45 protein-coding genes (1 of these 45 running past the window's edge) are annotated in these 57671 nt (G+C 73.6%); 22 read left to right on the plus strand and 23 right to left on the minus strand.

Annotated features, from left to right (window positions below):
* The first annotated feature begins 215 nt into the window (after positions 1–215).
* Genes ACIQ5Y_RS21005 through ACIQ5Y_RS21015 form a run of 3 tightly spaced genes read left to right on the plus strand, consistent with a single transcriptional unit; the run spans position 216 to position 3603 of the window.
* A complete protein-coding gene (locus tag ACIQ5Y_RS21005) occupies positions 216–1457 on the plus strand; it encodes a cobalamin biosynthesis protein CobG (RefSeq protein WP_403882656.1) in 1242 nt (413 codons plus the stop codon).
* Positions 1454–2101: a precorrin-8X methylmutase gene (locus tag ACIQ5Y_RS21010; protein ID WP_384752824.1), complete on the plus strand. Its 648-nt coding sequence runs from the start codon at positions 1454–1456 to the stop codon at positions 2099–2101. Before ACIQ5Y_RS21005 ends, ACIQ5Y_RS21010 begins: the two co-directional genes overlap by 4 nt.
* Entirely contained in the window at positions 2098–3603 is a 1506-nt protein-coding gene (locus ACIQ5Y_RS21015; RefSeq protein WP_403882304.1) for a precorrin-2 C(20)-methyltransferase, read from the plus strand. Before ACIQ5Y_RS21010 ends, ACIQ5Y_RS21015 begins: the two co-directional genes overlap by 4 nt.
* Positions 3604–3663: 60 nt before the next feature.
* Here ACIQ5Y_RS21015 and ACIQ5Y_RS21020 read toward each other — a convergent pair whose 3' ends face one another.
* The 3 genes from ACIQ5Y_RS21020 to cbiE are packed head-to-tail and all read right to left on the minus strand — an operon-like array spanning position 3664 to position 6555.
* Positions 3664–4566 carry a cobalt-precorrin-6A reductase gene (locus ACIQ5Y_RS21020; protein ID WP_403882307.1) on the minus strand — a complete coding sequence of 301 codons (903 nt, stop codon included), beginning with the start codon at positions 4564–4566 and terminating at the stop codon, positions 3664–3666.
* Positions 4556–5305 (minus strand): precorrin-4 C(11)-methyltransferase, encoded by a 750-nt coding sequence (gene cobM, locus ACIQ5Y_RS21025; RefSeq protein WP_403882310.1) that lies wholly within the window; start codon positions 5303–5305, stop codon positions 4556–4558. Before cobM ends, ACIQ5Y_RS21020 begins: the two co-directional genes overlap by 11 nt.
* Positions 5302–6555, minus strand: coding sequence for a precorrin-6y C5,15-methyltransferase (decarboxylating) subunit CbiE (cbiE, locus tag ACIQ5Y_RS21030; RefSeq protein WP_403882313.1), 1254 nt, complete (start codon positions 6553–6555; stop codon positions 5302–5304). The genes cobM and cbiE overlap by 4 nt, the downstream gene beginning before the upstream one ends.
* Positions 6556–6750: 195 nt before the next feature.
* Between cbiE and ACIQ5Y_RS21035 the strand changes: the two genes are divergently transcribed.
* Together ACIQ5Y_RS21035 and ACIQ5Y_RS21040 are read left to right on the plus strand one after the other, a co-directional pair.
* Positions 6751–7707 (plus strand): oxidoreductase, encoded by a 957-nt coding sequence (locus ACIQ5Y_RS21035; RefSeq protein ID WP_403882659.1) that lies wholly within the window; start codon positions 6751–6753, stop codon positions 7705–7707.
* A gap of 120 nt (positions 7708–7827) precedes the next feature.
* Positions 7828–9243: an FAD-dependent oxidoreductase gene (locus tag ACIQ5Y_RS21040; RefSeq protein WP_403882316.1), complete on the plus strand. Its 1416-nt coding sequence runs from the start codon at positions 7828–7830 to the stop codon at positions 9241–9243.
* Here ACIQ5Y_RS21040 and ACIQ5Y_RS21045 read toward each other — a convergent pair.
* Positions 9240–10181 (minus strand): trypsin-like serine peptidase, encoded by a 942-nt coding sequence (locus tag ACIQ5Y_RS21045; protein ID WP_403882318.1) that lies wholly within the window; start codon positions 10179–10181, stop codon positions 9240–9242. The genes ACIQ5Y_RS21040 and ACIQ5Y_RS21045 overlap by 4 nt on opposite strands.
* Before the next feature lie 214 nt (positions 10182–10395).
* On the opposite strand from ACIQ5Y_RS21045, the gene ACIQ5Y_RS21050 reads away from it, so the two are divergent.
* From ACIQ5Y_RS21050 to ACIQ5Y_RS21065, 4 genes are all read left to right on the plus strand, one after another.
* On the plus strand, positions 10396–11778 hold the full coding sequence (locus tag ACIQ5Y_RS21050; RefSeq protein WP_403882321.1) for a hypothetical protein: 1383 nt from the start codon (positions 10396–10398) through the stop codon (positions 11776–11778).
* Positions 11775–13952 carry a hypothetical protein gene (locus ACIQ5Y_RS21055; RefSeq protein WP_403882323.1) on the plus strand — a complete coding sequence of 726 codons (2178 nt, stop codon included), beginning with the start codon at positions 11775–11777 and terminating at the stop codon, positions 13950–13952. The genes ACIQ5Y_RS21050 and ACIQ5Y_RS21055 overlap by 4 nt, the downstream gene beginning before the upstream one ends.
* 98 nt (positions 13953–14050) lie before the next feature.
* A complete protein-coding gene (locus ACIQ5Y_RS21060) occupies positions 14051–15163 on the plus strand; it encodes an AAA family ATPase (protein WP_403882326.1) in 1113 nt (370 codons plus the stop codon).
* Complete coding sequence (locus ACIQ5Y_RS21065; RefSeq protein ID WP_403882329.1) at positions 15160–18831, plus strand: SAV_2336 N-terminal domain-related protein; 3672 nt, start codon at positions 15160–15162, stop codon at positions 18829–18831. The genes ACIQ5Y_RS21060 and ACIQ5Y_RS21065 overlap by 4 nt, the downstream gene beginning before the upstream one ends.
* Here ACIQ5Y_RS21065 and ACIQ5Y_RS21070 read toward each other — a convergent pair.
* The 4 genes from ACIQ5Y_RS21070 to ACIQ5Y_RS21085 all read right to left on the minus strand — a co-directional run bounded on the left by ACIQ5Y_RS21070 (position 18814) and on the right by ACIQ5Y_RS21085 (position 22904).
* The gene (locus tag ACIQ5Y_RS21070) at positions 18814–19740 is read right to left on the minus strand and encodes an ion transporter (protein WP_403882332.1); all 927 of its coding nucleotides are present in this window, start codon (positions 19738–19740) and stop codon (positions 18814–18816) included. The genes ACIQ5Y_RS21065 and ACIQ5Y_RS21070 overlap by 18 nt on opposite strands.
* A gap of 128 nt (positions 19741–19868) precedes the next feature.
* Complete coding sequence (locus ACIQ5Y_RS21075; protein ID WP_403882335.1) at positions 19869–20723, minus strand: ABC transporter ATP-binding protein; 855 nt, start codon at positions 20721–20723, stop codon at positions 19869–19871.
* 1 nt (position 20724) lies between these two features.
* Positions 20725–21843 (minus strand): FecCD family ABC transporter permease, encoded by a 1119-nt coding sequence (locus ACIQ5Y_RS21080; protein WP_403882338.1) that lies wholly within the window; start codon positions 21841–21843, stop codon positions 20725–20727.
* Positions 21840–22904: a FecCD family ABC transporter permease gene (locus ACIQ5Y_RS21085; RefSeq protein ID WP_403882340.1), complete on the minus strand. Its 1065-nt coding sequence runs from the start codon at positions 22902–22904 to the stop codon at positions 21840–21842. Before ACIQ5Y_RS21085 ends, ACIQ5Y_RS21080 begins: the two co-directional genes overlap by 4 nt.
* Positions 22905–23049: 145 nt before the next feature.
* Here ACIQ5Y_RS21085 and ACIQ5Y_RS21090 point away from each other — a divergent pair, with 145 nt between their 5' ends.
* Positions 23050–24069, plus strand: a complete 1020-nt coding sequence (locus ACIQ5Y_RS21090) for an ABC transporter substrate-binding protein (protein WP_403882343.1) — start codon at positions 23050–23052, stop codon at positions 24067–24069.
* A gap of 85 nt (positions 24070–24154) precedes the next feature.
* On the opposite strand, the gene ACIQ5Y_RS21095 is transcribed toward ACIQ5Y_RS21090, so the two are convergent.
* Entirely contained in the window at positions 24155–25069 is a 915-nt protein-coding gene (locus ACIQ5Y_RS21095; protein WP_403882346.1) for a (2Fe-2S)-binding protein, read from the minus strand.
* Between the two features lie 245 nt (positions 25070–25314).
* On the opposite strand from ACIQ5Y_RS21095, the gene ACIQ5Y_RS21100 reads away from it, so the two are divergent.
* From ACIQ5Y_RS21100 to ACIQ5Y_RS21135, 8 genes are all read left to right on the plus strand, one after another.
* Positions 25315–26511 (plus strand): acetyl-CoA carboxylase biotin carboxylase subunit family protein, encoded by a 1197-nt coding sequence (locus ACIQ5Y_RS21100; protein ID WP_403882349.1) that lies wholly within the window; start codon positions 25315–25317, stop codon positions 26509–26511.
* 80 nt (positions 26512–26591) lie between these two features.
* The gene (locus ACIQ5Y_RS21105) at positions 26592–28379 is read left to right on the plus strand and encodes an IucA/IucC family protein (RefSeq protein WP_403882662.1); all 1788 of its coding nucleotides are present in this window, start codon (positions 26592–26594) and stop codon (positions 28377–28379) included.
* 107 nt (positions 28380–28486) lie between these two features.
* A complete protein-coding gene (locus ACIQ5Y_RS21110; protein WP_403882665.1) occupies positions 28487–29845 on the plus strand; it encodes an MFS transporter in 1359 nt (452 codons plus the stop codon).
* The gene (locus tag ACIQ5Y_RS21115) at positions 29845–31692 is read left to right on the plus strand and encodes an IucA/IucC family protein (protein ID WP_403882352.1); all 1848 of its coding nucleotides are present in this window, start codon (positions 29845–29847) and stop codon (positions 31690–31692) included. The genes ACIQ5Y_RS21110 and ACIQ5Y_RS21115 overlap by 1 nt, the downstream gene beginning before the upstream one ends.
* Positions 31689–32948: a type III PLP-dependent enzyme gene (locus ACIQ5Y_RS21120; RefSeq protein ID WP_403882355.1), complete on the plus strand. Its 1260-nt coding sequence runs from the start codon at positions 31689–31691 to the stop codon at positions 32946–32948. Before ACIQ5Y_RS21115 ends, ACIQ5Y_RS21120 begins: the two co-directional genes overlap by 4 nt.
* Before the next feature lie 106 nt (positions 32949–33054).
* Positions 33055–34671, plus strand: coding sequence for a methionine--tRNA ligase (gene metG / locus ACIQ5Y_RS21125; RefSeq protein ID WP_403882358.1), 1617 nt, complete (start codon positions 33055–33057; stop codon positions 34669–34671).
* Between the two features lie 173 nt (positions 34672–34844).
* Entirely contained in the window at positions 34845–39488 is a 4644-nt protein-coding gene (locus ACIQ5Y_RS21130; RefSeq protein ID WP_403882361.1) for a HEAT repeat domain-containing protein, read from the plus strand.
* Complete coding sequence (locus tag ACIQ5Y_RS21135) at positions 39485–40018, plus strand: hypothetical protein (protein WP_403882364.1); 534 nt, start codon at positions 39485–39487, stop codon at positions 40016–40018. The genes ACIQ5Y_RS21130 and ACIQ5Y_RS21135 overlap by 4 nt, the downstream gene beginning before the upstream one ends.
* 63 nt (positions 40019–40081) lie before the next feature.
* On the opposite strand, the gene ACIQ5Y_RS21140 is transcribed toward ACIQ5Y_RS21135, so the two are convergent.
* Together ACIQ5Y_RS21140 and ACIQ5Y_RS21145 are read right to left on the minus strand one after the other, a co-directional pair.
* Complete coding sequence (locus ACIQ5Y_RS21140; RefSeq protein ID WP_403882367.1) at positions 40082–41203, minus strand: hypothetical protein; 1122 nt, start codon at positions 41201–41203, stop codon at positions 40082–40084.
* Positions 41204–41478: 275 nt separating this feature from the next.
* Positions 41479–42912, minus strand: coding sequence for a PLP-dependent aminotransferase family protein (locus tag ACIQ5Y_RS21145; RefSeq protein WP_403882370.1), 1434 nt, complete (start codon positions 42910–42912; stop codon positions 41479–41481).
* Positions 42913–42985: 73 nt separating this feature from the next.
* Here ACIQ5Y_RS21145 and ACIQ5Y_RS21150 point away from each other — a divergent pair, with 73 nt between their 5' ends.
* On the plus strand, positions 42986–44341 hold the full coding sequence (locus ACIQ5Y_RS21150; protein WP_403882373.1) for an MFS transporter: 1356 nt from the start codon (positions 42986–42988) through the stop codon (positions 44339–44341).
* A gap of 139 nt (positions 44342–44480) precedes the next feature.
* Here ACIQ5Y_RS21150 and ACIQ5Y_RS21155 read toward each other — a convergent pair whose 3' ends face one another.
* Complete coding sequence (locus tag ACIQ5Y_RS21155) at positions 44481–44696, minus strand: DUF6243 family protein (protein WP_403882376.1); 216 nt, start codon at positions 44694–44696, stop codon at positions 44481–44483.
* Between the two features lie 184 nt (positions 44697–44880).
* On the minus strand, positions 44881–45408 hold the full coding sequence (locus ACIQ5Y_RS21160) for an SMI1/KNR4 family protein (RefSeq protein ID WP_403882379.1): 528 nt from the start codon (positions 45406–45408) through the stop codon (positions 44881–44883).
* Between the two features lie 327 nt (positions 45409–45735).
* On the opposite strand from ACIQ5Y_RS21160, the gene ACIQ5Y_RS21165 reads away from it, so the two are divergent.
* Positions 45736–46278: an FAD-dependent monooxygenase gene (locus ACIQ5Y_RS21165; protein WP_403882668.1), complete on the plus strand. Its 543-nt coding sequence runs from the start codon at positions 45736–45738 to the stop codon at positions 46276–46278.
* Positions 46279–46336: 58 nt separating this feature from the next.
* Here ACIQ5Y_RS21165 and ACIQ5Y_RS21170 read toward each other — a convergent pair whose 3' ends face one another.
* The 4 genes from ACIQ5Y_RS21170 to ACIQ5Y_RS21185 form a co-directional block, all read right to left on the minus strand.
* Positions 46337–46795, minus strand: coding sequence for a MaoC family dehydratase (locus ACIQ5Y_RS21170; protein ID WP_403882382.1), 459 nt, complete (start codon positions 46793–46795; stop codon positions 46337–46339).
* A gap of 85 nt (positions 46796–46880) precedes the next feature.
* Positions 46881–48428, minus strand: a complete 1548-nt coding sequence (locus tag ACIQ5Y_RS21175; protein WP_403882385.1) for a long-chain fatty acid--CoA ligase — start codon at positions 48426–48428, stop codon at positions 46881–46883.
* An 11-nt stretch (positions 48429–48439) separates the two neighbouring features.
* Positions 48440–49327 carry an amidohydrolase family protein gene (locus ACIQ5Y_RS21180; RefSeq protein ID WP_403882388.1) on the minus strand — a complete coding sequence of 296 codons (888 nt, stop codon included), beginning with the start codon at positions 49325–49327 and terminating at the stop codon, positions 48440–48442.
* A 1-nt stretch (position 49328) separates the two neighbouring features.
* Positions 49329–50240 carry an SDR family oxidoreductase gene (locus ACIQ5Y_RS21185; protein WP_403882391.1) on the minus strand — a complete coding sequence of 304 codons (912 nt, stop codon included), beginning with the start codon at positions 50238–50240 and terminating at the stop codon, positions 49329–49331.
* 167 nt (positions 50241–50407) lie between these two features.
* Here ACIQ5Y_RS21185 and ACIQ5Y_RS21190 point away from each other — a divergent pair, with 167 nt between their 5' ends.
* Entirely contained in the window at positions 50408–50821 is a 414-nt protein-coding gene (locus tag ACIQ5Y_RS21190; protein ID WP_403882393.1) for a MarR family winged helix-turn-helix transcriptional regulator, read from the plus strand.
* A gap of 97 nt (positions 50822–50918) precedes the next feature.
* On the opposite strand, the gene ACIQ5Y_RS21195 is transcribed toward ACIQ5Y_RS21190, so the two are convergent.
* Genes ACIQ5Y_RS21195 through ACIQ5Y_RS21215 form a run of 5 tightly spaced genes read right to left on the minus strand, consistent with a single transcriptional unit; the run spans position 50919 to position 56158 of the window.
* Positions 50919–51719 (minus strand): ABC transporter ATP-binding protein, encoded by an 801-nt coding sequence (locus ACIQ5Y_RS21195; protein ID WP_403882396.1) that lies wholly within the window; start codon positions 51717–51719, stop codon positions 50919–50921.
* Positions 51716–52699, minus strand: a complete 984-nt coding sequence (locus ACIQ5Y_RS21200; protein WP_403882399.1) for an ABC transporter ATP-binding protein — start codon at positions 52697–52699, stop codon at positions 51716–51718. The genes ACIQ5Y_RS21195 and ACIQ5Y_RS21200 overlap by 4 nt, the downstream gene beginning before the upstream one ends.
* A 5-nt stretch (positions 52700–52704) precedes the next feature.
* Positions 52705–53574 carry an ABC transporter permease gene (locus ACIQ5Y_RS21205; RefSeq protein ID WP_403882401.1) on the minus strand — a complete coding sequence of 290 codons (870 nt, stop codon included), beginning with the start codon at positions 53572–53574 and terminating at the stop codon, positions 52705–52707.
* Entirely contained in the window at positions 53571–54524 is a 954-nt protein-coding gene (locus ACIQ5Y_RS21210; protein ID WP_403882404.1) for an ABC transporter permease, read from the minus strand. The genes ACIQ5Y_RS21205 and ACIQ5Y_RS21210 overlap by 4 nt, the downstream gene beginning before the upstream one ends.
* Entirely contained in the window at positions 54521–56158 is a 1638-nt protein-coding gene (locus ACIQ5Y_RS21215) for an ABC transporter substrate-binding protein (RefSeq protein WP_403882407.1), read from the minus strand. The genes ACIQ5Y_RS21210 and ACIQ5Y_RS21215 overlap by 4 nt, the downstream gene beginning before the upstream one ends.
* A gap of 140 nt (positions 56159–56298) precedes the next feature.
* Between ACIQ5Y_RS21215 and ACIQ5Y_RS21220 the strand changes: the two genes are divergently transcribed.
* Complete coding sequence (locus ACIQ5Y_RS21220) at positions 56299–57408, plus strand: LacI family DNA-binding transcriptional regulator (RefSeq protein ID WP_403882410.1); 1110 nt, start codon at positions 56299–56301, stop codon at positions 57406–57408.
* Here the strand turns inward: ACIQ5Y_RS21220 and ACIQ5Y_RS21225 are convergent.
* Positions 57375–57671, minus strand: the end of a protein-coding gene (locus ACIQ5Y_RS21225) for an amidohydrolase (protein ID WP_403882413.1). 1338 nt of this gene lie beyond the right edge of the window; the window shows 297 of its 1635 coding nt (coding positions 1339–1635); its start codon lies off the right edge, out of view; it ends in the stop codon at positions 57375–57377. The genes ACIQ5Y_RS21220 and ACIQ5Y_RS21225 overlap by 34 nt on opposite strands.

A 57671-nucleotide genomic window follows, 5' to 3' on the forward strand; every position in this document is an offset into this window, starting at 1 on the left:
CCTCAAACGCCGGCGGGGCTGGATTGGCGGGGCGGGCTGGATTGGCGGGGCGGGGCTGGATTGGCGGGGTGGGCTGGATTGGCGGGGCGGGGCTGGATTGGCGGGGCGGGCTGGATTGGCGGGGTGAGGCTGGAATGGCCCGGCAGGGCGGGAACGTGACGGTGTGGGTGCTCAGGGTGGCGACGGACACAGGTCGGGGGAGCGGAAACGTGGGTATGCTCGCCGCCATGCCCCAGCCCCCTGTCGCCGCATCGCGGGACGAACCCGTCATACGGGACCGCGGTGACGCCTGCCCCGGCGCGCTGCGGCTGCACGCCGCGGACGACGGGTTCCTCGCGCGGGTGCGGATCCCCGGCGGGCTGCTGACCGCTCCGCAGGCCGCCGCTCTGGCGCTCGCCGCCGACCGGTTCGGGGACGGGCACCTGGAACTCACCTCGCGGGGGAACGTACAGCTGCGCGGCCTCGCCGACGGGTGCGGAGGCGGGCTCGCCGAGTTGCTCGACGCGGCCGGGCTGCTGCCGGCCCCGGCCCACGAGCGCGTGCGCAACATCGTCGCCACCCCGCTCGCCGACCCCGGTCCGGCACGGGCGCTCGACGCCCTGCTCTGCGCCGACGCCCGGGTCACCGCCCTGTCCGGGCGGTTCCTGTTCGCCGTCGACGACGGCCGCGGCGACGTCGCCGCGCTCGACCCCGACGTCACCCTGCTCGGCCCCGACGCGGACGGCCGTACGCTGCTGCGCCTCGGCGCGGCCCGGGACGCCGTCGAGGTCCGGGCGCAGGACGCGCCCCGGGCCGCGCTGCTGGCCGCCCACCACTTCCTCGACGCCGTCGCGGACGCCGGGACCCGAGCCTGGCGAGTGGCGGAGCTGCCCGATGAACACGCCCTGGATGCGGGCCGGTTCGGTCGACTGCTGGCCGGCCTCGGGATCCCCGCACGGTACGTGCCCGACGCGCCCAGGCCTTACGCGCCGCCGCCGGAGCCCGGGGCGCACGCGGACGCGCTCTGCGTACTGGTCCCGCTCGGCCGGCTCACCACCGCCCAATGGCGGACGCTGCCGGGAGAGTTGCGGGTGACGCCCTGGCGCAGCATCGTCGTCATCGCCGGCGCCCCGGCCGTCGACCCCGGGCTCGTCACCGACCCCGACAGCCCCTGGCGGTCCGTCACGGCCTGTACGGGCCGGCCCGGTTGCGCGAAGTCCCTCGCCGACGTGCGTGCAGACGCGCGCGCTCTCGTGGACGGCACGCGCGGCCCGCTGCCCGTGCACTGGTCCGGATGCGAGCGCAGGTGCGGGCATCCGCGCGGTACGCAGTGGGTGGACGCCCTCGCGACGGGGGACGGATACCGGTTGTCCGTGCACGGACGGGAAGTGTCCCGTGCGCCCGCAGACTTGGCGGCCGCCCTTTCGGCCGCGCGCAACGCGAACCCCTCAGAGTCCGAAGCCGCAGTGAAGAAATGAGCGAGTACACCGTGTTCGAGTACGAGAAGGACGGCGCCGCGATCTACCGCCAGTCCTTTGCCACGATCCGCGCCGAGGCGGACCTCTCCGGGCTGCCCGCCTCGGTCGCCCAGGTCGCGGTGCGCATGATTCACGCCTGCGGAATGACCGACCTGCCCCGCGACCTGGGGTACACCCCCGAGGTGGTGCTGCGGGCCCGCGCCGCCCTGGAGGCCGGCGCGCCGATCCTGTGCGACGTGCAGATGGTCGCCAGCGGGGTCACCCGCAAGCGGCTGCCCGCCGACAACGACGTGATCTGCACCCTCTCCGACCCGGCCGTGCCGGAGCTCGCCGCGAAGATGGGCACCACCCGCAGCGCCGCCGCCCTCGAAGTCTGGCGCGACCGGGGCCTGTTGGAGGGCTCCGTGATCGCCGTCGGCAACGCGCCCACCGCGCTGTTCCGGCTGCTGGAGATGATGGAGGAGGGCGCCCCGCGTCCGGCCGCCGTCATCGGTGTGCCCGTCGGCTTCATCGGCGCCGCCGAGTCCAAGGACGCCCTCGCCGCGCACCCCTCCGGGCTCGACCACCTGATCGTGCGTGGGCGGCGCGGCGGCAGCGCCATCGCCGCGGCAGCCCTCAACGCCATTGCGAGCGTGGCCGAATGAGCGAGCAGGACCGGGCCGGCACGGGTCGGCTGTACGGCGTCGGGCTCGGGCCCGGCGATCCGAACCTGATGACCCTGCGGGCGGTCGAGGTGATCGGCGAGGCGGACGTCGTCGCCTACCACAGCGCGCGCCACGGGCGGTCCATCGCCCGCTCGATCGCCGCGAAGCACCTGCGCGAGGACCACATCGAGGAGCCGCTGGTCTACCCGGTCACCACCGAGACCACCGACCACCCCGGCGGCTACCAGGGCGCGATGGAGGAGTTCTACGAGGCCGCCGCCGCCCGGCTGGCCGCGCACCTGGACGCCGGCCGGACCGTCGCCGTGCTCGCCGAGGGCGACCCGCTCTTCTACAGCTCGTACATGCACATGCACAAGCGGCTCGCGGACCGCTACGAGACCGAGGTGATCCCCGGCGTCACCTCGGTGAGCGCCGCCGCCGCCCGGCTCGGCACCCCGCTCGTGGAGGGCGAGGAGGTGCTGACGATCCTTCCCGGCACCCTGCCCGAGGAGGAGCTGACCGCCCGCCTCGCCGCCACCGACTCGGCCGTGGTGATGAAGCTCGGTCGGACCTTCCCCGCCGTGCGCGGCGCGATGGAGAACAGCGGCCGGCTCGCCGAGGCGCGCTACGTCGAACGCGCCACCATGGAGGGCGAGCGGACCGGGATGCTGGCCGAGACGGACGCGCAGAGCGTGCCGTACTTCGCCGTCGCCGTGGTGCCCAGCCGCATCGGCAACCCCGGCAGCGTGCCGTCCGGGCCCGGCGAGGTCGTGGTCGTCGGCACCGGCCCGGCCGGACCGCTGTGGCTGACCCCGCAGACCCGGCGGGCGCTCGCCGACGCCGAGGTGCTCGTCGGGTACACGACCTACCTGGACCGGGTGCCCGTCAAGCCGGGCCAGGTCAGGCACGGTTCGGACAACAAGGTGGAGTCGGAGCGCGCCGAGTTCGCGCTCGACCTCGCCCGGCGCGGCAAGCGGGTGGCCGTGGTGTCCGGCGGTGACCCGGGGGTCTTCGCCATGGCCACGGCGGTCCTGGAGGTCGCCGGGCAGGACGGCTACAAGGACGTGCCCGTGCGCGTCCTGCCGGGCGTGACGGCGGCCAACGCGGCGGCCGCCGCGGCCGGCGCCCCCCTCGGCCACGACTACGCGACCGTGTCGCTGTCGGACCGGCTCAAGCCGTGGGAGGTCATCGCGGAGAGGCTGCGCGCCGCGGCCGCCGCGGACCTGGTGCTCGCCCTGTACAACCCCGGTTCGCGCAGCCGGACCTGGCAGGTGGCGCAGGCCCGCGAACTGCTGCTGGAGCTGCGCGCGCCCGAGACCCCGGTGGTCGTCGCACGTGACGTGGGCGGGCCGGAGCAGTCGGTGCGGATCGTCACGCTCGCCGAACTGGAGCCGTCCGAGGTCGACATGAGGACGATCCTGCTGATCGGCTCTTCGCAGACGCGGATCACCGAGCGGGCCGACGGCTCGCGGATCACGTGGACCCCGCGCCGGTACCCGTGACCGGGGTAAAGTGACAGGCGTCGGTCCCGGGGTACTTATTCCACCCCGGGCCCGACGCGTTCACGCCCGCTGTCGCAGCCAGTTCAGGGCCTCGGCCACCGAACCCGTCTCCGCCACGCCCTGCGGGACCGCGGGCCGGCGTACGACGAGGACCGGGACGCCCGCCTCCCTGGCCGCGGTCAGTTTGGGGGCGGTGGCCGAGCCGCCGCTGTCCTTCGTCACCAGTACGTCGATCCGGTGGCGGGCCAGCAGCTCCCGCTCGTCGTCCAGGGTGAACGGGCCCCGGGCCAGTACGACTTCCAGCCTCGGCGGCACCGGTGCGTCCGGCGGGTCCACCGAACGCACCAGGAACCACGTGTCGGTGAGGTGCGCGAAGGTGTGCAGCCCCATCCGGCCGGTGGTGAGGAAGACGCGGCCGCCCAGGGAGGGCAGCAGTTCGGCCGCCTCGGCGAGCGAGTCCGCGAAGGTCCACGCGTCGCCGGGCTCCGGGGTCCAGCCGGGGCGGCGCAGCGCCAGCAGCGGGATGCCCGAAAGGGCCGCCGCCTGCGCCGCGTTGAAGCTCATCCGCTCCGCGAAGGGGTGGGTGGCGTCCACGAGGTGGGTGACCCGGTGGGCGGTGATCCATGCGGCCAGCCCGGCGGGGCCGCCGAAGCCGCCGATGCGCGTCTCGCCCGGCGGCAGCACGGGGTCGGCGACCCGGCCCGCGAGCGAGGTGGTCACCCGGAACCGGGCAGCCGCCTCCGGCGCGCCCGAGGGTTCGCGGGCAGGGCCGACGCCGAGCCGCGCGTCTGGTGCCGGGCCCCGCCCCGCACCGGCCTCCGGGACCGTGCCCCCTCCCGCGCCGGCCAGGGCGCCGGCCAGGCGGCGGGCTTCCGTCGTGCCGCCGAGGATCAGGACGTGGTGCGCGGGGTCGGCCCCGGGGAGCCCGGCGGGCCGAGCGGTCCCGGCGGATTCAGCAGACATGCCGGTCGCGCTCGGGGGAGTACAGGTGGCTGTCGCGGAACTGCTCCGCGCCCAGCGTGCGGCCCACCACGATGACGGCGGTGCGGACCAGCCCGTGCTCCTTCACCCGGCCGGCGATGTCGGCCAGGGTGCCGCGCAGGATCAGCTCGTCGGGGCGGCTGGCCATCGCCACCACCGCCACGGGGCATTCGGCCCCGTAGTGCGGCAGCAGTTCGTCGACGACCCGGTCCACGTAGCGGGTGGCGAGGTGCAGGACCAGCAGGGCGCCGCTGCGGCCCAGCGTCGCCAGGTCCTCGCCCGGCGGCATCGGGGTGGCCTGCTGCGCGATCCGGGTCAGGATCACGGTCTGGCCGACGGTGGGGACGGTCAGCTCCCGCTTCAGCGCCGCCGCGGCCGCCGCGAAGGCCGGCACGCCCGGGACGACCTCGTAGGGGATGCCAGCCGCGTCGAGCCGCCGCATCTGCTCCGCGACCGCGCTGAAGATGGACGGGTCGCCGGAGTGCAGCCGCGCTACGTCCTGGCCCGCCTCGTGGGCCCGTACGCACTCGGCGATGATCTCGTCCAGGTTCAGCCGCGAGGTGTCGACCAGCCGGGCGTCCGGCGGGCACTCGGCGAGCAGTTCGCGCGGGACGAGGCTGCCCGCGTACAGGCAGACGGGGGCGGCGGCCAGGGTCCGCGCGCCGCGCACCGTGATCAGGTCGGCGGCGCCGGGGCCGGCACCGATGAAGTACACGGTCATGTCTGGTCCTGGTCCTTTTCCTTGGTGACTGACCACTGGGTCACGGGCATTGCCTGCCGCCAGCCCGTGAAACCGCCCACCGGCACGGCGTGCGCGACGGCGAGCTTCACGAGTTCGCCGCCGTGACGGCGATAGCGCTCGGTGAGGACCGCCTCCGATTCCAGGGTGACGGTGTTGACGACGAGCCGGCCGCCGGGGGCGAGTGCCGCCCAGGCCGCGTCGAGGAGCCCCGGCGCGGTCAGCCCGCCGCCGATGAACACCGCGTCGGGGGCGGGGAGGCCGGAAAGCGCGTCCGGGGCCGCGCCGACGACCACGCGCAGCCCGGGTACGCCCATCGCCGCCGCGTTACGGGTGATCCGCGCGGCCCGCTCCGCCACCCGCTCCACCGCCACCGCCCGGCAGGACGGGTGCGTCCGCATCCACTCGATGCCGATGGAGCCGGAGCCGCCGCCGATGTCCCACAGCAGCTCGCCGGGGGCCGGGGCCAGCGCGCACAGGGTCGCCGCGCGGACGTGGCGCTTGGTCAGCTGGCCGTCGTGCTCGTAGGCGGCGTCCGGCAGGCCGGGGGTCGCTCCGAGGCGCGGGGCGGGGTGGGCGGGGTCGCGCCGGCAGTCGACGGCGACCACGTTGAGGGGGTCGCCGGGCGCGTGGTCCCAGCCGTCCGCACGGCCCTCGTACGAGTCCTCGCGCTCCGATCCGAGCTGCTCCAGCACCCGCATCCGGCTCGGGCCGAAGCCCCGCTCTCGAAGCAGAGCGGCGATCTCGTTCGGGGTCGCCGCTCCGGCGCTGAGCACCAGCACCCGGCGCCCCTCGTACAGGGCGGCCGCGAGGCGGGCCACCGGGCGGCCCACCACCGTGACGACCTCGGTGTCCTCCACCGGCCAGCCCAGGCGCGCGCAGGCGTAGGAGACGGAGGAGGGGTGCGGGTGGACGAGGAGGCCCCGCGGCCCGAGTTCCTCGGACAGCGCGCGGCCGATCCCGTAGAACATCGGGTCCCCGCTGGCCAGCACCGCGATCCGGCGGCCGGCGTGCTCGGCCATCAGCCTCGGCACGGCGGGCCGCAGCGGGCTCGGCCAGGCCACCCGCTGCCCGGCGCACTCGGCGGCCGGCAGCAGGTCGAGCTGGCGCGGCCCCCCGATCAGCACCTCGGCGTGGGAGAGCGCGGACCGCGCGGGGGCGGTGAGCCCGGCCCAGCCGTCGGCGCCGAGGCCGACGACCGTCACGGGTATGGGGGGCGGTGCGGAGCTCACTGCGCGGTACCTCGGGGACGGGGAGGGGACGGGCGGACGGGAGGACGGACGGGAGGACGGACCGGATGGCGAACGGGAGAACGGACAGCCGGTTCCGCATGACTGCGGAACCGCAGCCTACTGGCCTGCGGATTCCGGGGAGGAACCTGCCCTGGCTCCCGGACCGGGGTCCCTGCGGGCTACCCTCGGTAACCCATCTTTCCCGAGGGACGTGAGGGAGTCCCCGGCTGGAACGCCACGGACATCCCCGACCAGCGCGGCCGCACCGCCGTCGTCACGGGGGCCAACAGCGGGATCGGCTACGTCACCGCCCGCGAGCTCGCCCGGCGCGGCGCCACCGTGGTGCTGGCCTGCCGCAGCGCGGCGCGGGGTCGAGCCGCGGTGGTCAGGCTGCGCACGGAAGTCCCCGCGGCCGAGGTGGAGTTCGCCGAACTCGACCTTGCGGAGCTGGCGTCGGTCCGGGAGTTCGCCACGGCCTTCGGGAAACGCCACGGGGCGCTCGACCTGCTGGTCAACAACGCCGGAGTGATGGCCCTGCCGTTCGGGCGCACCACCGACGGCTTCGAGACGCAGTTCGGCGTCAACCACCTCGGCCACTTCGCCCTGACCGGACTGCTGCTGCCGAAGCTGCGGGCCGCGCCGCCCGGCGCCCGCATCGTCAACGTCTCCAGCGGCTTCCACGCGCTCTCCGACATCGACCTCGACGAGCTGAGCGACGAACACGGCTACCGCCGCTGGGCCGCCTACGGCCGCTCCAAGACCGCCAACCTGCTCTTCACCCACGAACTGGCCCGGCGCTTCACCGCCGCGGGTTCCACGATCACCGCCGCCGCCTCCCACCCCGGCTACGCCTCCAGCAACCTGCACTCCGGCGCCGCGAAGCTGGAGGGCCCCACCCTCCTCTCGCGGATGACGGCCGTCGGCAACGCGGTCCTCGCGCAGCCCACCGCCTCCGGGGCACTGCCCACCCTCTACGCGGCCACCGCGCCCGGGGTGCGCTCCGACGACTTCATCGGGCCGCGCTTCGGCTGGCGCGGGGCGCCCGTCCGGTCCTGGCGGGCGAAGTGGACCCTCGACGACAAGTCCGGCGAAGCGCTCTGGACCACCTCCGAGAAGCTCACGGGCGTCTCGTACGCGTCCCTGCCGCGCTGACCCTCCGGGTGGTCCGCGCACGCGGGCGCCCCGCCGTGAGCCCGTCCGCCCCCGGGGCGCTACCAGGCGCCCCGGACCGCCCCTGACCTGGCCGCCGCACTCCCCGGGAGACTCTGCGACATGAGCGACGACGACATGGACAACCACCCAGAAGCCCACGACCACGCGGTGGTCCTCGGGGCGGGCATCGCCGGGTTGCTGGCGGCGCGGGTCCTCGCGGACCGGTTCGCACGGGTGACCCTGGTCGAGAAGGACGAACTGGCCGAGGTCGCCCCGTCCTTCCGGCCGGGCATCCCGCAGTCCCGGCACGTGCACGTGCTGTGGTCGCGGGGCGTACGGCTGATCGAGGAACTGCTGCCCGGGATCACGGAGAAGCTGCGGGCCCACGGGGCCGCCCTGCTCAACAGCCCGAGGGACTTCCTCTGGCTGAGCCCCGCCGACTGGTTCCACGAGGTCGACGGCTCGGAAATCCTGCTGGCCAGCAGGGAGTTGCTCGACTGGAGCTTACGTCGCGAGGTGCTGCGGAACGAGCGGATCCGGCTGCGCGCGGGCAGCCAGGCCACCGGGCTCGTCGGCGCACCGGACGGACGCTCGGTGACCGGCGTGGAGTTCCGCGACGGCGACCCGCTGGCCGCGCGGTTCGTGGTCGACGCGACCGGGCGCACCTCCAGAGCCCCCGCCTGGCTGGCCGCGCTCGGCTTCCCGACACCGGAGACCACCCGCTACGACTCCCATCTCGGCTACTCCAGCCGGTACTTCGAGATCCCGCCCGACCCGGAACGGCGCTGGCAGGGCCTCTACGTCCAGGGCCGCCCCGACCTCCCGCGAGGGGCCGTCCTCATCCCGCAGGACGGCGAGGACCGGTGGCTGGCGACCCTCATCGGCAACGGCGAGCACGCCCCGCCCACCAAGGACGAGGAGTTCCTCGACTTCGCCCGCAGCCTGCGCAGCCCTGCGCTCCACGACGCCCTGCGCGAGGCGAAGCCGCTGTCCCCGGCGACCGCGTTCCGCTCCACCGCGAACGAATGGCGCCACTACGAGCGGCTGGACCGCTGGCCGGCCGGATTCGTCGTACTCGGCGACGCGGCCTGCCGGTTCAATCCGGTCTACGGGCACGGGATGACGGTCGCGGCGCTCGTGGCGGACGCCCTGCGCAGGGAGATCGCCCCCATGGCCCCCCAGGACATCCCGGCGGCCGCCCGCCGCATCCAGCGCAGCGCGGTGGCCGAGGCGGAAACGGCCTGGCAGATCGCCACCAGCGAGGACATGCGCTACCCGGGCACCGAGGGCCCGCCTCCGGACCGGGCCACGAAGGTCCTGCAGGGCTACATGTCGCGGGTGATGGTCGGCGCCAACTCCGACCAGGCCATCGCCGACCGCTTCTTCGGAGTGCTCTCCCTCTCGGCCCCGCCGACCACCCTGCTCAGCCCGGGCACGGTGGTCCGCGTCCTGTCCAAGTGGCGCCTGCCGACCTCCCCGACGGCCGCCGCCTACCCACCGCACCACGCCCCGCCGGGGTCCGGGTCCGGGGGTTAGGGCTTGGTGGCGCGCTCGTACAGGGACCGGACCCCGTCGCCGAAGTAGCTGCTGTACGAGGTCTCCGCGTCGCCGCCTCCGTCCCGCCCGCCGATCACCCCGATCAGGGTGCTGCCGTCGGTCAGGATCGGGCCGCCGCTGGTGCCGTTCGGGACGTCCGCGCAGTCCAGCCGCAGCTGCGTCGGGCCGGCCGCCACCGCCGTGTTGCGGCAGTCCAGCGGCTCCTCGGAGTTGTTCGGATAGCCCACGACCCGCGCGGGGGCCGGGAGTTGGGGACGGAAGGCGATGGTTTCGGCCCCGGTGACGTCCTCCAGTCGCTGCCCCGGATAGCCGGGGCGGCGCAGCCGGATGAAGGCGACGTCGTGGTCCGGGTCCTGGTCCTCGATCCAGCGGGGGTCCACGTCGATGCGCGTCGGCACCCAGATGCCGTACGGGGCCACGCCGTCGCGGTAGCCGGGGGCGAAGGCCAGGTTGGTGCGGAAGCCGCGGGTGTACACGCAGTGGGCGGCGGTGACGATCAGGTCGCCGTGGGGAGAGTGGACCACCGCGGCCGAGCAGTGGTGGTCGGGGTCGGGGTCCTGGCCGGGGGAGAACAACGCGCCGATCGCGGGTTCGGCCGCGGCCGGACGGGCCTCCAGGGGCTCCGAGGGCCGCCATCCGGCGGACCTCCAGTTCACGGTCCCGCCGTCCCCGAAGGCCTTGTCGTCCGTCGGCGGCTCGGCGGCCTCCCGGACGATCCCGTCGAGCACCTCGGAGGCCGTCCGGTCCGCCCGCTCCGGGTCCTGTTGGTACACGCCCCGCTCCGGATCCCCGTCCTCGACGTGGGCCGCGATGGCGCGCAGCTCCCATGCGTACCAGCCGCCCGCGAGGACCAGCGCGCACAGGACGACGAGGAGCAACGAGCCCCGTACGACCCGCGCCTCAACCCTGCTGACCATCCGGTGCTCCCACCCCACAGACATGTACGACCTCTCGTCAGATGGGCCGGGAGTCGCGGCGGGTTCCGGGGCCGGGACGTGTTCATGCTCACAGTCGGGCCCGTCGGCCGGGCCCGCCGTCTCCATTCCGAACTCGCACATCCCTGACGCCGGTTGGCGGCTCGGCGCTATCGTGCCGGGCGGGGGCGAGTGACTGTGCGAGGGGGCGGGTGCGATGCGGTTTCTCTTTGTCCACGGTACGGGGGTGCGGCGGGAGCGGCACGATTCGCTCTTCGGGCTGGTGCGGGAGCGGCTCGCCGGGCGTTTTCCCGGGGCGGACGTCGACTCCTGCTACTGGGGTGACCGTTTCGGGGCGGACCTCGGCGCGGGCGGCCGCTCGGTGCCGGGCCTACGGCCGGGGCCGGGGCCGGACGAGGAGGGCACCGACGCCGAAACGGCCTCCTGGGCGCTGCTGATCGCCGACCCGCTGTGCGAGGTGCGGGTGCTGGCCGAGGCCGGGTGGGAGGGCGGATCCGAGGACGACGGCTTCGCCATGCCCGGCGTACGGTCCGAGGGAGCCCGAGTGCTGAGCCTGCTGGCGGCCATGCCGAGCGAACTCCCCACGGCCACGGCCACGGCCCACGCACCCGATGCGGCCGGTGGAGCCCATGGAGTCCATGCGGCCGGTGGGGCCCATGGAGCCGGCGCGACCCACGGAGCCCATGGAGCCGGGGCGACCCACGCGCCCGACGCGCCGCGCGCAGGGGGTGCGGCGGGAGAGTTCGTCGCCCTGCTGCGCGGGACCGGGCTCGGGTCGTACCTTCCCGCCGCGCTGGAATCCACCGCCCGCTCCGCCGAAGCCGCACGGGCCGGGGAGCGCGCCGCCGACGCCGCGCAGGCGGCGGAGCTGGCCGGTGTCCTCGCGCGGGCCGTGACCGCCGCCGCGCTCGCCTCCGCCGGGGCCGAAGCCGACTGCACCGGCGCCGAACGCGACCGCCTCGTCGAACTGCTCACCACCCGACTCGGCGGCGACGCCCGGGTACCGGGCGCCCGCGCGGCCGCCGTCCTGGGCCGGCTCGCGCTGCGCGTCACCACTCAGCCCCTGCTCAACGCCTGGCGCGGCTCCCTCACCGTCGGCGCCACCCCCGCACTCGGAGACATCCTGCGCTACCAGGCCCGCGGCCACGCCCTGCGCGACTTCCTGCACACCGAGATCACCTCCCGGCCGGGGCCGACCGTACTCATCGGCCACAGCCTCGGCGGGATCGCCCTCGTCGACCTCCTCGCCCTCGCCGCCGCCCGAGGCGAGCCCGTACCCGGCGTGGAACTCCTCGTCACCGTGGGCTCCCAGGCCCCCTTCCTGTACGAACTCGGCGCGCTCACCGCGCTGGAGCCCGGGGAGAAGCTCCCGTACGGCTTCCCGCGCTGGCTCAACGTGTACGACCGCCAGGACGTGCTCGCCTACCTCGCGGGCCCCGTCTTCCCCGGCGACCCGCGGATCAGCGACCACGAGGTGGGCAGCCGGCAGCCCTTCCCCGCCTGCCACAGCGCGTACTGGAAGCAGAACACCCTCTACGAGCGGATCGGGCAGGCGGTGACCGAGGCGGGGATCGGGTGACCACCGACGCGGCCGGCCCCGGCACGGCCCCGGACCCGGTCCCGGACACGGCCCTGGACCCGAACCGGGATCCGGCCCCGGACCCCGGCTTCCTGCCGCCGGCCCTCGGCCCCGGGCGGACCTTCGCGCTGGTCGCCGGGGTCGAGCGGTACGCCGTCAGCCCCCGCTGGAACCTGCGCGGCCCCGCCCGCGACGCCCTGCGCTTCGCACGCTGGCTGACCGGGCCCGCGCAGGTGCCGCCCGGCAACGTCCGCCTGCTGCTGTCCCCGATCGACGGGCCGGACAGCCTCGACTGGTCGGACTCCCCGGCCATGGCCGCCCTGCGCACGGCGCACCGGCCCGCCACCGAGGCCAACGTGAAATCGGCGCTGCTCGACGAACTCCCGCAGTGCGACGGCGACCTGCTCTGGATCTTCTGGGCCGGACACGGCTACCTCGGCCCCCGCGACGAGCTGATGCTCCCCTGCGCCGACGCCCACCCCGGCCAGATCCGCCACCTCAACCTCGACTCGGCGCTGCGCTGGTGGCGCACCGACCTCGTGGGGCGCCGCAGGTTCCCACTCCAGGCAGCGCTCGTCGACGCCTGCCGGGTCGACGCGCCCCGCGACACCCGCTGGAACTTCGGCAACAACGACTACGGCGGCGGCAGTTCGGTGCCCGGACGGCGCCAGTTCCGGCTCTACGCATCCCGCGAGGGCGAAGCCGCGCAGAACGACGCCGAACGCGGCGCGGGCCGCTTCACCGAGGCCCTGCTCACGGAGCTCGGAGAACGTTCCGTACGGGAGGGAGTCACCGGACTCGCCGCCTCCGCCCGCACCATCCACCGCGCCTTCCGGGAGCAGCGCGACCGCGGCGAGGGCTGGCAGCTGCCGCAGTTCCTCGTCGACCGGGACTGGGACGCCTGCTCCTTCCTCGACGAGGACCTGCCCGGCGCAGACCGGCCCCGGCACGCCCCGCCCCGCGCCGGCCGGCTCGACCAGACGGCCTGGGACGGGCTCGGCGTCCTCTTCGCGGGCCGCGCCCTGCCGCGCCACGCGCACGAGGCGTACGCGTGGGCCTTCAAGGCGGTCGGCTGCACGACCCCGATGGCCGCCGGACTGCCCGGCGACACCCTGCTCGACGTGGTCCAGGACCTGGACGAACGCCAGGGCGGCAGCACCGGGAGCACCGGCATGCCACCGGCGGTGCCCTTCGTACGGTTCCTCGCCGACCGGGCCGCGGCGACCGACGCGGTGTGGGCGGCCCGGCTGCTGGAATGGGTACGCGAAACCCGTGCGCGGCTGGCCCTGCCCGTGCTGCCGCCGCCCCCCGGCCCGGCGCCCCGGACCGCCCTGGACGTCCGGCTGGACGTGCCGCCGGGCGGCGAGGACGGGTTCCTGGTCCGGATGTGGCTGCGCGGCGACGGGACCCGGCAGGTGTGGGAGTCGCAGGGCGCGCCGCTCACGCTGGAGGCCGTACGGGAGGAACTGCTGCGGCAGCTCGCGCCGACCGGCGGGGCAGGGTCGGGCGGCCCCGCGCCGGGGGTGCCGTACACGGCGGTGGACCGGATCGAGTTCCACGTCCCGTACGAGCTGTTGGACACCGACTTCGACCAGTGGCCGGTGCCGCGCGGCCCGGCCGGGCGCCGCAGGGCCCTCGGCCTGCTCTACCAGGTCGTGGTGCGCTGTCCGGAGGAACGGGCCGACACCCGGGCCGAGTGGCACACCAAATGGCGGTGGCTGTGCATCCGGGGCGGCCGGCACCCCGAAGCCGTCCGGGTGGTGTGGGACGCCGAGACCACGGACACCCTCGGGTTGGAGCTGGCGGCGGGCCCCGCCCCCGCCTGCGTCGTGGCGCACACCACCACCGCCCCGCACGAAGGGCTGCTGGAGGCCGTACTCGAAGGGGGCGTTCCGGTTGCGGTGTGGCGGCGCGGCGGCGGCACACCGGAGCCCGCCCTCCTCGACCTGCTCGCGCCCGCCGGGCCCGATGGCCGCCCCGACCCCGGGGCGCTCGACGTGCTCGACCTGCCCGCGCGCGTACGGGAGGTGCGCCGGGCGGCCGCCGGAGTGCCCCCGGGCGGACATGCGCGCCCCCCACAACCGCCGCCAGGGGCAGACCAGTTGGTTCTGTTGTGGGACGATCCCGACGACGTGCCGGGCCTCCGGCCCCTGGCCTGCCCTCCTGATCCGTGACTCCTCGGCCCGATCCCCGATCCCCGAGCCCCGACCCGCTCCGCACCCGATCCATGACCACGGACAGACGGACAGACGGACAGACGGCGACACCGACGATGGAGGCACAGGCAGTGGCGAAGGACTGGTGGCTGTACCACGGGACCGGTGAGGGCGCGGACCGGCGTGCCCGCCTGGAGGCCGGCCCGCCGCCGCCCTGGCGCAGGTTCAACGGCGCCCCGGACCCGCAGTACGCCCCACCGGGCTGTGAGGGGAAGGCCTGGCGGCAGACGGTGGAGCGCGGGGAGGGCTACGTACCCGACGAGCCGGAGAAGGACGTCGTCAACACGGCCCTGCACCTGCGCAGGCCGCTCCTCATCACCGGAAAGCCGGGCGTCGGCAAGTCCACGCTCGCCTACAGCATCGCGACGGACCTCGGCCTCGGGCCCGTACTGCACTGGCCGATCACCAGCCGGACGGTCCTGCGCGACGGGCTGTACCTCTACGACGCCGTCGGACGGCTCCAGGAGGCGGGCCTGGAACAGCTGCGCCCGCCCGGCACCGATCCGGCTGTCGAGCGCACCACACCGGACGCCGCACCGGACGCAGCGCCGGACGCCGTGCCCGCTCCCGTCACCGCCCCCTCCATCTCCCGCTACCTGAGCCTGGGCCCGCTCGGTACCGCGCTGCTGCCGCAGGACCGCCCCCGCGTGCTGCTCGTCGACGAGATCGACAAGAGCGACATCGACCTCCCCGGCGACCTCCTCACCGTCTTCGAGGACGGCGGCTTCGTCATCCCCGAACTGGCCCGCCTCGCCAAGCAGAGCCGTACCGTCCCCGTCGGCACGGCGGACGGCCTCGACGCCACCGTGCGCATCAAGGACGGCAACGTCCAGTGCCGGTACTTCCCCGTGGTCGTCCTCACCAGCAACGGCGAACGAGACTTCCCGCCCGCGTTCCTGCGGCGCTGCGTCCGCCTCCACCTGGACGCCCCCGGACCGGACAAGCTCGCCCGCATCGTGCGCCGCCGCCTCGGCGTCGACATCGAGACCGACGAGGAGTACCGGGAACTCGTCCGGGCCTTCCTCGACCGCGCCGAGGACGGCGACCTGGCCACCGACCAGCTCCTCAACGCCATCCAGCTCAGGCTCGCCGGTGCCTGGTCGTCCCCCGGTGACCGCGACCGCTTCCTCGACACCGTCATGCAGCACCTGACCGGGCCGACGGCGTGATCGAGAAGCTGCTCGCCGCCTTCGCCGAATTCCCCGACGGCGCCGGGGACGGCGGCCCGCGCCCCGGCGCCGGGGTCGAGGAGATCGCCGACATCCTGTGGCTGGCGGCCCGGGTGGACCCGGCGGGCGCCCGCCCGCCCACGGCTCCGCAGGCCGGGCCCGGGGGCGGGCAGCCGCCGGCCGCCGGACCCGTCGCGCCCGATGCCGTCCCGGCCCACGGCGGCGACCGGGGCGGCGAGGAACCGGACGTACGGCTCTACCCGGCCGCCGTGCCCGTCCGCGACCCCGGGGGGAACCCGGCTGCGGCCCCGGCGGGGAAGCCGGGCGACGCCCCCGGGGGCCGACGGGGCACGCCCCTGCGGCTGCCGCGGGCCGGCTCCCTCGACGACCCGCTCGGCCTGATGCGCTCCCTGCGCCCCGTCGGCCGCCGCTCCATCGGCGGGCCGGGGGAGGAGCTGGACGAGCAGCTCACCGTGGAACGCAGCATCGAACGGATGGTGCCCACCCCGGTCCTGCGGCCCGCCGAGAGCCGCTGGCTGGACCTGGCCCTGGTCGTCGACACCCACCACTCGATGCTGCTCTGGACGGACTTCGTGGACGAACTCCGCAAGGTCCTCACCCGCAGCGGGGTCTTCCGCGACGTGCGCACCTGGCAGCTGACCGGCACCGCCTCCGGGGCCACCCCCATGGTCACGCACCGCCGGGGCGGTCCGCCCCGCAACCCCCTCGAACTCGCCGACCCGGCGGGCCGCCGCCTGCTTCTCGTGCTCTCCGACACCGTGGCCGGCGGCTGGCGCGAAGCCCCGCTCCAGGGCGTGCTGCGGCACTGGAGCGCGCACAACGCCGTGGCCGTGCTGAACGTGCTACCCGAACGGCTCTGGACGCGTGGCGCGGTCCGGCCCGTCCCCTTCTCCCTGCGCGCGGACCGCCCGGCCGTCGCCACCCGTGCCTGGCAGCGGTTCCCGGGCGGCCGGGCCACCCGCACGCGCGGCACCCCGCGCCGCAGGCGCCCGGCCGACGGTGCTGCTCCCGCCGCCGTCGTCCCCGTCGTCGGGCTCGCCTCCTCGGGCCTGGCCCGGCTGCTGCGCGTGGTCTCGGGGGACGGCCGCCGCCACCGCCTGGCGTGCCTGCGCCTGGACGCGCGACCCGGGCTCGCGGCGCCCCCGGAGGCCCCCGTGCCGCCCGTGGCCGCCACCGCCCTGGAGGTCGTGGAACGCTTCCGGGCGAACGCCTCCCCGACCGCCCAGCAGCTCGCCGCCCACCTGGCCGCCGTACCGCTGACCCTCCCGGTGATGACCCTGGTACGGCGCTCCCTGCTGCGCGAATCCGAGCACGGGCACCTGGCGGAGGTCGCCCTCGGCGGGCTCTTCGCACCGTGGGGTCCCGAACAGAGCTCGGACGACGTCGAGTTCGAGTTCCTGCCGGGTGTACGGGAAGCACTGCTCGGCTCGCAGCTGCGCGGCGAGGTGGCCGCCGTACGCGAACTCGTACGCCGCCGCGTCTGGGAGTACATGACCCGCAACCGGGGCCCGGGGCCGGACTTCTCCGCGACCCGCGTCACGAGCGGGCGGGACGGGCGCCGGCTGGTGGCGCCGGACGCCCAGCCGTTCGCGGCCCGGCCGCGGCCCGTCCGGGCGGAGCCGGGGCTGGCCGACCGCGTGGTCCGGGTCCGGTACGACACCATGGCGGAGCCGCAGGAGGTCGGCACCCTGCTGACGCCGCGCCTCGTGCTCACGGTCGGGGACGCGCTGCTCCTCACGAGTGCGGTCGTATGGGTCCGCGTCACCGGCCGAGAGGTGGCGTGCCGCCGGGTGTGGTCGCAGGATTGGGCACTGCCCCGGGTGTACCTGCTGCTGGCCGACGAGGACGTCGTGGATCCGGCCGTCTTCGCCGGGCCCCTGCGCTGGTCCGACGAGGACGCGGGGCCGGGCCGGGGCCGGGTGGACGGCTTCACCGATCAAGGGGAACCGGTCGCACTGACGGGCGAGGTGCTTCCGGCAGGCGGTGCAGCCAACGCCGAACTCGTACGACTCTCCGCCGAACCGGAGAACTGGACGCACTACCGCGGCGGCCCGGTCTCCCGCGACGGAGAACTGATCGGCGTGGTCCACGGGATCTGGCCGGACCGCATGGTGCTCCTGTCGAGCCGGTCCCTGCTGGATGAGCAGGGCTTCCGTCGTGTCCTCGACGCGCACAGGGCGGTGCGCGGCGTGGTGGGCCGGGGAACCCAGGCGGGTCTGATGTTCGACATCCGCCGCACGGGCCACCGGCTCGCTCCGCCCGACCCGATGGGCGGGACACTGTCGTACGAGATCGGGCAGCCGTTCGACACGTTCCTGCGGGACCTCCTGCGCGACATCGGGGCGGCGGCGCAGGTGATCGAGGGCACCGAGGACTCCCGGCTCGTCATGGTGTACGACCCGGGCGCGATCGGCATGGTCGGGCGGATGCTGTGCGAACTGCGCATGAAGGCAGCCGAGTTCCTCGACGCACAGGCGCCGTGGATCGCGGGTCTCACCGTGGCGGTGAGCACGGGGGCGGAAGCCCTCCCGCCGGCCGCCCGGCAGGTCGAGGACGCGGGACACCGGGAGACGTCCGAGCCGCTGCGGATCTTCGTGTCCCATTCCTTGTACCGGGAGATCGCCATGCAGCTCGGCGTCGCCGGGCAGCGCACCCTCTCGGCGAGCGGCGCCGGGTCGGCGGACTGGGTTTCCGTCGACGACCCGGCCGAACTGGGGCAGGCCCTGATCGACGCCGACGAGGTTCGGCGCGAGGACGTCGACTGGCAACTCTGCGGCTACCGCTCCTCGAACCCGGTGGGCTGCACCGGCATCCGGCTGCCCGGGTACGACCGGTGCCTGGCCCATCTGAACGGAGCGGAACTGGCGGCCTACCTCGGGAGTCTCGGGCCGGGATCACCGCTGGACCTCAGGGGCACCACCTTCGTCCCCGGACTGCTCGGGGACCTCCTGCACGCGGTGACGGATCGGGAGACGGGGCGCGTCAGGCTGGGCAGGGTGGACTTCGACCGCGCACTTTTCATGGACGACTGGACGACCGAGCGGGCGGAGTTCTCGGGCGGTGTCTCCTTCAACCACGCGGTGTTCCAGCGGCGCGCACGGTTCGGGGGGTGCGCTTTCGCCGGGTCGGTCTCCTTCGACGGCGCGGTCTTCCAGTACGCAGCGGTTTTCGAGCAGGCCCGGTTCCGCGGCGCGGCGCGGTTCCGCCGCACCCGCTTCGCCGACGGCGCCGGCTTCTCGGGGTGTGTCTTCGGCGAGGAAGTCTCCTTCGCCCGAGCGGTGTTGGAGGGTCCTTCGGACATGAACGCGGTCCGGGTCGCGGGATCGGCCGACTTCGCCCGGGCTGTCTTCCGCGGCGTGCTCGGGCTGCACGACGCCGTGTTCACCGGGCCGGTGTCCTTCCGGCACACGGCATGGGAGGGCGAGCTGTTGTCGACCGGGGCCGTGTTCGAGTGCCCGGTCGACTTCGACTCCGCAGACTTCCAGGGCCGTGTCCGCTTCGAAGGCGTGCGCTTCGAGGCGAACACGGACGCGGAACTCCCGTCGTCCGGCGAGCCGGACCGCTGGACCGTCGGACGGCGCCCGGACGGCACGCACGACATCCGCCTGCGCGACACGGAGCAGGACGGCTCAGGATCCGGAGTGTGAGGCCGCCTCCAGCCGCCGCTCCGGCAGCCCCTCCGGCGACGGCGACGGCGGCGCCGCGGCGGCCAGGCCCGCCTCGATCTCGTCCAGCGCCCGCCGCGCCGTCGCGATCCGCTCCTTGAGGTCGGCCCCCTCACCGCCCTGCGCCGGGATCCGGTTGTTCTCCTCCTCGATCTCCCGTGCCTCGTCCAGGGAGTTGAGGACGACGCCGATCAGGACGTTCACCAGCACGAAGGAGGCGAGCAGCGCGTACGAGGCGTAGAAGAGGATGCTGAGCCGGGAGATCTGCAGCCCCGCCCGCACCGCGTCCGTCAGCCCGTCGAGCGTGGTCAGCAGGAACAGCGTGAGCCCGGCCCGGCCCACCGAGCCGTAGTGCTCGGGGTCGGCCTCCGCGAAGCAGACCCAGCCGATCATGGCGTACACGTACACCACCAGCGCCCCCACGAACAGGAAGCTCGCGGTGCCCGGAAGGCTGCGGCCCACGGCGATCAGCAGGATCCGCAGGTGCGGCAGGAAGCGCGCGGTGCGCAGGACGCGGGCCAGGCGCAGCAGCCGCAGGATGGTGGTGTTCTCGCGGACGAACGGCAGGAAGGCGGAGGCCACGACCGCGAGGTCGAAGAGGTTCCACGGGTCGCGGAAGAATGCTTTCGGCTGGTCGGCCTGCGCGCCGATCCGCAGCAGGATCTCCAGCGTGAACAGCGCCAGGCAGCAGTTCTCCGCGCCGCCCAGCACCAGCCCGTACTCCCCGGCGAGACCGCTGTACGTCTCCAGACCCATCAGCGCCGCGTTGAACAGGATCGCGCAGAAGACGACGATCCCGAAGGCCGGTGCTTCGGTGACCAGCCGGCAGCGGGCCGCGAGCTTCATCCGGCCGCGTCCGGCCGGTTTCGGGTTCGTCGTCGTGCTGGTCATGGTGCTCCTCGTACGTTCGACTGCGTCGCGGGCGGGCGGGCGATCGGTCGGCCCAATGCCTCTAACGCGTTACAGCCGATCGGGTTTCACACCCGTCGCATACGTACCGGGAGCGGCTTCCGGCCCCGTCAGGCGATTTCCGTTCGGCGACCGCCCATCGGGACGACCAGGGGGGTGCCGGCCACCGGGCATTCGATGACCGCGGCGCGCAGGCCGAAGACCTCGTGGACCAGTTCCGGGGTGACGATCTCGGACGGTGGGCCGGCGGCGACGACCCGGCCGTCGCGCATCGCGATGAGGTGTCCGGCGTAGCGGCAGGCGAGGTTGAGCTCGTGCAGGACCATCACCACCGTGCGGCCCTCCGTGCGGTTGAGGTCGGCGACCAGTTCGAGGACGTCGACCTGGTGGGCGAGGTCGAGGTAGGTCGTCGGCTCGTCCAGCAGCAGCACCGGCGTGTGCTGTGCCAGCGCCATGGCGATCCACACGCGCTGGCGCTGGCCGCCCGACAGCTCGTCGATGGAGCGGGTCGCCAGCTCCGCGGCACCCGTCGCCGCCAGCGCGGCGTCCACCGCGGCCTCGTCGGAGGAGGACCACTGGCGCCACCACCGCTGGTGCGGGGTACGGCCGCGGGCCACCAGGTCGCGTACGGAGATGCCGTCCGGCGCGCTGGGGGTCTGCGGCAGCAGGGCCAGGCGCAGCGCGAACTCCCGTGCGGACAGGCCCGCGATGTCCTCGCCGTCCAGGTGGACGGCGCCGCCCACGGGCTTGAGGAGCCGGGCCAGCGCCCGCAGCGCGGTGGACTTGCCACACGCGTTCGGGCCGACCAGCGCCGTCACCCGCCCGGCCGGGATGTCGAGGTCGAGCTCCTCGGAGACGATGCGGTCGCCGTAGCCCAGGCGCAGCGCGGAGGTGCGCAGCGCGGTGGGCGTGGTGCCCGTGGACGGGGCCTCGGTGGACGGGGTCTCGGTCAGCGGGGCGGTCATGTCAGCCTCCCTTTCCGGCCCGGTTGGTACGGGCGAGGAGCAGCAGCAGGTACGGGGCGCCCACGGCGCCGGTGAGGACGCCGACGGGCAGTTCGGTCGGGGCGAGCACGAGGCGTGCGGCCAGGTCGGAGAGGATCAGCAGGACCGCCCCGGTCAGCGCGCTGGTGACCAGGGGGATGCCCGCGCTGCCGGTCATCCGGCGCGCGATCTGCGGGGCGCCCAGCGCGATGAAGGCGATCGGGCCGGCCGCGGAGGTGGCCAGCGCGGTGAGGCAGGTGGCGAGGACCAGGAGGGCGATCCGGGCGTGCCGCAGCGGGATGCCGAGGCTGCGCGCGGTGTCGTCGTCGTACTGGAGCAGCTGGTACGGGCGGGCGAGCGCCAGGGTCAGCGGTACGAGCACCGCCAGCGCCAGCCCGGACCACTGGACGTGCTCGTAGCCGCGCCCGTTGAGGCTGCCGGTCAGCCACACCATGGCGCGGGAGGCCTGGTCGATGTCGGCGCGGGCCAGCAGCCAGCGGGTCAGCGCGATCAGGGCCCCGTTCGCGGCGAGGCCGACGAGGACGAAGCGGTAGCCGGTGATGGTGCCGTCCCGGTAGGCCAGCAGGTAGATGGCCAGCGAGGTCAGCAGGGCGCCGGCGAGGGCCCCGAACGGAACGGCCCCGAAGGTTCCGGCGCCGGCCGCGGCGACTCCGCCGACGAGGATCGAGCACACCGCACCGGCCCCGGCGCCGGCCGCGATGCCGATCAGGTCCGGGCTGGCGAGGGGGTTGCGGGTGACGGCCTGGAACACGGCGCCCGCCAGCCCGAACGCGGCTCCCACCAGCAGCGCGGTCAGGGCGCGGGGCAGCCGGAGCTGGTGGACGATCAGATCGGCCGCGCCGGAACCGGTGCCGAGCACCGCGCCCAGTACGTCGCCGACGGGGATCGCGAAGGTGCCCAGCGACACGGAGGCGATCAGGCCCGCGAACCCGGTCAGGACGAGACCGAGCACCGCGAACGCGACCCGGGGGCGTACGGCGAATCCGACGGGTCCGAACTCGAACCGCAGCCGCCGCGCCTTCTTCTGACGGACCGTCGTGACCCCGGTGGCGGCGGGGGGCGCCGTACTCGTCGCGCTCATCGGGTGTGCTCCTTGAGCTTGCCGCGCTTGACCAGCAGCGCGAGGAACGGCGCGCCCAGCAGTGCGGTCACCACGCCCGCCTCCAGTTCGCCCGGCCGGGCCACCATCCTGCCCACCACGTCGGCCGCGAGCATCAGGGAGGCCCCGCCGAGCGCCGAACACGGCACCAGCCAGCGGGCGTCCGGCCCGGTGAAGGCCCGTACGACGTGCGGCACGACCAGGCCGATGAAGGTCACCGGACCGGCGGCGGCGACGGCCGCGCCGGTCAGCAGGACCACGGCGAGGGCGCCCAGGGCGCGGGTGGACTTGACCGGGGTGCCGAGCGAGCTGGCGAGGTCGTCACCGAGGGCGAGTGCGTTGAGCCGGCCACTGAGCCCGATGGCGAGGACGAGTCCGACGACGACGAACGGCAGCAGCTGCATGCCCAGTTGAGGATCCCGGCCGGCCAGGGAGCCCACCGCCCAGAAGCGGTACTGGTCCAGGGTGCGTACGTCGAGCAGGACCAGGGTGTTGGTGCCCGCGTCCAGCAGCACGGTCACGGCCGCGCCGGCCAGGGCGAGTTTGGCGGGGGTGGCGCCGCCGTAGCCGGTGCCGCCGACGGCGTAGGCGATGAGCCCGGCCAACGCCCCGCCGAGGAAGGCGAACCAGATGTACTGGTACGAACTCGTCAGCCCCAGCATGCCGATGCTCGCGGCGACCGCGAACGAGCCGCCCGCACTGATGCCGATCAGACCCGGGTCGCCGAGCGGATTGCGGGTGATGTCCTGGGCGACCGCGCCCGCGGCGCCCAGCGAGAGCCCGACCAGCAGGCCCAGGAAGGTACGGGGCATGCGCAGTTCGCGGACCACGACCGCGTCACCGGCGTCGCTGCCCGATATCGCGGCCAGCACGTCCGAGAACGGCACGGCCTTGGTGCCGATCGCGAGGGAGGCGCAGACCATGGCGGCCACGGTGACGACCAGCGCCGCGAGTACCAGGGACCGGGACGCAACTCTGCGGGGTGGCGGGACGGTTGGGGCGCTGGCCGCGCCGGGGGACGCGGTGACGGGCTTCAGAGACACTCACACAAGGTAAGGGATGCCTAACCGAATTTGTGCCATGGTTCCGTCTGGATTTTGACCACGAAGAGCAGCTAGTCTTCACAACGCGTTCACTCAGGCAAGCCTTACCTAAGAACGAATGTTCCCTCTGGAGAACCGAGAACCGATGAACACCTTCACTCAGCGCCGCCGGCCGGGCCGGATCGCCGCTGCCGTTCTCACGGCGGCCCTCGCCCTTTCGCTGGCCGCCTGCGGCGGCAGCGGCGACGACACGAAGCCGGGCGCCGAGTCGTCGAAGCCGACGACCGCCGAGTCGGCCGGCTTCCCGCGCACGATCACCCACGACAAGGGCAAGACGGAGATCAAGGCCAAGCCCAAGCGCGTGGTGGCCCTGGACAACAGCCTGGTCGAGGCGGTCGTCGCGCTCGACGCGCCGCTGGTCGGCGGAATCGGATCTTACCGTGACCAGAAGGGCTTCCCGCCCTACCTCGGTGAGGCGGTGAAGGACACCAAGGACGTCGGTCCGCTCGACAGCCCCAACCTGGAGGCCATCGCGGCCCTCAAGCCCGACCTGATCGTGTCGGCGACGGTCCGTCACGCCGACTTCTACGACCGGCTGAGCCAGATCGCGCCGACCGTGTTCGTGAAGACCACCGGACCGATCTGGAAGGAGAACATCACCTTCCTCGGTCAGGCGCTGGGTCAGGAGGAGAAGGCCGCGGCCAAGCTGACGGCCTACCAGACCCGTGCCAAGAAGATCGGCGACGCCATCAACGCCAAGGGCGGCGGCTCGGCCGACGGCAAGCCCACCTTCTCGGTCGTGCGCTTCGTCGACGGCCCGACGCGCATCTACCTGCCCAAGACCTTCAGCGGCATCATCCTCACGGACATGGGTCTGACGCGCCCCGAAAACCAGCGCGACGAGGCGAAGTTCAACATCGAGATCAGCGAGGAGCAGATCCAGCAGGCCGACGCCGACCACATCTTCATGACCAGCTTCTCGGGCGGTGAGGAGCGCAAGAAGAAGTTCCTCGCCAACCCGCTGTGGCAGCGCCTGAACGCGGTCCAGAAGAACCAGGTCCACGAGGTCGACGACGCCACCTGGATGACCTCGGTCTCCCTCCAGGGCGCCGACGTGGTCCTCGACGACCTGGCCAAGGCCTTCCAGGTGGACCCCGCCAAGTAGGCGGCGCCGCCTCACCGGCAAGGGGCCGGTCCCCGCCCCGTACGCGATGCGTACGGGGCGGGGACCGGCCCTTCGGCATTCCCGCTCAGGTCTGGTCCTCGATCCGGCGCAGCCGCTCCGCGTCGCAGGTCCGCGGGCAGGTGGCGCAGGCCCGGGACGGGTCCAGGGTGTAGTACATGCAGCAGCCGAGCCGGGTACGGGTCGGGTGCAGGTGCCCGGAACGGTCCGCGAGCCGCCGGAAGTCGGCGCCGCCGGGGAAGGGGGCTATGGCCGTCGGGAGCAGCTCGGTCGCCTCGCGCACCGCCCGCTCCTCCTGGCCCAGGGCGCGGCCGAGGTACCAGATCCCGGAGACGAGGTCGTCGGTGACCATGCCCCACAGGGCCCGGTCCCGGCGGCGGACCCGCGGCCCGATGGCGGCGAGCAGCGGTCGTACGTGATCGGCGACGGCCGCGCGCAGCTCGGCGCGCAGGGCCTCCTCGTCCGCGACCACCCTGGCCCCCGGCAGGTGCGCCGCGGGATCGCCCGGCAGGCACGCGAACCCGGTCCCCGGGACGATTTCGAACGTGCCCGTGGCCAGGTCGACGCGGACCTCGCGCGGGCGGACGCGGGGTACGCGCCGCTCCAGGTACCAGGCGCCGCTCATCAGCAGGCTGACGGTCCAGAGGTAGTCGTGGAGCGCGCGCGAGGCGGCGACGTCGGGGCGCGGATCGTGGCCGTGGCCCGCCCGGATGCGGTCGGCCTCGGCGGCGACGAAGGCGTCCAGGGCTCCCCGGTCGTGGACCGGTTCCGCCCGCTCCGCCAGCTCGGCGCCGCCGACCCACCGCCGGGCGTGCCCGGACGGCTGTGCGAAGGGTCGCGCGAAGGTCGGTGTGCCGGCGGCCGCCACCTGCACGTCCAATGCCTCGCAAACCGTCGCGAGGCGGCCGTAGGTCCGCGCCAGGGTGGCGGCGCAGTCCGGCGCGGGACGTGGGGGAGACGCGATGCGCGGGACCGCCGTCATCGGTTCTCGATCATGTTCGACACTGGGACTCCATACGAGGGAGTAGGTAAGGCTTACCTTAACCCAATGATCTATGATCATGGACGCCGCGCCACCCCGCGTGTCTCGAACGGGAGTTGAGACTAAGGGTTGGCTAACCTAAGCTGCTTTTGCCGGCGGGTTCGGAAATCCGTCGGCACCGAGGCGTGCCGGAAAGCAGTCACCCGCTCACCCCCACAGCTCAGGACTCGGAAGGGGCTCAGCCCATGCGGTTGTACCTGCTCGCACTCAACCCCACCGACTCGGTGACCGAGGGGTTCCTCCCCGCCGCGGCCCGACTGGGCCTCCAGGTCACCGTCCTCACCGACCAGCCCGACGCGCACCGCCGCTCGGCGCCGGACGTCGAGGTCCTGGAGTGCGACGTACGCGACTTCCGCGCGGTGGTCACCCGGATCGCGACCCACCACGCACCCGACGCGGTCTTCACCAACAGCGACCACCTCCAGACCCAGGCCGCCCTGGCCGCCGACTACTTCGGCCTCCCCGCCAAGGACTGGCGGACCGCACTGCGCGTCAAGGACAAGGCCCAGATGCGGCGCCACCTCGCCGCGAGCGGACTCGACGCGGTGTGGTCGACGGAGCTCGCCGCCGGACAGGACCCGGCCACCCTCACCGCCCTCGACGTGCCCTACCCGTGCGTGGTCAAGCCCCGGGAGGGCGTGGCCAGCGAGGACGTGGTGCTGGTCGAGGGGCCCGAGGAACTCGTCCTGCGCTGCAAGGAGATCCAGGAGCGCCGGCCGCGGGCGGCCCTCGTGATCGAGGAGTACCTGGCGGGCGAGCTCCACAGCATCGAGACGCTCGGCGACGGCACGGTCCGCCACGTGCTCGGCGGCTTCCACACCCGGCTGTCCCCGCCCCCGTACTTCATCGAGGAGCGCTGCACCTTCGTCGGCGCCCACCCCGAACCGGTCGTCCGGCAGGTCCTCGCCCAACTCGACGCCCTCGGCGTCGGATTCGGCATCTGCCACACCGAGTTCGTCGTGCACGAGGGCCGCGCCCGCATCATCGAGGTCAACTACCGGGCCATCGGCGACCAGATCGACCTGATGCTCGCCCGGCTGCTGGACATCCCGCTCTTCGAGCACGTCCTGCGCACGCACCTGGGCGAGCCGCTCCCCGCCGACCTCGGCGCCCGCACGGACGGCGCAGCCCTCGTCGACTACCCGTGCGCCCGGAAAGCCGGCACCCTCACGGCCGCGCCCGAGGCCGCCGACCTCACGGTCGACGGCGTCGAACTGACGTACCGCCCGCTGCGCGCGGTGGGGGAGCGGCACGACCTGTACGGCACCAACCGCGACTACATCGGCGTACTGCGCGCGGTCGGCCGGAACACCGACCAGCAGACCGTCGACCGGGTCGCCGCCGACCACCTCGCGGCCCAGCGCTGGGAGATCACCCCGTGACCACGACCGTCCCGACCGTCCCGGCCGCCCGTGCCGACGCGGCCGCGCCCGCCGATGCGACCCCGCTCGACCGTGCGGCCCTGCCTGCCGGCGCGGCCCCGCCCGCGGAAACGGCCGAACCCGCCGACGCCACCGAGGCCGAGCTGCTGCTCCGCGTCCTCGGCGCGCTCCTGCGCGAGGACGTCGTCGGCCTGCGCACCCGCACCACCACCGTCGACCGCGCCGACGGCCGCTGGCTGCGGTTAACTGCCGATGACGGCGACGCCCTGCTCCTCCCGGTCGCCCCGGACGGCTACCAGAGCGTGTACGCCGCCCGATTGCCGCTGCTCGCCCGGGAGTCCGACGGCCGCGAACTGACCACCCACGAAGAGGTCCTCGGCGCCCTCCGCGCGCTCGCCGACCCCGTCGACCGCGCCGGTTTCGACGCCTTCGCCGAGGAGTGCCGCCAGACCCTCGCGACCATGCGCCTGCACGCCCGTACCCGCGACGAGGTCGCCGCCGCCCTCACCGCCGCGCACGGGGAAGACCCCGCCGACTGGACCGGTCTCGCGGCCGGGCTCGCCCACGACACCCTCGCCGCGCGCCTCGACCACCCGGTGTACCCCACCGCGCGCGGCCGCTCCGGCCTCGACGAGAGCCAACTGCGCTCCCACGCTCCCGAGTTCCACCCGCATTTCGCACTGCGCTGGATCGTCGTGCCCGAGCGGGACCTCACCGTGGCGGGCGGCCCCGCCGCATTGCCCGACGCCTGGCCCACCCCCGCCGCGCTCGGCCTGCCCGGGCTCGACGGCAGCCACCTCGCCCTCCCCGTCCACCCGCTCACCGTCGGGGCGCCGCTGCGCGAGGCCCTGAGCGCCGCGGGCCTGGCCGACCGGGCCGTGCTCGCGGAGCGCCCGTACCTCGACGTCGTCCCGACGCTGTCCATGCGTACGGTCGCCGTCACCGACGACCCCACCCTGCACATCAAGGTCCCCATGGCCACCGCCACCCTGGGGCTGCGCAACCGCCGCATCATCCGGCCCGGCTTCCTCGCCGACGGGGTCGCCGGCCAGCGGCTGCTGGAAACCGTCATCGCCCGCGAACCGCGGTTCCAGGGCGTGATCCTGCACGCCGACGAGACCGTCCACGCCCACGCCGGACACGAGCTCCTCGCCGCGCTCTGCCGCCGCCAGCCGGCCGGGCTCGACGACGCCGTCGTCACCCCGCTCGCCGCGCTGCTCGCCGAAGCCCCCGGCGGGAGGCTGCTGATCGACCACCTCGCCGACCGGTTCCACGACGGGGATCCGATCGCCCTGCTCGACGGCTACCTGCGGCTGCTCTTCGACTGGCAGACGACCCTGTTCGGCCACGGCATCGCCCTGGAGTCGCACCAGCAGAACATCTCCCTCGTACTCGACCGCGACCCGGCCGGGGACACCCGCATGCGGCTGCTGCTCAAGGACGACGACAGCCCGCGCGTCAACGCTGCCCGTGCCCGGGCGAGCCTCGGCGCCGACGTGCCGCTCGGTTTCGACGACGCCCGCATCCTCTGCGAGGACGACCGACCGCTCACCGACATGTTCACCACGATCACCCTGCACCTGTGCGCCGGTTCGTACGCCTTCGGGCTCGCCCGGCACGGCCGCGCCGGGGCCGGTGCCCTGCAGGCCCTCGTACGCGACCGGCTCGCCGAGGCGGTCGAACGACTCGGCACCGGAGCGGGGGAGCCGGGAGCCGTGCTCCGCGCCCGGGTCCTGGACGCCCCGGAGCTGCCCGTCAAGGCGATGGTCAGCGCCGGAACCCTGCTCAGCAAGGAACGCTCGGGCGCGGCCGACATCAACAAGCACTACACCACCGGCCCCAACTACCTTCTGAGAGGCCGGCAGTGACCGCGAGCGCACCCCCGCACGGCCGCGAGACCACGGCGCCGACGCCCCCGCCGGCCCCGGAAGCGACGGAGGCCGGCGGAGCCGCGGCGCCGCCGCCCGCCCAGGGCGTGACGGAGGGCGCGGGCGCCGGCCAGGCCCGGCCGGCCCTCGGCCGGGGGCAGGTGCGCGCCGTCGCCGGTTGCTACTTCGTGGCCTCCTTCGCCGCGCTCGGCCTCCCGCCCTTCCTCACCGAGATCCTCCCGGAGCTCGGCGACCGCGACGCGAGCTGGGCCGGCGTGCTCTACATCGTCCCCACCGTCTTCGCGGCCGTCGGAGCCCCGCTCTGGGGACGGCTCGCCGACCGGTTCGGCCGCAAACGGCTCCTGCTGCGCGCCCAGTTGGGGCTGGCCGTGTCCTTCCTGCTGGCCGGCTGGGCCGAGTCCATCCCCGCCTTCACCGTGGCCCTGGTGCTCCAGGGCGTCCTCGGCGGCACCTTCGCGGCCTCCAACTGCTACCTCGGCGCCGCGCTGGAGGGTCCCGAGCTCTCCAGAGCCCTCACCCTGATGCAGGGCGCCGCCCGCGCGGCCCTTGTCCTGGCCCCGATCGTGGTGGGCGGCCTCTCGCCGTGGCTCTCCCCGCACCGGCAGTACGCCCTCCTGGCCGTGCTCCCCCTGACGGCGGCCCTGCTGATCACCGCGCTGCCGGAATCCCGCGGCAACCGGGCGGAACCCCTCGGCACACCGCCCGCCGACACCCCACCGGCCCGGGAGGCCTCAGCGGCCCCGGCGGCCTCAGCGGCCCCGGCGGCTCAGGATGCCGCGACGGGCCGGGCGGCCCAGGGGGCCCCGGCGCCGTCCGCCGCCCCCGCGGTCCCGCATCCCGCCCGAGGGGCCCGCGGCACCTCCCTGCGCGGTCTGTACGCCCTGGAGTTCGCCTTCGTCTTCTCCACGGTGATCTCCTTCCCGTACCTGATCTCCCTGATCGAGGAGCGGATCCCCGGCACCTCCCCGGCGGTGTCCGGAGTCCTCTTCGCCCTGCCCCACCTGTGCTACCTCGCCACGGCGATGTGGGTGCACTCGGCGTTCCACCGCCGGCCCCGCCTCGGCCTGGCGATCGGCTTCGCGTGCATAGCCCTCGGGCTCGCCGGGCACGGGCCGGCCCACTCGCTCGCCACCCTGGTCGCCGTCCGGCTGCTGCTCGGCGCCGGACTCACCCTCGGCCTGGTCTGCCTGGCCGTGATGGCCTCCGAATGCGCCAAGGGCCGCGCCCCCGGCGGCCTGTTCGGCTCGATCGAATTCTTCTCCAAGGCCGGCGCGGTCGTCGCCGGACTGGCCGCCGCCGCGGGCAACGGCCTGTACGGGCCCACCGCACCCGTGCTGACCGGCACGGCCGTGGCGCTGGTCACGGTCTGCGTCACCGCCCTCCCGGCCCTCCGGGCCCTTCCGGCCCCGAACCTCCGCTCTCTCCGCACCCGCTGGAGCCGTTGATGTCCCTGACCGATGAGATCGGTACCGCCGCCGCCCTCTCCTCCACCGTCCCCGCCGGGCTGCCCACGGCCGACGAGGCCGTCGTCCACACCCTCCTGAACTGCCTGCTGCGCGAGCTGTCCGGCCCCGAGCACCAGACCGCCGTCGCGGACGGCCACCTGCTGCTGTGGCTGCCCCGCCGCGGGGTACTGCTGCGCGCCGCCCTGCGCCGTACGTCCCTGCTGGGCGCGCACCGCTTCACCGGACCCGTGCGGGAGCAGCGCGACGGGGGCTGGGCCGAGATCGACTGGCGCCGCCTCGCCGAGTACGCCCACGACGAGCTGGCCCTGCGCACCGACGTGCGCAACGAGGAGTTCCTGGAGCAGATCGCCTCCAGCCACCAGGCCGTCTCGGCCGCGCTCGCCGTACGGGCCGAGTGGCCGCCCGCCGAGACGGCCGGGGGAGGGGCCGGGGCCGGGGGCGGCGACGGGCTCACCGCCTACCTGGAGTCCGAGCAGTCCCTCGTCTTCGGCCACCGCTTCCACCCCACCCCCAAGGCCCGAACCGGCGACACCGCCTCCTGGCTCGCGTACGCCCCCGAGACCGGCGCCTCCTTCCGGCTGCGCCACCTCGCCGTCCGCGAGCAGCTGATCGCCGAGGAGACCGCCGCCGAAGGAGCCGCGGGGCCCCTCGACCGGCTCCGCGCCGACGTGCCCGACGGCTACCGGCTGCTCCCCGCGCACCCGTGGCAGTACGAGATGCTGCGCGAACACCCGCGGCTGCGCGCCGCGTTCGACCGCGGGGACATCCTGGACCTGGGCGAAGCCGGCCGGCCCTTCGCCGCCACCGCCTCCGTCCGCACCCTGTACGACGGGGCCGCCTTCCTGAAGTTCAGCCTCAACATCCGCATCACCAACTGCCTGCGCAAGAACGCGAGTTACGAACTGTCCGGCGCGGTCGCCCTGACCCGCCTGCTGGCCCCGGTCTTCGCCGACCTGGAGGCCCGCTTCCCCGGCACCGCCATGCTCCGCGAGCCCGCCTACCGCAGCATCGCCCTCCCCGGCCCCGACGGCACCCCGGACCGCTCCCTCCTCGAAGGCTTCGGCGTGATCGTCCGCGAGGGGCTCCTCGCCCGGCTGATGCCCGGCACCACCCCGCTGCTCGCCGCGGCCGTCGCCGACGAGTACCCCACCGGCCCCGCGCACGTCTCCCGCCTGCTCGGCGAGGCCTCCGCGCAGACCGCCCTCGACTGGTGGACGGCGTACCTCAAACTGCTCGTCCCGCCCGTCCTCGCCGCGTACTTCGACCACGGACTCGTCCTCGAACCGCACCTGCAGAACGTCGTCGTCTGCGTCGACGAGGAGGGCATGCCCGCCCAGGTCCTCTTCCGCGACCTGGAGGGCACCAAGCTCGTCCCCGAGCAGCACGCCGACCTCCTCGCCGCGCTCCCGGCCGATGTCGCGGGCCCGATGACCTACGACGCCCAGCGCGGCTGGGACCGGGTCGTGTACTGCCTGCTGGTCAACCACGTCGCCGAGGTGCTCGCCGCCCTCGCCGACCTGCACCCGCACACCGAGGCCGCCCTGTGGGCCGAGGTCCGCGCCACCCTCCAGGCGTACGCCGACCGGTACGGCTGCCCGCCTCGCCTCGCCGCCCTGCTCGCCGGGGTGCCGCTGCCCGCCAAGGCCAACCTGCTCACCCGCTGGGAGCGCAAGGCCGACCGCGACGCCGGCTACGTGCGGCTCGCCTCCCCGCTCGCCGAGGACGTCCTCTCCCAGGGCCTGCAACTCCATGCCGAGGCCGGCGCCGACGCCCGCCGCAGCGGCGCCGGACCCGACCACGACCGTGACACCCGGAGCGCCCGATGACCACCTCCACCTCCACCTCCACCTCCACCTCCGCCCCGACCCCCGCGGTGCGCGACCGCCTCGCCACGCTCGACGGCACCGAACTGCCCGCGTACCTCTACGACCTGACCGCGCTGGCCGAGCACGCCGCAGCCGTCCGGGCCGCCCTCCCGGAGCGGGTCGAGCTGTACTACGCGGCCAAGGCCAACCCGGAGCCGGAGATCCTGGCCGCCCTCGGCCCGTACGTCGACGGCTACGAGGTCTCCTCCGGCGGCGAGCTCGCCCACGTGGCCAAGGCGGTGCCCGGCCGCGCCCTCGCCTTCAGCGGACCCGGCAAGACCCCCGCCGAGCTCGCGGCCGCCCTCGAACTGGGCGTGGAGCGCTTCCACGTCGAGAGCCTGCACGAACTGCGCGTGCTGGCCGCCCTCGCCGCGCGCACCACCTCCGGCCGCGAGGCCGTCCCCGGGGTGCTGCTCCGCTTCAACCTCCCCCTGGCGGCCGCCTCCCTGGAAGGCAGCTCGCTTGCCATGGGCGGCCGCCCGACCCCCTTCGGCCTCGACCCGGCCGAGGCCGACGAGGCCGTCCGGCTGCTCACCGACGGCACCTGCCCCGGGCTGCGGCTGCTCGGCGTGCACGCGCACCTGGCGAGCGGCCTGGACGCGCCCGAGCAGCTCGCGGTCGCCGAATCGGTCGTCACCTGGGCCGCGGACCTCGCCGTCCGCCACCGCGTCCCCCTGGCCGAGGTGAACATGGGCGGCGGCATGAGCGTGGACTACGCCGCCCCCGCGACCCGCTTCGACTGGACCTCGTACGGCGCCGGCCTCGCCCGCCTCGCGGACGCCCACCCCGGCCTCACCCTGCGGATCGAGCCGGGCCGGGCACTCACCGCCTACTGCGGCTGGTACGCCACCGAGGTGCTGGACGTGAAGCGAAGCCACGGCGAGGAGTTCGCCGTCGTCCGCGGCGGCACCCACCACATGCGCACCCCCGCGACCAAGGGCCACGACCAGCCCTGCACCGTGATCCCCGTGTCCGAGTGGCCCCACCCCTGGTCCCGCCCCGCGGCGGCCGGGCAGCGGGTCACCCTCACCGGCCAGCTGTGTACCCCGAAGGACCTGCTCTCCCGGAACGTGCCCGCCCCGGGCCTGCGGGCGGGCGACCGGGTGGCCTTCGGCCTGGCGGGCGCCTACGCCTGGAACATCTCGCACCACGACTTCCTGATGCACCCGCGGCCCGGTTTCCACTTCGTCACTTCGAGCGATCACACCCCGGACTGAACCGGCCGGCGCAGCCCCGTCGAGGCTCTGACGACGGCCAACAGCCTTGTACCGCAAGCCTGTTCCCAAAAATGATGCCCGAATCGATCGACTAGACTCGCCAGCCATGAATCCCAATGGACCCGAGTCTGCCGGGGCGAAGGCCTTCTACGTCACCACCCCCATCTACTACGTCAACGATGCTCCTCACTTGGGCCATGCCTACACCACGGTCGCGGCCGACGTGCTCGCCCGCTGGCACCGACAGCGCGGCGAGCGCACCTGGTTCCTCACCGGGACCGACGAGCACGGCCAGAAGATCATGCGCACGGCCGACGCGAACGGCGTGACCCCGCAGGAGTGGTGCGACAGGCTCGTGAGCGAGTCGTGGGAGCCGCTCTGGGAACACCTGGACATGTCGAACGACGACTTCATCCGGACGACCCAGAAGCGGCACACCGACCGGGTCCAGGAGTTCGTACAGGACCTGTACGACAAGGGCGAGATCTACAAGGGCGGCTACGAAGGCCCCTACTGCGTGGGCTGCGAGGAGTACCGGCTGCCCGGCGAGCTCCTCGACGGCGAGGGCGAGTACGAAGGCCAGAAGCTGTGCCCGGTCCACAAGCGGCCGGTGGAGACCCTCAGCGAGGAGAACTACTTCTTCAAGCTGAGCGAGTACGGCGACAGGCTGCTCGCCCACTACGAGGCCGAACCGGGCTTCATCCAGCCCGAGTCCGCGCGCAACGAGGTCGTGAACTTCGTCCGCCAGGGGTTGCAGGACCTGTCGATCTCCCGGTCGACCTTCGACTGGGGCATCCCGGTCCCGTGGGACCCCAAGCACGTGATCTACGTGTGGGTCGACGCGCTGCTGAACTACGCCACGGCGGTCGGCTACAACGAGAACCCGGAGAAGTTCGGGGCGACCTTCCCCGCCGACGTCCACCTGGTCGGAAAGGACATCCTCCGGTTCCACGCGGTCATCTGGCCGGCGATGCTGATGGCCCAGGGCCTGCCGCTGCCGCGGAAGGTCGCCGCGAACGGCTGGCTGATGGTCGGCGGAGAGAAGATGTCGAAGTCGAACCTGACCGGCATCAAGCCCCAGGACCTGACCTCGCACTTCGGCGTGGACGCCTACCGCTGGTACTTCCTGCGCGCGATCTCCTTCGGCCAGGACGGCTCGTTCTCCTGGGAGGACCTCTCCGCCCGGTACACCAGCGAGTTGGCCAACGACTACGGCAACCTGGCGTCCCGTGTCGCGGCCATGGTCGGCAAGTACTTCGGCGGCGTCCTCCCCGAGGCCACGGCCGACGGCGTGGCGGAGCGGGCCGTCCACGAGGGTCTCGCGAAGGCGGTGGCGGAAGCGGACCGCCGCATCGGCGACGAGATCGACTTCCAGGGCGGCATCCTGGCCGTCTTCGAGTTCATCAAGCAGGTCAACGGCTACATCACGGAGCAGGAACCGTGGAAGGTGGCCAAGGACGAATCGAGCGAGGGCCGCGCCCGCCTCGCCACGATCCTCTACACGGCGGCCGAGTCGCTGCGCGCCATCGCCGTCCTGCTGGGCCCGGTCATGCCGGAGACCTCCCGGAAGCTGTGGGACTCCCTGGGCGCCGAGGCATCGCTGGGCGCCCTGGCGGACCAGAAGGTCCAGCAGGCCGGTGAGTGGGGCAAGCTCCAGGCCGGGGCGAAGGTGACCAAGGGAGCGGTCCTCTTCCCGCGCCCGGAGGAACCGGCCACGGCATGACGCACCCCCGGTGTCCGCCGTCCGCCGCCTCCCGACCGTCGGCGGGCAGCGGGCGACGGGCGGCGGAGGGCGGGCGGTGGACACCAGGGGCGCCCGACGGGGCGCGACCGGCGTGAGGCACACGGGGTGAAACCCGCTGGTGGGGCCCGCAACGCCCCCGTTAGCATCCGACGATGACCATGGTGGCGGACGAACCCTTCCGGAATGCGGTACGTCGGGCCGACGTCGACGGGACGGCCGACCACCTCGACGCGCGGCTCTGCCCACCGTCCGCGCTCGGACGTCTCATCCGGCACGAGGATCCCCGCGTGCGGCACCGGGGATTGCTCCTGCTCGCCGAGCGCGTCACGGCGGACCGGCCGGACGGCGAGCCGGAGATGGCGGAACTGGCGGCGCTGCTCCCGCTGTCGCTCGACGGACCGCCGGAGACGGCGCTCGTCCTGGCGCGGCTTTACGAACGACTCGGGCCGTACCTGCGGGGGCTGCCCCGGCCGTCGTGGCGCACGGCCGGGCTGCCGGCCCGCGTGCGGATCGCGTGGCTGCGCGCCGAGCTGCTGACCGACCCGACGCTCGTCCGGACGGAGCCGCCGGGCGAGCCGCTGTACCAGGCCGTACGGGAGACGACCGCGGCCGGCGCGCACCGGCCCGAGCGGCTCGTCGACGAGCTGGCGGCGAGCGGCGACCCGGTGTTGCAGGCCGAGGCGCTGCGACTGGCCCGGCAGGGGCTGTACGCCGGTCTGCTGGCTCCGGCTCCGGTCCGCGCACACGTGATCGACCTGCTCGGCGCCGACAGCGCGGGCGTCGTCGTCGCCGCGCTGGGTGAACTCGCCGCGCCGTGGGCGGTGTTGGATCCCCTGCCCGAGGCGCGCCTGTCCCCCTTCCTCACCGCCGACTCGGTGCGGGACCGGCCCGAGGTGGCCGATGCCGCACTCACTGCATCGGCCCTGCACGGGCACGGCGCCTTGCTGCGGCGGGTCGTCGACGATCCGGATATGCCACCGCTCCTTCGCCGGCGCGGCCTGGAACTGCTCGGTGATTCGGCGGACCGCGACGACATCGGCGCACTGACGGCCGTCGCCGCACAGGACCCGCTGCTGCTGGGCGGGCCGGCGCTGACCTGCCTGAGGGGCCTCCACCGGCGCGGGCACTTCCCGGACGGTCCGCACGTCCCGGCCGTCATCGGCCTCGCGCTGGCCGACCACTCGATCCCGCCCCACGAGGTCGCGACGGTCCTGTTCACCTGCCGGCACGAGATGTTCCGCGTACTGGTGGACACGGCCGCCGGCGATCCGAGCTGGCCGCGACGGCTCGCGCTGCTCGTCGCCCTGGCCGGACAGGGGGCGGGGGAGCTCCCGATCGGGGACGCGATCACCCGCCTCCTTCCCTCGGCCCCGGCGGCGGGGCCGTTCCTCGACGCGATCCGCGCCCTGCGCCACACGGATGCCGAAGACGCCGTGATCGCCCTCCTGCCATCGGCTCCCGCGGCAGCCCTGGACGCCCTGGAAGCCATCGGCGGCCACCGGACGACGACAGCGCTGGGGGAAGGGCTGGGCCTCACCACACCGGACGGCCCGGACGGCCCGTGCAATCCGGACGGCCCGGGCAGCCGGGGCGCGATCGCCCCGCATCTGCGCGCCGTCCGCGGTCGCGCCCTCGAGGTGCTGTGGCATCTGACCGACGATCCGGCACGGCGGCACGCCCTCCTCGTACGTCTAGATCCCACCGACCTGCCGGCCCGCATCGCGGCGGACCTCGGCGGCCCGGACGAGCGGGAACTGGCCCTCCTGAGTTCCCATCTGGATCCGGACGAGCCGGTGGCCGCCCTGTGCCGACTGGCCGCCCACGGCAGCGCCGGCACGCTGCCGGTCATCGCGGACCTGCTCCTGCGCATCTGCGCCGACCTGGCCGCGACCCGGGAGCCGGGCGGTACCGCCGCCCCGGGACAGCGGGACGGGGAGCCCGTGGTACCGCAGGAGGTCCTGGACGCCGTACACGGCCTGGGCCGCCGCCTCTACGAGCGGCGACGGATCAGGCCCTCCTGCCTGCTCGACGCGACGACCGCACGGGAGGCCGGGGACGCACTCGTCGCGAACACGGCACTGGACCTGCTGGAGCGGCCCGGAGTGTCGGCCGGCGAGCAGGCGATCCTCCTCGAACTCCTGCTCCGCGTCCCCTCCGCACGCACCCGCGCGCGGGCGCACCGTCTGCTGCGGCACCGGGACCGGCACGTACGCAAGCACGCGATCGCGCTGCTCGCCCGCGACGCGGCCGGGGACGACGCGCAGGCGCTGTCGGCGACCCTGATCGCACTGACCGCCGCCCAGGACGTCCAGACCGTTCGGCAGGCCCTGCTCGCCCTCGGCCACGCACGGGCCCGCTGGGCCGCCGGCGCGGTCGCCGCCTGTCTCGGCCACCCGAACATGAACATCAAGAAGACCGCCGCCGGGGTCCTGGTCCGCGCGGGTACACCCCGGGCGGTACCGGACCTGCTCCTCTGGCTGGGCCGCCACGACAATCCGGGCCTGCGCGACACCCTCGTCGAGGCCCTGCGCACCATCCTCGGCGACGCGTACCCGGCGACGGTCCTCGCCGCAGCCGAACACAGCGAGGACGGACGGTCCCGCGAGCTGCTGCTGGAAGCCCTCCACGACACGCTGTCGGCACGCTCGGTCCTCGCCCTGCACGCCCAGGCGGCACGGGTGGCACCGCCCCTGCTCACCCTCATCGCGCGACGCCGGATCCGCCTCGCCTCAGGCACGATCGAGGAGCTGTCGACGGCCATGGCCGAGCACGGCATCACCCCGTCGTTCAGCCCGGGCAGCGCAGCGGACCTCGACTTCGGAGCACTGGCGGCGCGGGGTTGGAATCCGTCGGTCGCCCGACGCCTCGCCGACAGGCAGCACGACCTGCCGCGCCCCTTCCGGCTCCGGGAGTTGCGCCCCATGCTGGCGGACTGGCTCCGCCTGGCCGCCGACTCCGAACCCGCCGTTCGGGACCGCGTTCTGCGCCTCACCCTGCGCCTCTGCCCCACACCGTGGACGAAGGAGGAACTGACGGTCTTCGCCCGCTCCACCGGTTCCCTCCTCGCCGCGCTCCCGGCGGCCACCGCCGAAGACCGGCAGGGCCTCGTCGCGGTACTCGAAGCGGTGGCGCCCACCCTTCCCGCGGACCGGAAGCCCGCGGTCGCCGACGCGGTACGCGCACTGCCGCCCGCACCCGGGGCAAGCCCGTCCACCCTGCCCCTGCTCCGCGGCCTGGACGCCGTACTGGTCCGCGCCGACCTCGACCGGGCACTCGCCTCGGCCCGCCTGGACGCCGACCCCCGGCGGGCCGAGACGGCCGTACTACGGGACGCGTTCGCCGCGCCGCAGCCCCCGCCGGCCACGGGACCGGCGGGGACCGACCCCTGGCGGGCCGAGCTGGCCGCCGCGGCGCGGACCCCGGCCGCCCTGCGACAATTCCGAGGACGGCACGACGAGTACGAGGGCATCCCGAACTCGCGTGACCAGCTGTCCGCACTGATCGACCTCCACCCCTTCGCCGGCGACGAGGTCCGCGCCGCCCTCATCGACTGGATGACGGACATCCAGCCGCTGGACGCACCCCCCTGGACCATCGCCGAGACGGCCGCCCGAGCGCCCGCGCGACGACCGCGGACCGTACGGGCGGACGACCTCGACCAGCCCCGCTCGACCGCCCTGCGGGAGCGCCTGCTGGCCATGCTGCGGGCACCCGCCCCGGACCGCCGCCGCACCGCGGCCCTGGCCCTCCTGGAGTGGCCCGAGCCCGAGGCGGGACTTCCCGTACTCCGAGCCTTCCTGCGAGGCCACATCGACGTACCCCTCGGCGCACCACAGGGCCTGCCCCTCGGCGGGACGGACCTGGAGACGGAGTTCCGCAGGCACGACACCCTGCACGACAGGGCGGCCCTCGTCGCGAGTCGACTCGCCCCGCGGGACCTGGAACCACTCGTCCCGCTCCTCCTGGAATGGTGGGAGCACGACCCCCCGGCAGGCCGCTCCGCGGCCGCCCGGGCCCTGGGCCACGCACCCGCCGACGTACTGGCCAAGCACCTCGAAGACCGGCTCGCCGCCGGCGCCCGGGGTTTCCTCGACCTGCTCCGCGGCCGTCCCCTGCTCCGCACCCCCGCGCTGACCCGGACCTCTCTGCGCCTGCGCACCGAAGGCCGCGACGACCTCGCGGACGGCCTCCTCCTCGTGGACGGCCCGCTCCGCGACCCGGACGCCGCGCAACAGGACGCCACCGCCCTGGCCGCCCTCCGCGAGCGCACCCCGGCCACCCCGGTGGGACCGCTGCAACCCCCGTCCCGCCAAGCCCTGTTGGACCAGGCCCGTACCGGCGACCCGGTACGGATACGCCAAGCCCTCACCCGACTGACCGAGCAGCACGGCGGCCCCACCCCGGACCAGGACCCCGCCCTCCGGTCCCTGCTCGGCGAACTCCTGCACCACCCCAGGCCCGGGGTCCGCCTGCACGCCCACCGCACCGCGCGGACGATGCTGGACCGCGAGACGTACCTGCGCCACACGTCGACCCTGCTGTACGACCCCCAGCCGGACCTGGTGCGCATGGCGATCCGCACCCTCTGCCACGCTACGTGGGCACCGGCGATCCCCGCGGTCACCGGACTCCTGGAGCACTCCCGTCCGGTCGTCCGCAGGGCCGCGGCCGAGGGGCTCATCGGACTGGGCCCATCGGTGCTCCCCGCCCTCAGACACGCCGCCGTCCACGCCCGCCCCGACAAACGCTCCGTCTACACGGAGCTCCTCGAACAGATCACGGAAACATCCAGATGAGATCGCGCACGCTGCCCGCCGCCCTCGCCGTGGCCGTCCTGGGGGCGCTGAGCGCCTGCTCCTCCGGGAGCGGCATGAGCGCCGACTCGCGCTACGCCACCGACTACGGGAACCATCACCCCCTGGCGGTGGTCGGCTACCCGTCCACCGGGTCACTGGGCATCGCACAGCAGGTGGTGTGGCGGATCGCGGACGGCGAGGCCGACGCACTCGCGGCGCTGGCCTACGGGAAGCAGGACGTCGACGGCGAGTCCGTGAAGACCGCGGACAACTGGATCAAGGCATTCGGCAAGGGCGCCGCGGGGAAGGTCACCGCGGAGTTCTACGACGAGGGCTCGGTCCGCCAGGAAGTCGTCCTCTACTTCCACGACACCGGTCAGATCAAGCAGGTCCAGGTCGTGGGGAAGGGCTCGGACGGCCGGGACGACTGGAAGGTGATCATGGCTGAGCCGGATCCCGTGGGGGCCGCCGCCGCACCCGGCTGGGCGCCGAAGACCCCGGGCGGTCTCGGCTCGAAGACCGTGCGGTGAGCCGAACCGGTCGCGAGGGCACCGAGGGTCCTCGGTCGAGCCTTCCACTGGCGCACGACGGCGTCACACCCGGCGGCAGCGCTCTCGAAGCTCGGAGATGACGGCTTCTTCGAGCGCGTTGACGGGGCCGTCCACCGTGGCCACCCGGTGGGCGGCGTAGAGGACGTCGCTCAGATCCCCCGGCGTGGCGTCCACGCGCTGCCACACCTCGGCGGGATCGATGTCGACGAGGCGGGCGAGTCGTTCATCGACCACCTGGTGCCCCTCCCGGACCAGCCTGACCAGGTGCCGCATCAGCAGCACCTCGTCGTCGGCGGTCTTCCGGTCCGCCGTGATGACGAGCCACGCCACCCACAGCATCAACTGCGGGTGCCGGCTGCGCTCGCTCAGGCCCTCGGCGAGCTCGATCACCCGCGCCTCGTTCCGGAAGACGGTTTGCGCGTGCCGCCCCGCGAGCAGCGTCGTGTAGCGGTTCAGCACCACCGCGACGGGAACGCCGACCGCGGGGATGCCGATCTTGATGACATTGCGCTGCAGGAGATGCTTCCCGACGACGGGGAGCCCCTTGGCGGCGGTCAGTACCGTGCCGGAGTAGAAGCGCTTGATCAGCGGCCGTATCACGACCGGGACCGCCTTGACCACGCCTTCCCGGGCCACTTCTCCGGTCTTGATCGTGAAGGCCACGCGAATGAGCTTCCACATGTCTTCGGGGTCGGAGAGGTCGAGCGGCACCCGGTAGAGGACCGAGATGTCGTAGGCCAGCCGGAGTTGGAGCCGGGTGATGAACGCGACGTCGACCATCACGGTCGCGACGGCGGCCGGGAACGTCGCCGGCGAGGCACCGCCGAGGCTCCCGATGGTGGCGGCGATGGCCGCCGAATAGGCGCCGGCGGAGAGCCCGCCTTCGAGCGCGGCGTACCGAGCCGCCATCTTGACGAGCTGATCGACGACGGCGTCCGCCGGTACGCCCGCGTACCGCTCCTGGAAGTACTGCCAGTCGACCTTCTCGGTGTAGGAGCGCATGGCCTGGGCGCACAGCTTGGTGAACCAGCTGCCCGACTTGATGTCGTCCGGGCTCAGCTCCTTGACGAAGTCCCGTATCTCGGCCCGCTCGCGCTCGACCGTCTCCCGGTCGGCGTCGTCGTGGTCGCCGGCATCGACGGCGTCGATCGGAGTTGTTGTCAAGGCGAGTTCCCCCAGGCGGATCGGCGGATCGGCGTACGCCTGTACGACCCCGCTGACGTCTCGACAGGGTGACTCGGCAACCGGGACATCCGTCGACGGATGTCCCGTCGGGCTGCAACCCTAGCGCTTCGTCATGTGGCGGGTGCCGTCATTCCACCCTTTGCCGCGATCGCCTTCGCCATGCGCAACTGCGCCACATTGCGGGCGGTTTGAGCGTAGGCGACCGCGCCCACCGCCCACCGCCCTTCGGTTCCGCCGGTCGACCGCTGTGCGTCTCACCCGCGCCTCGGGCCGAGCTCCGTGAGCGCGGCTCCCAGCCGACGTGCGCCTTCGGTCAGTTCGGCGTGATCGGCGGTGGCGGCGAATCCGATGCGGAGGTGAGCGGCCGGCGGCTCGGTGGCGAAGTAGCGGCTGCCGGCGCTCACGGCGACACCGCGTTGGCGGGCGGCGCCGGTGAGTACGGTGTCCTCCACGCCGGACGGCAGGCGGACCCACAAGTGCAGTCCGCCCGTGGGCGGTCCGGCCAAGGTCGCACCGGGGATCTCCCGGGTGACCGCGGCGGCCAGTACGGCGCACCGCTCCCGCAGCGCCGCACCCAGAGAGCGGACGTGCCGGTCCCAGGACGGGGAGCTGAGCACTTCCAGCGCGGCTTCCTGGAGCGGGCGGGTGACGAAGAAGTCGTCGACCAGGCGTACGGCCCGCATGCGCTCCATGACCGGTCCGCGGGCCACCAGCGCCCCGATCCGCAGGCTCGGTGCGGCGGGCTTGGTGAGTGAGGTGACGTGTACGACCGTGCCGTCGAGGTCGTCGGCCACCAGCGGTCGCGGTACGGCGCCGCCGTGTCCCAGGTGCCGTGCGAAGTCGTCCTCGAGTACGAACGCGCCCGAGGCGCGCGCCACGTCGAGGATCTGGCGACGCCGTTCGGGCGGGAGCACGGCGCCGGTCGGGTTCTGGAAGGTCGGCTGGCAGTACAGCAGTCGCGCGCCGGTCATCGCGAACGCGTCGGCCAGCATGTCGGGCCGCAAGCCGTCGGCGTCGAGCGGTACCGGAACGGGCCGCAGCCCCGCGGCGCGCGCGGCGGCCAGGGCCCGGGGATAGGTGGGGGACTCGACCAGGACCGGGCTGCCGGGCCCGGCGATGGCCCGGAACGCGATCGACAGGGCGCTCTGCCCGCCGGCGGTGACGAGCACGTCCTTTGGCGCCACGCTGCCGCCGACGATCCGGGCGAACACGGCGCGCAGCGCCGACAGACCGCCGGCAGGGGCGCGGTCCCAGGCGTCCGGCCGGCGTGCCGCCCGCGCCAGCGCCGCGCTCAGCGCCCGCGTGGGCTGGAGCGAACGGTGCACGTAGCCGCCGTCCATCGTGATCGTCCCGGCCGGCGGCGGGCCGAGCGGGTCGGAGATCAGGTGGGTGTCGACGGCGCGGTCGGTGAGGGCGACCGTCTGCCAGTCGGTGTCCGTGTCGCCGGCGCCGGCGCCGGCCGTGTCGCGATGGCGGCCCGGCTGCGCCGCGAACGTCCCACTGCCCGGACGGGTCACCACCGCGCCCTCGGCGGCCAGTGCGGCGATGGCCCGCGCCACTGTCGCCGGGCCGACCCGGTATTCCTTGATCAGTTCCCGGCTGCTCGGCAGCCGGTCGCCGGGCGACAACCGGGAGACCAGCGCCCGGAGGCTGTCGGCCAACTCCCCAGAAGTGCTACCGTCATTCATGAGAGACAACAGTAGCGCTTCTGGTCCCGGTCGGGAAGCACTTCAGCCGGACCACGCCGGCCGGCGGGCGGCGATGACCTTCCCCAAGCTCTCAACTCCGTTCGAGCAGGGGAGACCCCATCCGCGGACTCCCACCGGGGAACCGTCCACGGAAGGCCTCTGGCGCAACGGCGACTTCCTCAGGTTCTGGTTCGGTGAGACCCTCTCGCTCCTCGGCACCCAGGTCACGAACCTCGCCCTGCCGCTGACCGCGATCACGGCCTTCGACGCCACCGACGAGCAGGTCGGCATCCTGCGGTTCCTGCAACTCGTCCCCTACCTCGGGCTCGCCCTGGTCTTCGGGGTGTGGGTGGACCGGGCCCGACGCCGGCGGATCATGCTCGGCGCCAACCTCGTCCGGATGGTCCTGCTGGCCCTCGTCCCCGTCCTGTACGCGACGGACGCGCTCGGCATGGGATCGCTGCTGGTGATCGCCTGCGCGGTCGGCGTCGCCTCGGTGCTGTTCGACGTGAGCTGGATGTCGTACGTGCCCACGCTCGTACGCGACCCCGAGCACTATGTCGAAGCGAGCGCGAAGATGGGGATGAGCTCATCGGCGGCCGACGTGGCGGGGCCCGGGCTCGCGGGGGTCCTGATCGGCGCCCTGACCGCGCCCGTGGCACTGATCGTCGACGCCTTCTCCTATCTGGTGTCCCTGATGTCGCTGCTGCTCATCCGCACGCCCGAGCCACGCCCCGAACCGCCCGCGGCAAGACGGCACCTGCCCACCGAACTCCGGGACGGCCTGCGCTTGGTGCTGAAGAACCCGGTCCTGCGGTCGCTGGCCCTGATCGGGTTCTGCTGCAACCTCTCCATGATCTCCGTGTGGACGATGTTCCTGCTCTACGGAACACACGACCTGCACCTGGACTCGACGACCCTCGGCGGTATCTTCGCGACGGCCTCCGTGGGCGGCCTGATCGGCGCGGCGGTCTCCCGCCGGGTCATCCGGCGCTTCCGGCTCGGCCTCGTCTACCTCGTCGCCCAGTCGGCCCTCCTCATCGGCCCGACGCTGATCGTCCTGGCCACCGGACCCCGGCCGGTGATGGTGGGGATGTTCGTCCTCTCCTTCTTCACCACCTACCTCGGACTCGGCGTCGCCGGCGTCGTCATCGTCAGCCTGCGCCAGGCCAGTACGCCGCGGTCGATGATGGGCAGGATGACGGCGGTCTTCCGCACCCTGCTGTTCGGCGGCGGCGCACTCGGCGGCCTGTTCGCGGGCCTGCTGTCCGGCCGGATCGGCGCCCGGGGGGCGTTGACCGTGGCGGCGATCGGCTCGGCCGCCGTGCTCGTCGCGCTCGTTCTGTCCCCGGTGAGCCGACTGCGCGGCCTGCCGTCGGCACCGGAGGAACCGACCGCGGCGGCAGCGGAGGGGCAGGCGACCGACTGAACCGGAGATGCCGAGGTACTGGTCGCGGCGGAGCCGGAGCACCGCAGCCGGGGCGTCCGCCCGGGCCACCCCCGATACGCCGGCAGGGCCCCCGATGCGGCGGCCCTGCCCTCGTACAGTGCCGCTCGGCGGCGTCGCTTCAGTTCTGTGTGGTGTCGTCGCCCTGCTGCGCGGCGGCCTCGGATGCGCGCGCCTTCTCGCGCATCTTGCGCACCAGCTCCGCCTTCTGGGCGGCGACACCCTGGCGGTCGAGGTTGCGGTGCGGACCGTTGTTCTGCCGCTCGGCGCGGGACAGCTTCTTGCGCTGACCGCCGCCCTGGCCCACGGGGTTGTTGATGTTCTTGCTGTCGGGCACGGGGACTCCCGGTGATGGTGTGAAGTGATCTGCGGACTCATCGATGGGGGACGGGCGCGACGACGTCCAAGGACGTCAGCAGGGGCCCGTCACGCTCTCACTCGTGAATCGGCGTCTGGAGGAACATGACAAAGACGTTACCCGGTTCCGTCGCCCCCGCACGCCGACCCTTTCGGCGCCGGGTTCAGCGGCAGAGCTCCATGATGACGTCGTCGAAGTCGGGGAACTCCTGGGCGGCCAGTTCGATCACGGCAGTCGCCGGCCGACGCCGGAGCGGTGCGAATTGTTCGGCGATGGCCGTCAGTCCCTGATGGGGACGCGGGGTCCAGTCGGGCTCGTACGAGGTGGCAGCTTCCCAGGGGCCGAAACCGCCCGCCAGCAGCCACAGGAAGTCGCCCAGGTCGCGCGCGACGACACCGGTCTCTCCCTCGGACCCGAGGAAGACGATGGGCTGCTCGGCCACGGGCCGGCTCGGCCGGATCAGCCAGAACGCCGCGTACCCGCCCGAGCCGTCCTGCCCGAACACGCGGAAGTCGTCGCCGTCCAGTTCGCAGTTCCCGGTCCACGCCTGGAACCAGTCGCTGGTATCGGCGGCGGTCAAGAAGGCCGGGAAGGGCTCGAAGTCGATGCCGTTCTCGGCCGCATGGTCGTAACGAACGGCCAGCGCGGTGGCGAGCGCGGCGGGGAACTGTCGGTCATCGGTGGGCGTCACGGGGACAGGCTAGCCATGGGGTCCGACACTGGTGGTCCTCGGTCTTCCACCGGGGGCAGCAGGTGGGAGCAGGCCGAGCGTGCTACGAACGCGATGCCGTCGTAATCCTCGGCCGGGACGAGCGGGGCCGTGTTCAAGCGGTGGAGGAACCGTTGGACGCAGGCGCCCACGGTTCACGCGACGAGCCCGTCGGCCCCAGGGGCAACCGCCGATGTGCGCCTACACGAAGTACAAGCTCTCCATGTCCCTCACCGCGTCCACCGAGTGCCGCACACGGAACGCCGTCGTCTCCATCTCGTCCCATCCCCACGGATCCGAGTGCCCGAGATGACGAACGGCTCGTCGTTGCCGTCGGTCGCGAACGCGGGATTCATGCCGCCCCACGCGGCAGCGTGCACGACCCTTCAGGCGCGGGTGGCCGGTGTGGACGGCTTCCGGCTGAAGGAGGGGCCGATCACCGAGAAGACGGTGCTGCGGTTCCGCTCCTTCGTGCAGGAGCCGATGCGCTGGGGGTCGCCGGCCCTTGCCGGGGACGCCGCGCACACGGTGCCGCCGACCGGTGCCCGCGGGCTCAACCTGGCGCTGCACGACGTGAAGGTCCTCGCCGACGTGCTGCCACGGGTCCTCTCCCGCGAGGGCGAGGCCGCGCCGGACGAGTACCAGCCGCGGGCCCTCCAGCGGATCTGGCGGGCGCGGAACTTCTCGTACTGGATGACCCGGCTGCTCCACACCGTGCCCGGCGGCTCGGCCTACGACCTGCGGCGTCGGCTCGGCGAGCTCGACAACGTGGTGGGCACGCGCGCCGGACGCACCTACCTGGCCGAGCAGTACACCGGCTTGCCCACTTCCGGAGGCCGCCGAGAGGGGTGAAGCAGTGCCGGGGGCGGTACCGACCTCGTGGTCGGTACCGCCCCCGGCGTGGGGCTGGTCAGGCGTAGTGGCGGTAGACGGCTTGGGCGACGCAGGCCGGCTTGTCGCTGCCGTCGACCTCGATGGTGAACGTCAGGGGCATCTGTACACCGTTGCCCTTCACCTCCTCCACGGTGCCGACGGCGCCGTGGAGGCGGATCTTCGCTCCGACCGGTACGGGTGCGGGGAAACGGACCTTCTCCAGGCCGTAGTTGACGCTCATCCTGGTGCCGGTGATCTCCAGCAGCTCGCCGAAGAGCGGAATGATGAGGGAGAGGGTCAGGTAGCCGTGGGCGATCGGGCCGCCGAAGGGCCCGTCCTTGGCCTTCTCCGGGTCCGTGTGGATCCACTGGTGGTCGTCGGTGGCGTCGGCGAAGGTGTTCACCCGCTTCTGGGTGATGTCGAGCCAGCCTGTACGGCCGAGGTCGGCTCCGGTGAGGGCCATGAGCTGGTCGAGGCCGTGGGCGGTGGTGGGCATGACGGATCCTTCCGATGGTGCGGGCGGCGGGGGCGGGCGGCGGGCGGCGGGGGGCGCCGCCCGCGGAGGGCGTGTCGTATGTCTGTCAGGCGCGCGGACGGCTGCCGGGACCGTTCGCGTGCGTGTCGCGCACGGCGGCCTTGACGATCTTCCCGGAGGCCGTGCGGGGCAGGTCCTCGGTCAGGACGACGGACTTGGGGATCTTGTACTTGGCGAGTCGGCCCCTCAGGTGGCCGAGGATGTCGTCCTCACCGGCGTGAACGTCGGGTCTGAGGACGACGACGGCCCGGCCGACCTCGCCCCAGACCGGGTCGGGCACGCCGATGACCGCGCATTCGGCGACGGCGGGGTGGGTGAGGAGCGCGTCCTCCACCTCGGCCGGGTAGACGTTCTCCCCGCCCGAGACGAACATGTCCTTGACCCGGTCGACGATGTAGGCGTACCCGTCGCCGTCCGTCCGGGCGATGTCACCGGTGCGCAGCCAGCGGCCGTCGGCGAAGGCGGCCTCGGTGTCCTCGGGCCGGCCCCAGTAGCCGGTCATGACGTGGGGGCCCTGGACCAGGACCTCCCCGCGCTGTCCGGGGCCGGCCTCGCTGCCGTCCGGCAGCACCACACGGGTGTCGGTGAAGAAGTGCGGCACCCCGGCGGAGCCCGCTTTGACCGAGGTGTGTTCCCGGTCCAGGAAGAGGACCCCGGGGGATGCCTCGGTCATGCCGTAGCCCTGGCTGAAGGCCAGGCCGCGGTCGAGGTACGCGGTGATGGTGCGGGTGGGCACGGGTGCGCCGCCGCAGTTGAGGGTGCGCAGGCTGGACAGGTCCGTGGTCTCCCAGCGGGGCCGGGCGGCCATGGCGTCGTACATGGTGGGGACGCCGAACATGTACGTCACGCGCAGGTCCTCGATCAGTTCCAGGACGCGCTCGGCGTCGAAGGCTCCGAGGAGGACCACCCGGCCGCCCTTGAGCAGGGTGGGCAGGCACGTCATGTTGAGTCCGGCAGTGTGGAACAGCGGGGCCACGACGAGGGTCACCTCGTCGCCGCCGAGGTCGGTGTCGACGAGGACGTTGACGCTGTTCCAGGTGATGTTGGCGTGGGAGAGGACGGCGCCCTTGGGGCGGCCCGTGGTCCCGGAGGTGTACATGATCATGCACGGGTCCTCGGGTGCCACGGCCTCGTCCAGGGGGCCGGTCCCGGCGCCCGCGAGCAGCTCCTCGTAGCCGAGGGCGCCGTCCTCGTCGGGTCCTGCGACCGTGATCCGGTGCCGTACGCCCGCTTCGGCCGCCGCGGCACGGGCCACCTCGCCCTGTTCGGGAGCGTGGATGAGGACGGTGCTGCCCGAGTCGGCCAGGTTGAACGCCAATTCCGGAGTCGCCAAACGGGTGTTGAGCGGGACGAAGACCGCCCCCAGAGTCCCGGCGGCGAAGAGGGTCTCCAGGAACGCCGGGTGATTGGGGCCGAGGTAGGCGATCCGGTCTCCCCGTGCCACGCCCGACGCCCGCAGGGCGTGGGCGAGGCGCAGGACCCGCTCGTGCAGCGCGCGGTAGGTCCATACGCGGCCTTCGTGGACGACGGCGATCCGGTCGGGTGTCTTGCGGGCCCGACGCGCCGGCCAGGATCCGATGCCTTGGTTCAACACGAACGGTTCCTTCAGTCGTTGAGGAGGCCGAGCAGACGGGCGGCGTTCTCCTTGAGGATCTTCGGCCGGACCTCGGGCCTGATGTCGAGCTTCTCGAAGTCCGCGAGCCATCGGTCGGGAGTGATGACGGGGTAGTCGGAGCCGAAGAGGACCTTGTCCTTGAGCAGGGTGTTGGCGTAGCGGACGAGCTGCGGCGGGAAGTACTTCGGCGACCAGCCGGACAGGTCGATGTACACGTGCGGCTTGTGGGTGGCCACCGCCAGGGCCTCGTCCTGCCAGGGGAAGGACGGATGGGCCAGGATGATCCGCAGCTCGGGGAAGTCGACGGCCACGTCGTCGAGCAGCATCGGGTTCGAGTACTTCAGCCGGATGCCTCCGCCGCCCGGCACGCCGGCGCCGATGCCGGTCTGGCCGGTGTGGAACAGCGCGGGCACGCCGAGTTCCTCGATGGCCTCGTACAGCGGGTAGGCGAGCGGGTCGTTCGGGGAGAACGCCTGGATGCTGGGGTGGAACTTGAAGCCGCGGACGCCGTGGTCCTCCACGAGCCGCCGTGCCTCGCGCGCACCCGCGCGGCCCTTGTGCGGGTCGATGCTCGCGAAGGGGATCAGCACGTCGGCGTGTGCGGCGCAGCTCTCGGCGATCTCCTCGTTGGAGATCCGCGGGTGGCCGGTGGCGTGTTCGGCGTCGACGGTGAACACCACGGCCGCCATGCGGCGCTCGCGGTAGTGGTCGGCCATCTCCTCGATGGTCGGCTGTCGGTGGCCGTGGGCCTTGAAGTACTTCTCGGAGGCTCCGAACAGCTCCGGGCTCAGGGACCCGTGGCCGTCCTTGGAGACCTCCGCGTGGGTGTGCATGTCGATGGCGGTGAGCCGGTCGAGGTCGAGCGCGAGGTCGGCCATGTCACGCCTCCGGGGCCTGGGGCGCGGGGATGCCGTAGGTCTCGGGCTCGGCTCCGACGCCGGCCGGCCACTCGGCGGCGATGGCGTCGGCGCTCCAGCCGCCCTCGGCGAAGGCGACCGCCTTCTCCTTGGGGTGTGCCCACAGGGCCAGCCGGTCGCCGCCGATGCCGATCGCCTGCCCCGTGACTCCGTCGGAGTCGTCCGAGGCCAGGAAGGTGATCAGTGCGGCGACGTCCTCGACGGTGCCGAGGCCCTCGTCCTTGCGCAGCCAGGCGGGCAGTGCCTCGCCGGTGCGCTCGGACTCCTCGATGGCCGGGGCGAAGGCCGGGATGGTCCTGGTCATCTCGGTGGCGGCGACGGGGACGACGGCGTTGACGGTGATGCCGGCGCGGCCCAGCTCCATGGCCCAGGTGCGGGCCATGGCGACGATGCCCGCCTTGGCGGCGGCGTAGTTGGTCTGGCCGAAGTTGCCGCGCTGCCCGGCGGGGGAGGAGATGAGGACGAGCCGGCCTCCGGTGCCCTGCTCGCGCATGCGGACCGCGGCCGCGCGGGCGCAGGTGAAGGTGCCGCGGAGGTGGACGCGGACGACGTCGTCGAAGTCGTCGTCGGTCATCTTCCACAGCACGCGGTCGCGGAGGACGCCGGCGTTGGTGACGAGGACGTCCAGGCGGCCGAACTCCTCGACCGCCGTGTCGACCAGCCGCTGGGCCGACTCGCTGTCGCCCACCGCCGCGACGACGCCGGCGGCCGTGCCGCCCTCGGACGTGATCGAGGCGACGGCGGCGTCGACGGCGACCTTGTCGACGTCGTTGACGACGACGGCGGCACCGGCGGCGGCGAGCGCCTGGGCGTAGGCGAGCCCGAGGCCGCGTCCGCTGCCGGTGACGACGGCGACTTTCCCGTGGAGGTCCATGGCGGGTCCTTCGTGTGAGCGTGGGCGGGCTGTCGAGAGCGGGGCGCGCGGCCGGGCTCGATCGACAGGAATCCTGATGAATGACAGTCTCATCAATCAACAGGATTCCTGTCAATGCCCTAGGCTGTACCCGCCGGTCCCCGGCCGACATCCACAGGAGGAAGAACGTGACCACCTCGCTGCTCTACCTGGTCAAGCGGACGGAGCTGGCGGTACGCGCCCGCCTCGACGAGCTGGTCAGACCCGCGGGCATCACCGCGCTGCAGTACACCGCCCTCACCGTCCTGGGACGGCACGACGGCATCTCGGCCGCCCAGCTCGCCCGTGACTCGTTCGTCACCGCGCAGACCATGGCCGACATGGTCCGCACCCTGGAGGGCCGCGGCCTGATCCGCCGCGAGCCCAACCCGGACAACCGCCGGGAGCGCCTCATCCTGCTGACCGACGCGGGCAGGGGACTCCTCGACGAGTACGCCGGACCCGCCCGCGCGCTCGAAGAACGCATGGTCGCCGACCTCACCCCCGTGGAGGTCGCCGCCTTCCGGCAGGCCCTGCACCGCACCTGGCGGTCCCTCGGCTAGGCCGTCTCTCGGCGCCCGGCCGCGGCGTCGGACCCGTCGCCGACGCCCGGCCGCCCCAGGCCACCGCGCCGGGCCCCGCGCCCGCCCCGTCCGGCGCTCAGCCGGCCCCGCCGAGCACGCGTCCGCGTCTCGGTACGGAGTTCAGCAGCAGCCGGGTGTACGAGTGTTCCGGCGCGTCGAGGACCCGGTCCACGGGGCCCGACTCCATCACCGCGCCCGCCTTGAGGACCAGTACCTCGTCCGCCACGTGCCGTACGACCGCCAGGTCATGGGTCACGAACAGATAGCCGATCCCCGCCGTACGCCGGATCTCGCGCAGCAGGTCGAGGATCTGGGCCTGGATCGACACGTCGAGCGCGGCGACCGCCTCGTCCAGGACCAGCACCCGGGGCTCCACCGCGAGGGCCCGCGCGATCGCCACGCGCTGGCGCTGTCCCCCGGACAGCCCGCGCGGCAGGGCCTGCGCCTCGCGGGCCCCGAGTCCGACCTGGTCGAGGAGTTCGCCGACGCGCGCCGTGCGCGCGGCCGTGTCCAGACCGGTGTGCAGGCGCAGTACCTCGTCCAGGCAGCCGCGCACCGTCACCCTGGGGTCGAGGGAGAGATAGGGGTCCTGGAAGACCATCTGGATCTCCCGTGCCCTGGCGAGCCGCTCGGCGCGACCCCGGGCGCGGGCCGAGCGGTCCCGGCCGTCGAGGCGGACCGTGCCGCCGTCCGCGCGTTCCAGGCCCACGAGCATCCGCACCGTGGTCGTCTTCCCGCTGCCGGACTCGCCGACGATCGCGAGCGAACCGCCCGGCGGCAGGGTGAACGACACCCCGTCGACCGCCGTGTGCCGGCCGTACCGCTTGCGCAGCCCGTCGACCACCAGGCCCTTCGTCACAGTGTCCGTGTCCGTCACAGTGTGAGTCCTTCCTCGGCGCGCAGGCACGCGGCCAGCCCCTCGCCGTGCGGTGCCAGCTCGGGCTTCTCCTGCGTGCAGCGCGCCACCGCGTGCGGGCAGCGGGCGGCGAATGAGCAGCCGGGCGGGGCCTCGACGAGCGAGACCGGGCGGCCCGGGATGGGCCGGGGCGCGGGCGCTCCCGCCTCGATGCGCGGGGTGCAGCCGAGGAGTCCCGCCGTGTACGGGTGGCGCGGGCGGTCGAACAGCTCGTCGGTGGACCGGGTCTCCACGATCCGGCCCGCGTACATCACGTACACCCGGTCGCAGATCTCCGACGCCAGCTCCAGGTCGTGGGTGACGAAGAGCATTCCGGTGCCGCGCTCGGCCCGCAGCCGGGCCAGGATCGCCATCACCTCGGCCTGGGTGGTGACGTCGAGCGCGGTGGTCGGTTCGTCGGCGAGCAGCAGGGCCGGCTCGGCGGCGAGGGCGGCGGCGATGACGACCCGCTGGAGCATGCCGCCGGAGAACTGGTGCGGGTAGCGGCGCAGCGCGCCGCGCGGATCGCGGATGCCGACGGCGTCGAGGAGTTCCTCGGCCCGCGCGGCGGCCCGGTCGGCGGGGGCGCCGGAGGCGCGCAGCCCCTCGGTGAGGAAGTCGCCCACCCTGCGCAGCGGATTGACGGAGGCGCGCGGGTCCTGGAAGACCATGGCGACCTCGCGGGCCCGCAGGGTGGTCAGTTCCTTCGGGGGCATGGTCAGCACGTCCCGTCCGGAGACCCGGACCTGTCCGCTGGTGCGGGCGCCCGGGGGCAGCAGTCCGAGGACGCTGCGGCAGGCGACGGACTTGCCGGAGCCCGACTCGCCGACGAGGCCGACGGTCTCCCCGGGCCGTACCGTCAGGCTCACCCCGTCCAGGACGGGCCGGGCGGCCCGGTCGTCCGGGAGGCGTATGCCGAGCCCGTCGATCTCCAGGACGGGCGTGGTCGACGTCGTGTTCATGGCGTTCACTTCTCTCGCCGCGCGATCCGGTCGGCGAGCCCCTCGCCGACGATTCCGAAGGCAACGACCGCGAGCACGATGCATGCGGACGGGGCGAGCGCCGGGAGCATCGCGCCCTGGAGGACGGCCCCCTGGCCCTCGTTGATCATGGCGCCCCAGTCGGCGGTCGGCGGCTGGACGCCGAAGCCGAGGAAGGACAGGGCCGCCAGGTCCATGAGCGCGTACCCGAAGTTCATCGCGGACTGGGCGAAGACGGTCGGCGCGATGTTCGGCAGCAGGTGGCGCACGCAGACCGTCCAGCCGGACCAGCCCTGCACCACGTACGCCTCGATGTACGGCCGTTCCTTCTCCTGCCGGGCGATGCCCCGTACCAGCCGGCCCACGTAGGGGGTGTAGGCGACGGACATGGCGATCACGGGTGCGGTCATGCCGGGCCCGGCGACGGCGACGAGCAGGATCGCGAGCATGAGGCCGGGGATGGCGAAGACGAGGTCCATCGAGCGGGAAAGGACCGCGTCCGCCCAGCCGCCCCGCCAGGCCGCGACCACACCGAGCAGCATGCCGAGCAGGGTGGAGACGCCGACGACGAGCAGCGGTCCGAGGAGACCGGTGCGGGCGCCGTGCAGCAGCCGGGACAGGATGTCCCGCCCCGACTGGTCGGTGCCCAGGAGGTGGTCCGCGGTGGTGCCGGCGAGGCTCGCGGAGAGGTCGACCGCCTCGGGGTCGTACGGGGCGATGACGGGTGCGAACACGGCGACGAGCACGAGGACGGCGAGCACCGCGACCGAGACCGCGAACAAGGGGCCCTGGCCGAGGACGCGCAGTCCGCGCAGGCCCGGCCTGCGGTACGGCGCCGTGGTGAGGGTGGTCGTCATGAGGAGCCTTCCCCGGGGGAGAGACGGGGGTCGATGAGCGGGGCGAGCAGGTCGACGGCCAGGTTGACGAGGACGAAGGCCGCCACGCTGAGCAGGGTGACCGCCTGGACCACGGCGAAGTCCTGCGCCGTGACCGACTGCACGAGCAGCGAGCCGAGCCCGGGCACGTCGAAGGCGGTCTCCACGATCGAGGTGCTGATGAGCAGGCCGGCGAGCATGGTGCCGCCGACGGTGACGACCGGGCCGAGCGCGTTGCGCAGCACGTGGCGGCGGACCACCGTGCGGCCGGCGACGCCCCGGGCGCGGGCCACCTCGACGTGCTCGCGGCCGAGTTCGTCGAGCATCGCGGAGCGGGTGACCCGGGCCAGCAGCCCCGCGAAGGTCAGGGCGAGGGCGAAGGCCGGGAGGGTGAGCTGGTGGAGCCGGGCGCCGAGACCCTCCGCGGCGCCGCCGCCGGGGCCCGGGAACCAGCCGAGCCGGACCGAGAAGAGCGAGACCAGCACGATCGCGGTGACGAAGGACGGGGTGGCGGTGGCCACGCCCGTGCCGATGAGCACCGTCCGGTCGAGCAGGCCGGGGCGCAGCGCCGCGAGAATGCCGGCGCTCACCCCGAGGACGGCGACGAGCACGGCCGCGTAGCCGACGAGGAGTGCCGTGCCGGGCAGCCGGGAGCCGAGGAGGGCGGTGACGTCCTGGTGGTACTGGGCGGACCGCCCGAGGTCGCCACTGAGGACTCCGCCGAGCCACTTGCCGTACTGGATCACCAGGGGGTCGTCCAGGTGGTACTCGGCGCGCAGGGCGGCCACGGCCTCGGGGGTGGCGGGGCGGCCGTGCAGCAGGAAGGTCACGGGGTCGCCGGGAGCCAGGTGGATCGTGCCGAAGACCACGACCGAGGTCAGGAACAGCACGACCGCCAGGCCCAGGAGCCGTCCGAGGAGGAAACGGGTCATGACTGCGCGGCCCCGATCGTCGCAGCCCACGGGTAGTAGAGCTGGACGATGCCGGTGGGGGCGCCCGTGATCCGCTTGCCGAGGAAGACCGAGTACGGCGCCTCGTACACGGGAATGACGGGCAGCTCGCGCAGGGCGATCTCCTGGAGCTTCGCGGTCAGCTCGGCGCGCTTGCCGGGGTCCGGCTCGGAGTTGGCCCGGTCGAAGGCGGCGTCGAACTCGGCGTCGGACCACTTGCCGTAGTTCCCGAAGTCGCCGGTGTGCAGGTACTGGTAGAACTCCAGCGGGTCCGGCGTGTTGTCGTAGCCGTTGGTGATGACCAGGTCGAGCCCCTCGCGGGCCGCCGGGTCGACGAAGATGCTGCTGTACGCGTCGGGCGCGACGGGCTTGAGCTTGACGTCGAGGCCGATCTGCCGGCCGGCCGCCTGCACCGCGTTGGCGACAACGCTGATCTCGGGCGCGAGGGAACTGGTCACCAAGGTGACCGTGCGGCCGCTCGCGCCGGCCTCCTGGACCAGCTTCTTGGCGGCCTCGATGTCGTACACCGGCTCGGGCAGCGTGTCGTACAGGGCGGCGGTCTTCTCCGGGGAGAGCGCCCAGGCACCGCGTGCGGCGGGGGCCTTGGCGGGTACACCGACGCCGCCGGCGGCGGCCTTGATGATGTTCTTCCGGTCGAGGGCCATGGACAGGGCCTTGCGGACCTTCAGGTCGCCGAGCGGGCCCTTGAAGTCGAGGACGGCGAGGTTCGCGGCGGCGGTGTTGGGGCCGAAGAGGACCGAGCCCTTCCCGCTGTTCTGCAGCTGGGCGAGGGAGGAGGAAGGAACCATGTAGCCGCCGTCGGCGGCGGCGGACAGGAAGGCGTTGGCGCGGGCGGAGGCGTCCTCGACGAAGGTGAACTTCACGGAGGCGGACTTCGGGACGAGCTTCTCGTCCCAGTACGCGGCGTTCCTGCGGAGCGTGATGCTGTCGCCCTGGGCCCACTTCTCCAGGGAGAAGGGGCCGGTGCAGTTCAGGGCGCCCTTGGGAGTGCCGTAGTCCGCGCCCGCCTTGGCCAGGGACGCGGCGCTCACGACGGTTCCGGGAGAGGCGGCCAGGAGTTCGTGGAACAGGACGTCGGGCTTGCCGAGGCGGATCGTCACCTCCAGCGGACCGGTCTTCTCCACGGACTCGACGTTCTTGAAGGCGGAGCCCCAGGGGGAGGCGGTGGCCGGGTCCATCTGGCGCGTGAGGGAGGCGACGACGTCGTCCGCGGTCATCGTGGTGCCGTCGTGGAACTTCACGCCGGGCCGCAGGGTGTAGACGAGGGTGCGCGGGTCGGGCTGGGCCCACTTGACGGCGAGGCCGGGCTCGATCTTCAGGTCGGGGGTGACCCGCAGCAACTGCTCGCAGACGTTGGCGAGCACGGTGTTCGGCGGGTAGTCGTACGCGAGGGCGTAGTCGAGGGTGTACGGCTCGGCGTACAGCGACCAGGTGAAGGAGTCGAGGTCGCCCTTGGCGGGCGGGGAAGTCGGGGTGACGTTGAAGCCGGCGCCGCCGGTGGCGCCGGTCTGGGGCCGGGTGGCTCCGGAGCAGGCGGTGAGGGAGGCCGCGAGCGCGGCGGTACAGGCGAAGACGATGATTCCGGGCATGCGCATGCAGACCCACCCCTTTACGGGTGTTGTGACGGGCACGGGGGATGGAGCGAGTATTGATGCGGGAACGTTCCCGCACAAGACTTCGGCCGGGTTTGCGGGAACGGTTTTGCAGAGCTCGGGAGGATGGCAGCATCGGTCCCATGACCGAAGCTTCAGGGCCCGGCGGGCAGCCCTCGCCGCCCACCCCGCGCGTCCGTCTCGTCGACGTCGCCCGCGAGGCGGGCCTGTCCAAGACCAGTGTGTCGGCGGCGCTCAACGGCACCGGCAGGCTCTCCCCCGAGGTACGGGAGAGGGCCCGCGAGACAGCGCGCAGAATGGGCTACCGCCCCGACGCCACCGCGCGCCGGCTGCGCGCGGGACGGGCCCGGCTGATCGGATACGTGGTGGGCGAGCTGGCCGACGCCCCCTGGACCTTCCTGGAGTCGCCGTACTTCGCCCGGCTCACCGGGGCCACCGCCGCCAGCGCGCTCGGACGCGGCTACGCGCTGGTGCTGCTGCCCGCCGGATCGCTGCAGAGCGAGTGGTCCGCGCTGCCCCTCGACGCCGTGGTCGTGGCCGACCCCGTCGCCGACGACCGGATCATCGAGGACCTGATCGCCGCCCACATCCCGGTCTTCAGCGACCGGTCCGTGGAAGGCCGGCCGGAAGCCCACTGGGTGGACGTCGACGCGACCGCCGCCGTCCACCGGACCCTGGACCACTTCCTGGCCCAGGGAGCCCGGCGGCCCGCGATGGTCGTCCCCGAAAGCACCACCCGCTTCCACGGGGAGGTGCTCGCGGCCCACCACGACTGGTGCGTGGCGCACGGACTGCCGGAGCTGGCCGTCCGGGCCGCCGAGCCGGGCAACGGGCCGGTCGTCCGGGCCGTCGAGACCGCCCTGACGACCGGTCCAGATCGCCCCGACGCCTTGTTCGTCGTCGCCGAGGCCAGCCCGCCGCTCGTCCTGGACGCGGCCCGCCGCCACGGCTACGACGTGCCCGGCGACCTCCTCGTCGCCTGTGTCAGCGAGGACGAGACCGCCGTCCACACCGAACCGCCGGTGACCACGCTCAGCCTGCGCCCCGACGCGGTGGCCGAGGCCGGGATCGAACTGCTCGTGGCCGTACTGGAGCACGGGCGGCGGGAGGCGGGCGGGACGCTCGTACCGGTCCGCCTCGACGTCCGCGCCTCCTCGGTACGGCCGCCTCGGGTTCAGCGGCCGGGCCCGACGCCTCCTCAGCCGCCGTGCACGAGCTCGCCGCCCACGTAGGTCCGCTCCACCCGCGCTTCGGCGATCTCCTCCGGGGGCGCGGCCAGGATGTCCCGGTCGAGCACCACGAGGTCGGCCAGGTGGCCGGGGAGGAGGCTGCCGGCGTCGTCGAACCCGTTCACGTGCGCGGAACCGGCGGTGTAGGCGGCGATGGCAGAAAGGAGGTCGATGCGCTGTTCCGGCAGGAACACCCGGTCGTCGCCGGCCTCCGGATCCCGGCGGTTCACGGCGACGTGGAGGCCCGCGAGCGGGTCCGGGCTGGA

Source organism: Streptomyces sp. NPDC096339, from assembly GCF_044762985.1.
Taxonomy (GTDB): domain Bacteria; phylum Actinomycetota; class Actinomycetes; order Streptomycetales; family Streptomycetaceae; genus Streptomyces.

Coding starts and splice junctions, on each gene's coding strand:
- ACIQ5Y_RS21115 (WP_403882352.1), top strand. CDS start 29,845: ATGTCCCTGACCGATGAGATCGGTACCGCCGCCGCCCTCTCCTCCACC.
- metG (WP_403882358.1), top strand. CDS start 33,055: ATGAATCCCAATGGACCCGAGTCTGCCGGGGCGAAGGCCTTCTACGTC.
- ACIQ5Y_RS21210 (WP_403882404.1), bottom strand. CDS start 54,524: ATGACCCGTTTCCTCCTCGGACGGCTCCTGGGCCTGGCGGTCGTGCTG.
- ACIQ5Y_RS21090 (WP_403882343.1), top strand. CDS start 23,050: ATGAACACCTTCACTCAGCGCCGCCGGCCGGGCCGGATCGCCGCTGCC.
- ACIQ5Y_RS21170 (WP_403882382.1), bottom strand. CDS start 46,795: ATGCCCACCACCGCCCACGGCCTCGACCAGCTCATGGCCCTCACCGGA.
- ACIQ5Y_RS21165 (WP_403882668.1), top strand. CDS start 45,736: ATGACGAACGGCTCGTCGTTGCCGTCGGTCGCGAACGCGGGATTCATG.
- ACIQ5Y_RS21050 (WP_403882321.1), top strand. CDS start 10,396: ATGCGGTTTCTCTTTGTCCACGGTACGGGGGTGCGGCGGGAGCGGCAC.
- ACIQ5Y_RS21005 (WP_403882656.1), top strand. CDS start 216: ATGCTCGCCGCCATGCCCCAGCCCCCTGTCGCCGCATCGCGGGACGAA.
- ACIQ5Y_RS21180 (WP_403882388.1), bottom strand. CDS start 49,327: ATGGCCGACCTCGCGCTCGACCTCGACCGGCTCACCGCCATCGACATG.
- ACIQ5Y_RS21205 (WP_403882401.1), bottom strand. CDS start 53,574: ATGACGACCACCCTCACCACGGCGCCGTACCGCAGGCCGGGCCTGCGC.
- ACIQ5Y_RS21015 (WP_403882304.1), top strand. CDS start 2,098: ATGAGCGAGCAGGACCGGGCCGGCACGGGTCGGCTGTACGGCGTCGGG.
- ACIQ5Y_RS21185 (WP_403882391.1), bottom strand. CDS start 50,240: ATGGACCTCCACGGGAAAGTCGCCGTCGTCACCGGCAGCGGACGCGGC.
- ACIQ5Y_RS21080 (WP_403882338.1), bottom strand. CDS start 21,843: ATGAGCGCGACGAGTACGGCGCCCCCCGCCGCCACCGGGGTCACGACG.
- ACIQ5Y_RS21095 (WP_403882346.1), bottom strand. CDS start 25,069: ATGACGGCGGTCCCGCGCATCGCGTCTCCCCCACGTCCCGCGCCGGAC.
- ACIQ5Y_RS21020 (WP_403882307.1), bottom strand. CDS start 4,566: ATGTCTGCTGAATCCGCCGGGACCGCTCGGCCCGCCGGGCTCCCCGGG.
- ACIQ5Y_RS21135 (WP_403882364.1), top strand. CDS start 39,485: ATGAGATCGCGCACGCTGCCCGCCGCCCTCGCCGTGGCCGTCCTGGGG.
- ACIQ5Y_RS21045 (WP_403882318.1), bottom strand. CDS start 10,181: ATGGTCAGCAGGGTTGAGGCGCGGGTCGTACGGGGCTCGTTGCTCCTC.
- ACIQ5Y_RS21060 (WP_403882326.1), top strand. CDS start 14,051: ATGGAGGCACAGGCAGTGGCGAAGGACTGGTGGCTGTACCACGGGACC.
- ACIQ5Y_RS21075 (WP_403882335.1), bottom strand. CDS start 20,723: ATGACCGCCCCGCTGACCGAGACCCCGTCCACCGAGGCCCCGTCCACG.
- ACIQ5Y_RS21040 (WP_403882316.1), top strand. CDS start 7,828: ATGAGCGACGACGACATGGACAACCACCCAGAAGCCCACGACCACGCG.
- ACIQ5Y_RS21150 (WP_403882373.1), top strand. CDS start 42,986: ATGACCTTCCCCAAGCTCTCAACTCCGTTCGAGCAGGGGAGACCCCAT.
- ACIQ5Y_RS21070 (WP_403882332.1), bottom strand. CDS start 19,740: ATGACCAGCACGACGACGAACCCGAAACCGGCCGGACGCGGCCGGATG.
- ACIQ5Y_RS21215 (WP_403882407.1), bottom strand. CDS start 56,158: ATGCGCATGCCCGGAATCATCGTCTTCGCCTGTACCGCCGCGCTCGCG.
- ACIQ5Y_RS21120 (WP_403882355.1), top strand. CDS start 31,689: ATGACCACCTCCACCTCCACCTCCACCTCCACCTCCGCCCCGACCCCC.
- ACIQ5Y_RS21100 (WP_403882349.1), top strand. CDS start 25,315: ATGCGGTTGTACCTGCTCGCACTCAACCCCACCGACTCGGTGACCGAG.
- ACIQ5Y_RS21220 (WP_403882410.1), top strand. CDS start 56,299: ATGACCGAAGCTTCAGGGCCCGGCGGGCAGCCCTCGCCGCCCACCCCG.
- cobM (WP_403882310.1), bottom strand. CDS start 5,305: ATGACCGTGTACTTCATCGGTGCCGGCCCCGGCGCCGCCGACCTGATC.
- ACIQ5Y_RS21200 (WP_403882399.1), bottom strand. CDS start 52,699: ATGAACACGACGTCGACCACGCCCGTCCTGGAGATCGACGGGCTCGGC.
- ACIQ5Y_RS21130 (WP_403882361.1), top strand. CDS start 34,845: ATGACCATGGTGGCGGACGAACCCTTCCGGAATGCGGTACGTCGGGCC.
- ACIQ5Y_RS21010 (WP_384752824.1), top strand. CDS start 1,454: ATGAGCGAGTACACCGTGTTCGAGTACGAGAAGGACGGCGCCGCGATC.
- ACIQ5Y_RS21145 (WP_403882370.1), bottom strand. CDS start 42,912: ATGAATGACGGTAGCACTTCTGGGGAGTTGGCCGACAGCCTCCGGGCG.